The sequence below is a fragment of the Kocuria dechangensis genome, from assembly GCF_014636775.1.
GTDB lineage: Bacteria > Actinomycetota > Actinomycetes > Actinomycetales > Micrococcaceae > Kocuria > Kocuria dechangensis.
On record NZ_BMEQ01000003.1, the window covers coordinates 112799 to 167963 of the forward strand.

Here is a 55165-nt window from a genome sequence, read left to right on the forward strand (position 1 = left end):
CGTCGAGGCCGGCACCTACGGGCCCAGCCAGATCCCGGACCGGATGGGCACCCCCTCGGACACCTTCACGGAGTGCGTGGTGGCCGGGACCGGCCTCGGGGCCTCCCCCGAGGAGTCCGCCCTCAGCCGGGCCGCCCGGATGCCGCGGATCGGCAACTGCGACGGCGGGGCCGAGGACGTCCGGGCGGTCGCCGACGGCAAGGTCTTCGAGGACCAGAACTACTACAAGTACTGGGCCGGCTACACGGTCATCACCCGCCCCGCCCTCGCCCTGGTGGGGCTCGAGGGCCTGCGGATCCTCTCGGGGGCGCTCATGGTCGCCGCGCTCGTCGGGGCGCTGCTGGCCGTCCGCGCCCGCACCTCCACCGCTGTGGCGGTCGCGCTCACCGCCCCCTACCTCGTCGGGACGAACATGCTCTCGACGCCCTCGACCTCGTTCAGCCAGTCGATCTCCATCGCGTTCATCTTCCTCTCCGTGCTCCTCACCGCGGTGGGCGCCCGGCGCTCGCGCGACGCGGGACTGCTCGGCGCCGCGGTCGGCGCCGCGCTGTTCTGCTACGTCGACCTGCTGACCACGCCCTCCGTCCCGTGGGCGATGTCGGCCTTCGTCCTGGCCGCGGCCGTCTGGTACCGCACCCGTGACCTCCGCCGGAGCGCCGTGGCGGGGGTCCTCGCCGGGGCGGTGTGGCCGGTGGCCTTCGCCGTGACCTGGGCCTCGCGCTGGGCCTTCGGCGCCCTGTTCATGGGGGTGGACGAGACCGTCGCCATGGTGCAGCAGAACGTCGGCTTCCGCACCGCCGGCGCCCACGACGGGGTCTCCGACGCGTTCGGGGCCGGGGTGACCAGCAACGTCTCCTACTGGTGGGACCTGGTCCCGACGTCCGGGGCGGTCCTCCTCGCGTGCGGGATCGCCACGGCGGTGGGGCTCGTCCTGGCGGTGCTGCGCGGTGGGGCGCGGCGGCTCGTCGTCGCCCTCGTCCTGGCCCTGCCCGCCGTCGTGGTCCCCGTCTGGTACGTCGCACTGAGCAACCACTCGCAGATCCACGAGTTCTTCGTCAACCGCGGGGTGCCCACGGCCCTGGCCGTGATCACGGCCGCCGCGCTGGCGGCGGCCGTCCCGCCCCGCCCGCGCGCCGACGAGGCCGCGGCGGGGGAGGAGCACCCGGACGCGGTGCCCGACGACCAGCGCGTCCTCGTCTGACGCCGCCCCCGCCCGGTCTGCGGCGGGGGCCCGGGACCGTCCCTGTCGCCCGGGACGGCGGCTCCCTCCTCAGGCGGAGGACTTCAGCCGGGCCGTGTGCGCGGCGGGCGCCTGGCGGAGCGGGACGGGCCGGGCGACGGCGTCCTCCTCGCCGAGGACGGCCCGGACGGCGTCCAGCAGCACCTGCGTCCCCTCGAGGAGGTCCGCCCGGGAGATGTTCAGGGGCGGCATCACCTTGAGCACCTCGTCCTTCGGGCCGGAGGTCTCCACCAGCAGGTGGCGCTCGAACGCCGCGCCGGCGATCCTGCCCGCCAGCCCCGGGTCGGGGAACCAGACCCCCGTGAGCAGCCCGCGCCCCCGCCGGACAGCGCCCTCGACCAGGGCCGCGATTCTCCCCAGCTCCTCCTCGAGCTCCCGCCCCCGCTGCCTGACCTCCTCCGCGAACGTCCCGTCGGACCAGTACTTCTCCAGTGCCGCGGTCGCGGTGACGAACGCGGGGTTGTGGCCGCGGAACGTGCCGTTGTGCTGGCCGGGCTCCCAGACGTCGAGCTCCGGGCGGAACAGGGTCAGGGCCATGGGCAGGCCGTAGCCCGAGATGGACTTCGACAGGCACACGACGTCCGGCCGGATGCCGGCCTCCTCGAAGCTGAAGAAGGTGCCGGTCCGGCCGCACCCGGCCTGGACGTCGTCGACGATGAGCAGGACGCCGTGCTGACGGCACAGCCGCTCGAGACCCTGCAGCCACGCGGCGCGCGCCGCCCTGAGCCCGCCCTCGCCCTGGACGGTCTCCACGATGACGGCCGCGGGGACGTCCAGGCCGGAGCTGCTGTCCTCCCAGGCCCGGCCCAGCCACGTGAGCGCCGCGTCCGGGTCGTCGAGGTAGCCGTCGTACGGCGCCGTGATCGTGAAGGGCAGCGGCACGCCGGCGCCCGCGCGCTTCGTGGCGTTGCCGGTGGCCGCCAGGGCCCCGAGGGTCATGCCGTGGAAGGCGTCGGTGAAGTGGACGATCTCCCGCCGTCCCGTGGCCAGCCGGGCGACCTTGAGCGCGGCCTCCACGGAGTTGGTCCCGGTCGGGCCGGGGAACTGGACCTTGTAGTCGAGGCCGCGGGGCCTGAGCACGAGCCTCTCGAACGTCTCCAGGAAGCGGCGCTTGGCGGACGTGTAGGTGTCCAGCGAGTGGACGATGCCGTCCGCGGAGAGGTGGGCGATCAGCTCACGCTTCAGGTCGGGGTCGTTGTGCCCGTAGTTGAGGGCGCCGGCGCCGGAGAAGAAGTCGAGGTAGACCTGTCCGTCCTCCGCGTACTGCCGGCACCCCCTGGCCGACTCGAAGACGGCGGGCCAGTGGCGGCAGTAGCTGCGGACGTCGGACTCGAGCGTCTCGAAGATAGTGGTGGACATGGTGGATCCTCCTCCACGAAAAGTGTGGTGTAGGCGGCAGCTCCCGGCCGGATCCCCCTCCGACTAGGTGCTTAAGTCACGAGGGTAGACCCGGACGTGACCGGGGGCACCCGATTCGCAGGGATGGCGGGAACATGACGGCGGTGATCACGATCCGGGAACAGTGCTCGCCGGATACGGCCCCAGGGCGTACCGTAGAGATCAACCAATTGGTTGATCAAAGGATTGGTTGACAAGCACCGTGGACGACGACGATCTGCTCGACAAGGCCTTTCTGGCCCTCGCCGACCCCGTCCGCCGCAGCATCGTCGCCCGGCTCAGCCGGGGCCCCGCCACGGTCACGGAACTGGCGGAACCCTTCGCGATCAGCAAGCAGGCGGTCTCGAAGCACATCCAGGTCCTCGAGCAGGCGCAGCTCGTCACGCGCACCCGTGACGCCCAGCGCCGGCCCGTCCACCTGGACCCCGCACGACTGGAGGCGCTCACCGCCTGGATCGACCGCTACCGGCTGGTCCGCGAGGAGCAGTTCCGCCGCCTCGACGCCGTGCTCGGCACCCGAGCCGCAGACCGCGGCGAGCACGATCAGGAACCACCATGAGCAACGCACTGCACCTCACCGCCCCCGAGGGCTCTCTCCTCGTCGACTACGTCCGGGAGTTCGACGTCCCGGCGGCCGAGCTGTTCCGGGCCCACGCGGACCCGGAGCTGTTCCGGCGCTGGATCGGCCCGCGCGGCCTGGAGACCCGCATCGATGCGTACGACTGCCGCGACGGCGGGACCTTCCGCTTCGTGCAGCGCGGCCAGGACGGCGGCGACGAGTACGCCTTCCGCGGCGTCTTCCACACCGTCCGGGAGAACGAGCTCGTCGTCCAGACCTTCGAGTACGAGGGCTGGCCGGACGTGGTCACCCTGGAGTACTCCCGCTTCGAGGATCTGCCCGGCGGCCGCAGCCGGCTCACCGGCCGGTCCGTCCACCCGTCCCCGGAGGCCCGCGAGCGGTACCTCGCCACCGGCATGGAGTCGGGGATGGCGCAGGGCTACGACCAGCTCGAGGAGCTGCTGGCGGCCCGGGCCGCGCACCGCTGAGCCCTCGCGACCGGTCCCGCCCGCTCCGGGCGGCCGACGGCTTCATGGTCGCCCGGAGCCCGCGGTCAGTCCCGGGCCGGCTGCTCCGAGCGGCCCCCGAAGACCCTGGCCGCGAGCGCGATGAGCAGCACCAGGGCCCCCGTCAGGGCCAGCTGGACCCGCACGGCGTCGTCGAGCAGGCCCAGCAGCACGATCCCGGCGAGGATCGCGAGCGCCAGGTAGGACAGCCAGGGGAAGGCCCACATCCGCAGGGGCAGCCGGGCGCCGGCGCGGTCCGCGCGGCGGCGCAGCACGATCTGGGAGACCAGGGCCAGGCCCCAGACCGCGAGGCACGTGGCGCCCACGGTGTTGAGCATCCACAGCAGCACGGTCTCGGGCCACAGGTAGTTGAGCACCACGGCGGCGAAGCCGAAGACCACGGACACGACGACGGCGGTGCGCGGCACCCCGCGGTCCGAGACGTCGGCGAAGGCGCGCGGGGCGGAGCCGCGGCGGGCCAGCGAGTACAGCATCCGCGAGGAGCCGTAGATGTTGGCGTTGAGGGCCGAGAGCAGGGACAGGATGATGATCACGGCCATCACCGCGTCCGCGCCCGGGACCCCGGCGGCGTCCAGCACCGCGACGAACGGGCTCACGGAGAGCTGCTCGTCGTCCCAGGGGAGGACGAGCACCATGACGGTCACGGCGCCCACGTAGAACACGAGGATGCGGACCAGGATCGTGCGGATCGCGCGCGCCACGTTGCGCTGCGGGTCCTCGGTCTCGGCCGAGGCGATGGTCACGAGCTCGGTGCCGCCGAACGCGAAGATCACCACGAGCAGCGCCGCGGCCACCCCGGTCAGGCCGTTGGGCATGAACCCGCCGTGGGACGTGAGGTTGCCCAGCCCCGGGGAGGGCGCGGGCAGCAGCCCCAGCAGCAGGGCCAGGCCCACCCCCAGGAACGCGAGCACCGCGAGCACCTTCATCAGCGCGAACCAGAACTCCGTCTCGCCCAGCGTCCCCACCTTCACGAGGTTGACCGCCGTGAAGAGGGCCATGAACACGAGCGCCAGGACCCACTGCTCGGCGAGGGGCCACAGCTCGGTGAACAGCTGGGCGGCCGCCGTGGCCTCCGCCGCGACCACCACCACGATCTGCGCCCACCACAGCCAGCCCAGGGTCTGGCCCACGGTGCGGCCCATCGCCTTCCCCGCCCAGGTGGAGAACGCGCCCGGGGACGGGTCCGCGGCGGCCATCTCGCCGAGGGCGCGCATCACCAGCACAAGCAGCACGCACGCCACGAGGAAGGAGAGCAGCACGGCGGGTCCCGCCGTGCGGATCGCGGCGCCGGTGCCGATGAACAGTCCCGTGCGGGGCGCGTCCGCGGCGGGAGCACCGCGGACCGGTAGACTTGTCCGGTACGAGCCCCTGGGCCTCCACCTGCCGGAGCGGCGCCGCCGCCGGCGCACGGACAGGAACGACGCAGGGGCGTTGTCGTGTCCCGGTCGGCGCGCAGCGCCGCCGGGCGCCGCGGGACCGTCCCGCACCACCCAGGCAGGAGAGTCGTTCAATGCCAGCAATCGTGATCGTCGGAGCCCAGTGGGGCGACGAGGGCAAGGGCAAGGCCACCGACCTGCTCGGAGGCCGTGTCGACTACGTGGTCAAGCCCAACGGCGGCAACAACGCCGGGCACACCGTGGTCGTCAACGGCGACAAGTTCGAGCTCAAGCTCCTGCCGGCGGGCATCCTGAGCCCCAACGCCGTCCCGGTGATCGGCAACGGCGTCGTGGTCAACCCCCAGGCCCTCTTCGAGGAGATCGACGGTCTGGAGGCCCGCGGGGCCGACACCTCCCGGCTGCGGATCTCCGCGAACGCCCACCTCGTGGCCCCGTACCACCAGACCATGGACCAGGTCACGGAGCGCTTCCTCGGCAAGCGCGCGATCGGCACCACGGGCCGCGGCATCGGGCCCGCCTACATCGACAAGGTCGGCCGGCTCGGCATCCGCGTGCAGGACGTCCTGGACGAGTCGATCCTGCGGCAGAAGATCGAGGGCGCGCTGCGGCAGAAGAACGAGCTGCTCGTGAAGCTCTACAACCGCCGCGCCATCGACGTCGAGGAGGTCGTGGAGTACTTCCTGGACTACGCGGACCGGCTCGCCCCGATGATCGTGGACTCCACCCGTCTGCTCAACACGGCGCTGGACGAGGGCAAGGTGGTCCTCATGGAGGGCGGCCAGGCGACCTTCCTCGACGTCGACCACGGCACCTACCCGTTCGTGACCTCCTCCAACCCCACGGCGGGCGGCGCGTCCGTGGGCTCGGGCATCGGCCCGACCCGCATCACCCGCGCCATCGGCATCATCAAGGCGTACACCACCCGCGTGGGCGCCGGGCCCTTCCCCACGGAGCTCTTCGACGAGATGGGCGAGCGGCTGCGCACGACCGGCGGCGAGTTCGGCGTGAACACCGGCCGGCCCCGCCGCACCGGCTGGTACGACGCCGTCATGGCCCGCCACGCCTCCCGGATCAACGGCTTCACGGACTACTTCCTCACCAAGCTCGACGTCCTCACCGGCATCGGGCAGATCCCGGTGTGCGTGGCCTACGACGTGGACGGCGTGCGCCACGACGAGATGCCCATGACCCAGACCGAGTTCCACCACGCGAAGCCGATCTTCGAGTACTTCGAGGGCTGGAACGACGACATCACCGGCTGCCGCACGCTCGAGGACCTGCCCGGCAACGCCCGCGCGTACGTCGAGGCGCTCGAGGCGATGAGCGGCACCCGGATGTCCGCGATCGGCGTGGGCCCGGACCGTGACAACACCATCGTGGTGCACGACCTGATCGACTGAGCCCTCACCCCACCCCGGGCGGCTCCTGCCCGCCCGGGGGCGGAGCGGTCCTCACGGCCGGACGAGGACCAGCACCACGTAGAGCCCCAGCGCGCCCAGGGCCACCACAGCCGTGGCGGTGGCCAGCACCGCCCCCACCTCCGGCGCGGACTCCTCCTCGGCGATGCCGCGCGCGCTGCGGGTGTAGCGCGGGCGCTGGGTCAGGTAGATCGCGACGGCCGTGACCACGGCCAGCCCGAAGAGGACGAGGACGAACGGGCCGTGGTGGGGCAGCCAGCGCAGGAACACCGCGGAGACCACGACGAAGGACATCAGCGTCCGGCCCCACGCCATGCTCGTGCGCTCGGGCTGCAGGCCCGGGTCCCCGTGCGGCGGCGGGGCCGGGTCCCGGGGCGGGCGGCGGATCGGGGGGCGCGGAGCGGGCATCTCAGTCCTGCAGGACGACGACGACGAGCACTCCCGCGGCGATCGCCCCGCCCACCGCGAGCACCGGCGCGATCAGGGGCAGGGGCAGCGGGCTCTGCTGCCGCATGCTCCGCTCCACCCCGAGCCAGCGGAACGCGGCGCCCCCGCTGACGAGCATGCTCAGGACCAGCAGCACCACCGACAGGAACGTGCGGACCGGCTCGTCGAAGACGTCCCCCGTGAACGCCTCGACCGCGATCCCGCCGGCCAGGAACGCCAGGGACGTGCGGATCCAGGCCAGGAACGTGCGCTCGTTGGCGAGGGTGAAGCGCGGGTCGGGGTCCTCGCCCCCGCCCAGCAGCCGTTGCGCGACCCGGCCCCGGTGCGGGGTCCCCGACTTCTCACCCATGGCCTGCCCTTCGCTGCCGCGGCCCGGCCGGCGCGGTCGCCGGCCGTGTCCGGTTCCATCCTGGCACGGTCCCCGGGCCCCGGACCGCCCGCGCCGGCCCCGGCGGTGCCCGCGGCGTGTCCGTGGTGCGGGTCACGTCCCTGGCCCAGCCTGTGAGCACCTCACACATCCCCTCACGAGGAGCCCCCTGATGCGACGACCCCCCGCAGCCCCGTCCCTCACCGCCCCGTCCCTCACCGCCCCGTCCCTCACCGCCCCGTCCCTCACCGCCCCGTCCCTCACCGCCCCGTCCCTCACCGCCCCGTCCCTCACCGCCCCGTCCCTCACCGCTCTGGCCCTCACCGCTCTGGCCCTCACCGCTCTGGCCCTGGCCGCCGCGCTCACGGCCGGAGGGGCGCTGGCCGCGCCCGCCCTGGCCGTGGGCGAGGGCCCGAACCCGGGCAACGGGCAGTTCACCACCGCCCACCTGCGCACCTACGACGACGTCGTGGCGGAGCTGCAGGAGCAGGACGCCCGCCAGGACGCCCTCGAGCTCGAGGTCATCGGCCGGTCGGTCAAGGGCCGCGACCTCTACCTCGCGAAGTACGTCTCCGACCCGGACAACCCCACGATCCTCTACCTCACCCAGCAGCACGGCAACGAGCAGCTGACCACGGAGGGCGCCCTCGAGTTCATCAAGCACCTCGGCACCCAGAAGTCCGGCGGCCTGCTGGAGGACGTCAACATCCTCGTGGTCCCCATGCTCAACCCCGACGGCGCCATGGGCGACGTCGACTTCTCGCTCGAGGACTACCTCGCCAAGGACCGGAACCTCACCCGGTACAACGCCAACGAGATCGACCTCAACCGGGACCACGTCACCCGCACCCAGCCCGAGACGCAGGCCCTGCACGACAACGTCCTCGGCGCCCACGACATCGACTACATGATCGACCTGCACCACCAGGGCACGCAGTCCGAGGTGGACGGCGAGCTCGTCTCCGGGTCGATCCTCTACCCGACGACGCCGAACGCGGACCCCGAGCTGGTCGAGCGCTCCAAGCGGCTCGGCTCGGTGGTGCACTCGGCGATCGACCCGACCGGCTGGGGACACCTCGGCAGGTACGTGGGCGGCACGGCCGAGACCATCAGCCGCAACGGCATCGCCGTCGAGTACGGCGTGGCCACCCTGCTGTTCGAGATGCGCGGGATGTCCGACCACTACCGCGAGGACTACATCCTGGGCGGACGTAGCAACGGCTACCTGGTCCGCCAGACCGTGCTCACCATGACCGAGACGGCCCGCGCGATCGGGGACGGCTCGATCGAGACCGCGGACACGGGCTTCTGGGAGACCCTGCCGGAGCAGAACACCCGCACCGAGTGACGGCCCGCGCCCGCCGCGCAGGGTGACGCGCACGGTGCAGCGCATCGTCCGCCGCCGCGGACGTGGCGGCGGACGTGGCGGCGGATACAGTGGGAAGCCCCGGCCCGGTCCCGCCGGTCCCGGGGCGGGCCCGCCCCGCCGCCACGTCCCGTCGTCACATCCCGCCGAGGAGAACTCCCATGAAGATCGCCGTCGGACAGTTCGCGCCCGCAGCCGACCCGGACGCCAACCTGCGGACCATGCGCCGCCTGGCCGAGCAGGCCGCGGCCGGCGGGGCCGAGCTCGTGGTGTTCCCGGAGGAGGCCATGTTCTCGGAGCGGCTCGTCGGCGACGGGTTCGAGGACCTCGTGGCCCGGAGCTGGTCCGGCTTCGTCCAGCGGCTGTCCTTCCTCGCCGCGGAGACGGGCCTCGCCGTGATCGCCGGCGGCTACGAGAGCTCCGCCGACGGCCGGCCCTACAACACCCTGGTGGCCGTGGACGCGCAGGGCGCGATCCTCGGCACCTACCGCAAGCTGCACCTCTACGACGCCTTCAGCCACCGGGAGTCGGACCGGATCCGTCCCGGGGACAAGGGCGTGACGGTCGTGCGCATCGGGGAGCTCACGGTCGGCATGATCACCTGCTACGACCTGCGCTTCCCCGAGATCTGCCGGGCGGTCGTCGACGCCGGGGCGGAGCTGCTCACCGTGCCGGCCGCCTGGTTCGCCGGCGAGCACAAGGTCGACCACTGGCAGGCGCTGCTCAAGGCCCGCGCCATCGAGAACACCGTCTGGGTCGCGGCCGCGGACACCTGCTCGGAGCACACGGTCGGCCGCTCCGCGGTCCTGGACCCGATGGGCGTCGTCGTCGCCGAGGCCGGCGAGGACGAGGCCGTGGTCCTCGCCGACGTCACGCGGGAGCGGATCGACGAGGTGCGCGAGACCGTGCCCGTGCTCGCGAACCGCCGCTTCGGCCCCGCCGAGCTCCTCGCGGCGGAGCAGGACTGACAGCTGCGGCCCGGGCCCACACCCGCGGCCGCCACCCGCCGCCTCACCGACCACCGACCACCGACCACCGGAGGACACCGTGGACGAAGACCGCTCCGAGCCCCAGCCGCACAGGCCTGCCGCCCCGTACGACGCACGTCAGCATGCTCCCGGTCAGCCGGGTCAGCCGGGTCAGCCGGGTCCCGGTCAGCCCGGTCCTGGTCAGTACCGTGGTGACCAGCGCGGTGGCGACCTGCACGGCGGCGGCCCGTACGGCCCGCCGCCGTGGGCGCCGTTCCCGCCCTGGCAGGAGGACCCGCGCGTCCTGGGCCGCAGCCGGGCCGAGACCGCCCTGGTGCTGGGGATCCTCAGCGTCGTGACGCTGCCCCTCCTGGGCCCCTTCGCCATCTGGCAGGCCAACGAGGCCGAGAAACTGGGGGTCCCGGCCCCCGCCGGCCGGATCCTGGGCTGGGTGGGCACCGTCCTGCTGGGCCTGATGCTGCTGTTCCTCGGCATCTGGATCACCGCGATGCTCTTCTTCGTCACCTCGAACGGAGGCTGATCCCCGCGTCCCTGCCTCTCCGCGCCGGGACGCGGGGACGCGGGGACGCGGGGCGCGTCACCAGATGCTGACGCGCTCCACCTTCGGGAGCCACAGGGCGTCCGACGGGAGGACGCCGAACGCCTCGTAGAAGGCGTCGATGTTGCGCACCACCTGGTTGGCGCGGAACTCGTTGGGGGAGTGCGGGTCCGTGGCGATGCGGTGGCGCAGGGCCTCGTCGCGGGACTTCTGCTGCCACACGTACGCCCAGGACAGGAACAGCCGCTGCTCGGGGCTGTAGCCGTCCACCAGCTCCCCGGGACCGAAGGCGCTCGTCGCCTCCCGGGACATCCTCCACGCCTTGTGGGCGATGGACAGCCCGCCCAGGTCCCCGATGTTCTCACCGAGGGTCAGCTCGCCGTTGACGGTCGTGCCCTCCTCCTCCAGCTGGTGGGGGATGAGCCGGTCGTACTGGCGCACCAGCTCCGCGGTGCGCTCCTCGAAGGCCCGGCGGTCGGCGTCGGTCCACCAGTTGCGCAGCCGGCCGTCGCCGTCGCACGTCGAGCCCTTGTCGTCGAAGCCGTGGCCGATCTCGTGGCCGATGACGGAGCCGATCGCGCCGTAGTTCACGGCGTCGTCCGCGGCCTCGTTGAAGAAGGGCGGCTGGAGGATCGCGGCGGGGAAGACGATCTCGTTGCGCAGCGGGTGGTAGTAGGCGTTGACCGTCTGCGGGGTCATCAGCCACTCGTGCTCCTCCATCGGGCTGCCGGCCTTGCGGACCAGCTCGGCCAGGCGGAACCCCGTGGTCCGCACCCGGTTGCCCACGAGGTCGTCGGGGCGGATCTCCAGGGAGGAGTAGTCCTTCCACTTCTCGGGGTAGCCGATCTTCGGGGTGAACTGGGAGAGCTTCTTCAGCGCCTCCTGGCGGGTCTCCTCCGTCATCCAGTCGAGCTCGGTGATGGAGACCCGGTAGGCCTCGAGCAGGTTCGCCACGAGCTCGTCCATCCGCTCCTTGGCCGAGGCCGGGAAGTGCGCCTCGACGTAGAGTTCGCCCACGGCCTCGCCCAGGACGCCGTTGACCAGCTCGACGCCGCGCTTCCACCGGTCCTTGAGCCGCGGGGTGCCCGAGATGACGGTGCCGTAGAACGCGAAGTCCGCCTCGACGAACGCCGAGGACAGGTAGGAGGCCCGCGCCGAGACCAGGTGCCACCGGGCCCAGGACCGCCACGCCGGCAGCAGGTCCTCGGTCAGCAGCTCCTCGACACCGGTGAAGAACGTCGGCTGGGCGTTGACGACCGTCCGCAGCGCGGAGGCGGGGAGCTCCGCGCCCTCGGCCAGGAGCCGCCAGTCGAGGGCCTCGGTGGTGGCGGCGAGCTCCTCGAAGCCCATGGGGTTGTACATCTTCGTGAGGTCGCGGACTGTGACCTTGTCCCAGTGGTGGGCGGCGATCCGCGTCTCGAGGGCCACGGCCGCCCGGGCCTGCTCGGCGGCGTCGGCGAAGCCGGCCAGGGCGAGCATGGTCTCCACGTGGGCCAGGTACTGCTCGCGGATCCCGGCGTGCTGATCGGCCCGGTAGTACTCCTCGTCCGGCAGGCCCAGACCGGACTGGCCCACGAAGGCCAGGTACCGCTCCGGGTCGCCCGGATCCGAGTCCACGTCCACCTCCACGAGCCCGCCCACGCCTCGGCGGATCATCCGGCCGAGGTGGCGGACCAGCCCGGGGACGTCGGCCACGGCGTCGACCTCCTCGAGGTCGGGGGCCAGGGGGGAGGCGCCGAGCGCCTCGATCCGCTCCTCGTCCATGAAGGACGCGTAGAGGTTCGCGATCTTGGACTCCACGGCGTCCGGGTCCCCGGCGCGCGCGGTGGTGATGAGCTCGCGCACCGCGGCCTCGGCCTGGTCCCGCAGCTCGATGAACGCCCCGACCGAGGGCTTGTCGTCGGGGATCTCGGTGCGGCTCAGCCACGCGCCGTTGACGTGGCGGTACAGGTCGTCCTGGGGGCGGACGGAGCGGTCGAAGCCGTCGAGGTCGAACACTGAAGAGGTCACCGTAGATGTCATGGGGACCACATTAACCGCAGGCCCCGGCGCACCGGGGGACGGACGGGGGCTGTTCCCCGACCGCTTAACCCCGGACCACCCCGGTGGCTCAGCCCTGACCGCTCAGCCCCGGCGGCTCGACCCCGGCGGGCTCAGCCCCGGCCGGTGAACTGCGGCTTGCGCTTCTGCTGGAAGGCGGCGAAGCCCTCGGCGTAGTCGGCGCTGCGGCACAGCTCGCCCTGCACCCGGTTCTCGTTCTCGACCGACTCCCACAGGCCGATCCGCTCGTCCCGGATCTGGGCCACGAGCTCGCGGGAGGCGAGGAATGCGCCAGTCGCGCCCTCGGCCACCGCGGCGGCCTTGGCGCGGGTGAGGTCGAGCAGCTCCTCGGCGGGCACGGAGCGGCTGAACAGCCCCGAGCGCACGGCCTCCGCGCCGCTCATCAGCTCGGCCGTGTAGATGAGGTCGAGCGTGCGGTGGGCGCCGAGCCGTTCGGTGAACAGGGCGTGCCCGCCGGAGTCGAGGGTCGCGCCGAGGTTGGCGAACGGGGAGCCGATCTTGGCGTTGTCCGCCACGTAGACCACGTCCGTGGCGATCGCCAGGCCCAGGCCCACGCCCAGGCAGGCCCCCTGGACGGCGGCGAAGGTGGGGGCGGGGAAGCGGCTCATCTCGCGCAGCAGCGGGGTGACCTTCCCGGCGAGGTACCCGTAGGCGTCGTCGGTGGCGGGCTGCACGGCGGAGATGTCCCGGCCGGCGCAGAAGCCGCGGCCCTCGCCCCGCAGCACCAGGGCGCGGACCCCGGCCCGCTCCGCCTCGGCGTAGGCTTCGCCGAGCTCGGCGAGGCCGGCCTCGCCGAGGGAGTTCATCTTCTCGGGCGCGTTCAGCACCACTTCGGCCACGGATCCGTCGATGGTCAGGTCGATCACTGCTGCTCCTCTGTGCGGGGCGGGGACTGGGCTGGGGAGCTCCGCGAGGGGAGCTGGGAAGTGGGGAACCGGGGCGGAGCAGTGCGGGAGCCCGGCGCCGTGCCGGCACCGGGCTCCCGCACCGTGGCTCAGGCGTCGAAGTCGACGACGAGCTCCTTGGAGGTGGGGCGGGTCTGGCAGGTCAGGACGTAGCCCCTGTCGACCTCGTCCTTCTCCAGGGCGTAGTTCTCCTCCATCACGAACTCGCCGGAGACGACCTTCGCGCGGCACGTGCCGCACACGCCGCCGGCGCAGGCGAACGGGACGTCCGGTCGGACGCGCAGCGCGGCGTTCAGGACGGTCTCGTGCGAGCTCTTGGGGGACTCGACGGTGCCGGAGAGGCCGTCGAGGTTGAAGGTGATCGCGTAGTTCTCGCCCCTCGGGTCGGCCTCCACCACGCGGCCCTGCTGACCCTGCGGGGTCTCGGGCCGGCCGGTGGAGAACAGCTCGAAGCGGATCTTCTCCTCCGGGACGCCGCGCTCGGCGAGGGTGTCCCGGCACAGCTGGACGAGCTCGAAGGGCCCGCAGAGGAACCACTCGTCGGTCGTGTCCACCTGGATGACCTCGTCCAGGATGTCGTTGAGCTTGTCGGCATCGATCCGCCCGGACATCAGGGGACTGATCCGCTGCTCGCGGGAGAGGACGTGGTGGACGGCGAGCCGGGCCGGGTACTTGTCCTTGAGGTCGCCCAGCTCCTCCGCGAACATCACGTCCATGGCGGAGCGGTTGGCGTAGACGAGGTCGAACGTGGAGGAGTCCGAGGCGCGCAGCACGGCCTTGGCGATGGCCATGATCGGGGTGATGCCCGAGCCCGCGGCGAAGGCCACCAGGTGCACGGAGCGGTTCCGGGCGACCTCCTCGGCGGCGAGCTTCTCCGGGTCGTTCATGGACGTGACCTGCAGCTTGGACGTGAAGGCGCCCTGCGGGTTCATGACGTCGAGCCGGTCCCCGGCCTTGAGGAACTCGTTGGCCCAGGTCGAGAACACGCCGCCGATGTCCTGCTTGATCGCGACCCGGATCTCGCCCGGCCGCGGCTCGGCGCAGATCGAGTAGGAGCGTCGCACCTCGTGGCCGTCGATGTGGGCGCGCAGCGCCACGTACTGGCCGGGGAGGTAGTTGTAGTCCTCCACGAGCTCCGAGGGCACGGCGAAGGCGACCTCGACCGAGTCGGCCGTGAGCTTGCGGACCTGGGAGACCTCGAGGGTGTTGAACGTGGCCCGGCGCTTGGCCGCGGGCTGTGCGGTGGTATCGGTCATCAGTGCACCTTGAAGTAGTCGAAGGGTTCGAGGCACTCGTTGCAGACGTAGAGCGCCTTGCAGGCGGTGGACCCGAAGCGGGTCATCTCGCGGGTGTTGAGCGAGTGGCAGTGCGGGCACTTGACGGTGAGCCCCAGCCGGACGGGGCCGGCGGCGGCCCGGCCGGTCGGCGGGGCGATGCCGTACTCGGCGAGCTTGCGCTTGCCGTCCTCGCTCATCCAGTCGGTGGTCCAGGCGGGCTGCAGCACGAGGTCGACCCGCACGTCCTGCCACCCGTGCGCGTTGAGCGCGCGGGTGACGTCCGTGGTGATGGTCTCCATCGCCGGGCACCCCGAGTAGGTCGGGGTGATGACGACGACGGCGCGCTCGCCCTCCGCCCGGGCGTCCCGCAGGATGCCGAGGTCGGCGATGGAGAGCACCGGGACCTCCGGGTCGTTCACCGTGGCGGCCACGTCCCAGATCCGGGCAGACTCCGGGTCGCTGGGCCGCAGCTCCCGGCCGGTCACCTGCGTGGTGCCCGCCGGCTCGTGCTCGGTCATCGTCATCGCCCCGTCACCAGGTGGCGCCGGGGTGCTGGCGGGCCAGCACCTGCATCTCGGCGAGGATGTGGCCGCGCTGCTCGCTGAACTCCCCGGAGCGGTCCCCGCCGTAGGCGCCGGCGACGTCGGGGACGTCCAGGCCTGCCTCGTCGAGGATCTCCGCGATCCGCCGGTCGAAGTCGGCGCGCAGGGAGGACGGGAGCACGGCGACGTCCCCGAGGGACTCGATCAGCTCGTCGTCGTGGAAGAGCTCGTCCACGTAGGGCCACATGTAGTGCAGCCCGTCCTGGACGCGGCGCTTGGACTCCTCCGTGCCGAGGCCCAGACGCAGGATCCACTGGCTCGCGTGGTCCTGGTGGTACTCGACCTCCTTGAGCGCCTTCTCGGCGATGGCGGCGAGGGTCGGGTCCGAGGAGCGGACCAGCCGGCGGTAGAGCTCGTACTGGTAGAAGGAGAAGATCAGCTGCCGGGCGATGGTCTGCCCGAAGTCCCCGTTCTCCTGCTCCACCAGGCGGCAGGAGCGGAACTCCTCCTCGTCGCGGAAGTACGCGAGGTCGTCCTCGGTCTTGCCCCACGCGCTGCCCGCGTAGGTGAGGAAGAACCGGGCGTGGCCGAGCAGGTCCAGCGCGATGTTGGCCAGCGCGATGTCCTCCTCGAGCTCGGGGGCGCGGGCGATCCACCAGCCCAGCCGCTGGGCGAGCATCAGGGCGTCGTCGCCCAGGTACAGGGCGTAGCGGGCGACGTCCTCGGGCGCCTTAGAGCCGCCCTCCCGGATGTCCTCCGCGGTGATGGCGTTGCCGGCGCTCTGCTTGGTCGCCGAATCGTGGGACGCGAAGCTCACAGGTGCTTCACCCCTTCGCTCTTGGTGTAGTACGTGGCGTGCCGGTAGCTCTTGCCCTGCGCGGACTCGAAGTACCCGCCCTTGGAGTCGGGGTCCGACGCCGTGACGGCCTCGGAGGGGACCACCCACACGGAGGTTCCCTCGTTGCGGCGGGTGTAGAGGTCGCGCGCGTTGCGCACCGCCATGGTGGCGTCCGGGGCGTGCAGGGAGCCGGCGTGGACGTGGGACAGCCCGCGCGACGAGCGCACGAACACCTCCCACAGGGGCCACTCGGCCGACGACCCGCCGAGGCCGGTCACGTTGTTCTCGTTGTTCTCGCTCATTCTCAGGCTCCGATGAGTTCGGCGGAGGCGCGCTCCGCGGCGGTCTTGCGGGCATAGGCGGCGGCGGCCTCGCGGACCCAGGCGCCGTCCTCGTGGGCCTGGCGGCGGCGCTGCATGCGCTGGACGCTGCACGGGCCCTTGCCGGAGACCACGGCCTTGAACTCGTCCCAGTCGAGGGGTCCGTAGTCGTAGTGGCCGCGGTCCTCGTTCCACTTCAGGTCCGGGTCCGGCAGGGTCAGGTCCAGGGCCTCGGCCTGCTCGACGATCATGTCCACGAAGCGCTGGCGCAGCTCGTCGTTGGAGAAGCGCTTGATGTTCCAGGCCATCGACTGCTTCGAGTTGGGGGAGTCCTCGTCCGGCGGGCCGAACATCTGCAGGGACGGGCCGTAGAAGCGGTTCACGGCGTCCTGGGCCATCTGCTTCTGGGCGGGGGTCCCGTGGGAGAGCTCGTAGAGGATCTCCCAGCCCTGGCGCTGGTGGAAGGACTCCTCCTTGCAGATCCGCACCATGGCGCGGCCGTAGGGGCCGTAGGAGGCGCGGCACAGCGGCACCTGGTTGGCGATCGCCGCGCCGTCCACGAGCCAGCCGATGGCGCCCATGTCGGCCCAGGTGCGGGCGGGGTAGTTGAAGATCGAGGAGTACTTCGCCCTGCCGTCCAGGAGCTGCTGGTTGAGCACGTGGCGCGGGGTGCCGAGCGTCTCGGCGGCGGAGTAGAGGTAGAGCCCGTGGCCGGCCTCGTCCTGCACCTTGGCCATGAGGATGGCCTTGCGCTTCAGGGAGGGGGCGCGGGAGATCCAGTTGCCCTCGGGCTGCATGCCGATGATCTCGGAGTGCGCGTGCTGGGAGACCTGGCGGACGAGCGTCTTCCGGTAGGCCTCGGGCATCCAGTCGCGCGGCTCGACGCGCGAGTCCTCCGCGATGATGCGGTCGAAGTGCTCCTGGCCGGCGCGGTCCTGCTCGGCCTGAGCGGCCGGGTCGGCCGCGGGCACGGCGTGGAGCCCAGGGGTCTGCGTAGTCATGGTGTCCCTCTTCCGAACGAGATGGCGTCACGGGTCCGGTGCGGCTCCACGTGACTAACTGACCGTTCGTTCAGAATATGCGGACCGAGGCGGCGGCGTCAACACATTTCGCCCCATTGATCACAAGCAGGCTCAGGGTTGACACGACGGCCGTTCTGGGATTGTCTACTGACCATTCGGTCGTGAATTGTGAGGAGAAGCACATGCCCCAGGAGCACCCCATTCTCGCGGGGGACCACACCTCCCGGTGGATGGGCATCGAGGTGGACCGGGCCGACTACGGTCATGCGCAGATCCGCATGACCCTGCGCGAGGAGATGCTCAACGGCTTCGGGATCGCCCACGGCGGAATGATCTTCGCCTTCGCGGACACCTGCTTCGCCCTCGCCTGCAACGACCCCGCAGGGGACGGGAGCACCATCACGGTGGCCGCCGGCGTCGACATCAACTTCATCTCCTCCGCCCGGCGCGGCCAGACCCTCGTCGCGGTCGGCACCGTCCGGGCGCAGGCCGGGCGCAGCGGGGTCTACGACATCCGCGTCACCACGGACGACGACGTCCTGGTCGCCGAGTTCCGCGGCCGCAGCCGCACCATCCCGAATCCCGCCCGAAAGCCCGTTCTCCAGTCCGCCCAGCAGTCCGAGGAAGCCTGATATGACCGTCACCTCCGTGCCGAACCCCTACTCCCCCTCTCCCGCTCCCGCGGACCGGTCGCAGCCGGACCCCGAGGAGACGATGAGCCGGGACCAGATCGAGTCCCTGCAGGTCGAGCGCCTGCGCTGGACCCTCCACCACGCCTACGAGAACGTCCCCGCCTACACGGAGCTCTACGACGAGCACGGTGTGCACCCGGGAGACTTCAAGGAGCTCGAGGACCTCCGCCTGTTCCCGTACACGGACAAGGACTTCCTGCGGAAGAGCTACCCCTTCAAGGCCCTCGCGGTGCCGATGAGCGAGATCCGGCGCATCCACGCCTCCTCCGGCACCACCGGCCAGCCGACCGTGGTGGCCTACACCGAGAACGACCTCCTGACCTGGGGCACGCTCGTCGCCCGCTGCTTCCGGCTGGCCGGGGTGCGCCCCGGGGACAAGGTGCACAACGCCTACGGCTACGGCCTGTTCACCGGCGGCCTCGGCGCCCACTACGGCGCGGAGCGCCTGGGCTGCGCCGTCATCCCGATGTCCGGCGGGCAGACCGAGAAGCAGGTCCAGATGATCCGCGACTTCGAGCCGCAGGCGATCCTCTCGACGCCCACCTACCTGCTGACCATCGCCGACGGCTTCAGGAAGCTCGGTCTCGACCCGCGCGAGACCTCCCTGCGCACCGCGGTGCTCGGTGCCGAGCCCTGGACGGAGGAGATGCGCCGCGAGATCGAGACCACCTTCGGCATCGACGCGTGCGACATCTACGGCCTGTCCGAGGTCATGGGCCCGGGCGTGGCGGGGGAGTCCGCCGTGACCAAGGACGGGTCCCACATCTGGGAGGACCACTTCCGCCCCGAGATCATCGACCCCACCACGGACGAGGTCCAGGAGACCGGACGGCCCGGCGAGCTCGTGTTCACGGCGCTCACCAAGGAGGCGCTGCCGATCATCCGCTACCGCACCCACGACCTCACCCGGCTGCTGCCGGGCACCGAGCGTCCCGGGCACCGCCGGATGGGCCGCATCACGGGCCGCTCGGACGACATGATCATCCTGCGCGGGGTGAACCTGTTCCCGTCCCAAATCGAGGAGCTGGCCCTGCAGATCCCCGAGCTGAGCCCGCACTTCACGCTCGAGATCACCCGGCCGAACCGGATGGACCAGATGACCATCAACATCGAGCGCCGCGAGCAGGTCACCATGGAGGAGGCCGAGGCCGGCGGCAAGAAGCTCGTGCACGCCATCAAGACCAAGATCGGCTCCTCGGCGGCGATCCGGATCGCCGAGCCGGGCAGTCTCGCCCGCTCCTCCGGCAAGCTGCGCCGCGTCTTCGACCACCGCAAGGACGCGTGACGGGGCGTCCGCCAGAGACACCGTGACCGGCCCCCGAGATCGTTCGGGGGCCGGTCACGTTATAGAATCATGGCTTTCTGTTCACTTACCGTTGAAATCGAGGATTCATGTCGTACGCATCAGTGCTGCCCCCCGCGGCAGGCGGGTCGCCGCGCCGCGGCCGGCCTGGGTACGACCGTGAGACGCTGCTGCGCATCTGCGTGGACGTGTTCAACGTCCACGGCTACGACGCGACGTCCATGGGGACCCTCTCCAAGAACCTGGGGATCTCCAAGTCCGCGATCTACCACCACGTGGAGTCCAAGGAGGAGATCCTCGAGCAGGCGCTCTCCCGGGCGCTGGACGCCCTCGAGGAGGTCGTCCAGGGCGGCGAGGCGATGGCCGCGCCCGCCGTGGACCGGCTCGAGGACGTGATCCGGGGGACCGTGCGCGTCCTGGTGGAGCAGATGCCGTACGTGACCCTGCTGCTGCGGCTGCGGGGCAACTCGGAGGTCGAGACACGGGCGCTGGAACGCCGCCGCACCATCACCCGCCGGGTGGGACAGCTCATCGCGCAGGCCCAGACCGAGGGCGCGGTGCGCGACGACCTCAGCGCCCGCTCCGCGTCCCGCCTGCTGCTGGGCATGATCAACTCGATCGTCGACTGGTACAAGCCCGATGTGGAGACGTCCGCGGAGACGTCCACCGCCGCACTGGCGGACACCGTGGTGGCGCTCGCCTTCTCGGGCCTGCGCACGTCCTGACCAGCGGCCCCGGCCAGAGTCCTTCCCGCCTTTCCCACCGAGTCCCCATGTGACTGGCCTGGCCGCCCGCCGAGCCCCCACGACGCACGCAATCCCCCACGCTGCTGCGTGGGGGATTGCGCCGCTCGTGGGGACTCGGCGGGCTGGTGCCGGTCCGGGTGGGGGCTCGGCGGGCCAGGGGCGAGCCGGCCCGCTCAGGTGCTCAGGCGGTGGGCCAGGTCTTCGCGACCAGGGTCAGCACGTCGTAGGTCGCCACGACCTCGTCCTTCTGGTTGTGCAGGACCGCGTCCCAGCGCACCTCGCCGTACTCGTCGGTCACCCGCGGGGTGATCTGCTTGGCGGTCAGGGTCACCCGGATGGCGTCGTCGTAGGTCACCGGAGTGATGAAGCGCAGGTTCTCCAGGCCGTAGTTGGCCAGCACGGGGCCGGGCGCGGGCTCCACGAACAGGCCGGCCGCCCAGGCCACGAGCAGGTAGCCGTGGGCCACGCGCCGCGGGAAGAACGGGTTGGCGGTGGCGGCCTCCTCGTCGGTGTGGGCGTAGAACGTGTCGCCGGTCTTCTCGGCGAAGGCCGTGATGTCCTCGAGGGTCACGGTGCGCAGGTCCGAGGCGAGCTGGTCGCCGATGCGCAGGGTCTCGAGCGACTTGCGGAACGGGTGCTCGCCCGTGCCGTTCTCCACGTCCTGACGGGTCACGGTGTTCGCGGCCGCTCCGCGGTGCCACACCCCCGTCACGGCGGTGAGGGTGTCCGGCGAGCCCTGGATGGCCGTGCGCTGCATGTAGTGCTTGACGCCGCGCACGCCGCCGAGCTCCTCGCCGCCGCCGGCGCGGCCGGGCCCGCCGTGGACCAGGTGCGGCATGGGCGAGCCGTGGCCGGTCGAGGACTTGGCGTCCTGCCGGTTCAGGAAGTGCATGCGGCCGTGGTGGGCGCCCAGGCCCGCGGCGATCCGGGCGGCAGTGGGCCCGTCGTTCGTGCACACGGTCGCGACCAGCGAGCCGCCACCGCGCACGGCGAGCCGCACGGCGTCGTCGACGTCCGTGTAGCCGAGCACCGAGGTCACGGGGCCGAAGGCCTCGACGGAGTGGACCTCCGGGGTCTCCGGGTCGTCGAAGGACAGCAGTGTCACGGGGAAGAAGGCGCCCGTCTCGGCGCCGGGCAGCTCGAGCAGTGCCTCGGGCCCGCCCAGCCGCACCGTGCCACCGGCGTCGACCAGGCTCTGCACGGCCTTGCGGACCTCGTTCTGCTGCTCCTTGGACGCCAGCGCCCCCATGGTGACGCCCTCGGTGCGGGGGTCGCCGATGACCACGCGCTCCTGCACCCGCTGCGCGACCGCCGCCACGACGTCCTCCACGCGCTCATGCGGCACGATCACGCGGCGGATCGCGGTGCACTTCTGGCCGGCCTTGGCGGTGATCTCCGTGAACACGGCCTTGACGAACGCCTCGAACTCGGGGGTGTCGGGAGTGGCGTCGGGGCCCAGGATCGCGGCGTTGAGGGAGTCGGTCTCGGCGGTGAAGTGGACCCCGCCGTTGACGACGTTGTCGTGCTCGCGCAGGGTCCGGGCGGTGGCCGCGGAACCGGTGAACGCCACGTGGTCGCGGTAGTCGAGGGGGTCCAGCAGGTCGCGGGCGGAGCCGGAGATCAGCTGCAGCGAGCCCTCGGGGAGGATGCCGGACTCGATCATCAGGCGCACGCAGGCCTCGGTGACGTAGCCGGTGGGGGTCGCGGGCTTGACGATGCTCGGCACGCCGGCGAGGAAGGCCGGAGCGAACTTCTCGAGCATGCCCCACACCGGGAAGTTGAAGGCGTTGATCTGCACGGCCACGCCGGGCAGCCGGGTGTAGAGGTGCTCACCCAGGAAGGAGCCGTCCTTGGAGAGCTGCTCCACGGCCCCGTCCACGATGGTGTGGGCGTTGGGCAGCTCCGCACGGCCCTTGGTGGAGAAGATGAACAGGGTGCCGATCCCGCCGTCCACGTCGAGGAAGTGGTCCTTGAGGGTGGACCCGGTCGCATAGGAGAGCTCGTAGAGCTCCTGCTTGTGCGCCGTCAGGTGCTGCGCGAGCTCCTTGAGCTTGAGCGCCCGCTCGTGGATGGTGAACTCCCCGAGGGAGCGCTGGCCCACCGTGCGGCCGTACTCGACGGCGGAGGCGACGTCGAGGCCGTCGGTGGACACCTGGGCGACGACCTCTCCCGTCGAGGCGTCGGTGACGTCCACGACCTTCTGAGGGGTCTCGGGGATCCACCACCGGCCTCCCACGTAGCTGGGGAGAATCGTCTTGGTCAGTACTGCCATGGTCCGGGTCCTTTCGGGACTTCGGCTCGTGCCGGAATCTATTCCTGAACGATCGGTCGGTATGTAAGTCGAGTTAACACTACTTCACAATCGATCCAGTGAGAAGTCCGGGCCGGTGCTGGACCACCTGCGACGAGGGCCTACGGGGGTCGGCGCGGACGATGCCCCGGAAGTCCTCGGGGAACGCAGAGGAGCAGAAAAGGCAGCCGCCGCCACAGGTGAAGACCTGTGGCGGCGGCTGCCTGCTCCGGTTCCGCGGAAAGGTTCGGCCGAGAGGTTCGGCCGAGAGGTTCCGCGGAAAGGGCCGGCGGAAGGGTAGGACCCTAGTGGGCCGCGATCCGCTGGCTCGGCGGGACGCTGGCCGGATCGCCCGGGTCGATGCCCGTCGTGGCCTGGAAGCGGATCCGGTCGAACAGCAGGTCGGCCTCGACCTTGTCCTCGTTCCGCGGCTGGGTCGCCAGCGACACCAGCCACATGACGAGGAACCCGACGGGGATCGAGATGAGGCCCGGCGACTTGAGCGGGATGAGGGCGCTCTCCTGGAGGAAGATCGGGCTCACCAGGATCATCCCCACCGCGGTCACCAGGCCCGCGATCATGCCCCACATGACTCCCTTGGCCGTCGCCCTGCGGGCGTACATGGTGAAGAGCAGCGCCGGCAGGTTGGCCGAGGCCGCCACGGCGATGGCGAGCGTGGCGAGGAACGCGACGTTCTGGTTCTGCACCAGCAGGGCGACGAGCATGGCGACGACCGCGCTCGAGACGGTCGCGATGCGGGCCACCTTGAGCTGCTGGGTGTGGTCCACGGCGCCCTTGCGCAGCAGCTTGCCGTAGATGTCGTGCGAGATCGCGCCGGTCGTGGCGATGACCAGACCGGAGAGCGCCGCGAGGATGGTCGCGAAGGCGACGGCCGAGACGAACGCGAGGAGCAGGTCGCCGCCGAGGGTCGACGCGAGCAGCGGCATGGTCATGTTGCCGCCGGACTTGGCCGCCGCGGCGAAGCGCTGCTCGTCGATGAGGAGCAGGCCGGCGTACGCCAGGACGGGCAGGGTGATGAGGAAGCACGCGAAGATCCAGATCGACGTCACGGCCGAGGTCCGGGCCGCCCTGGAGTCCTTGACTGTGAGGAAGCGGATCATGACGTGCGGCAGGCCGAGGACGCCCAGGGTCACGCCGAAGATCAGCGAGAACTGCTCCCACTGGGCGGCGGCGCCTGCCCGCGTGGGCTGGAGCATCTTGCCGCCGGTCGCCTCGTCGACGCGGCGGAAGACCTCCAACGGGTTCCAGCCGAACTGCGCCAGGACGAACATGAGGAGGAGGATGCCCGCGAGGAGCAGCAGCACCGTCTTGATGATCTGGATGTAGGTCGTCGCGAGCATGCCCCCGACGAGGGTGTAGAGCGTGGTGAGGACGCCGATGATGACGGCCGCGACGACGTAGTCCAGCCCGAAGAGGAGCTGGATGAGCAGTGCCGCGCCGACGAACTGGGCGACCATGTAGAGCAGCGAGACGACGATCGAGCTGGTCGCGATGGCGCCGCGCACCCCGTCGCCGCGGAAGCGGGTGGCGAGCACGTCACCGAGGGTGAAGTGGCCGAGGTTGCGCAGGGGCTCGGCGATCAGGAGCATGGCGAGCAGGAAGGCGATGGGGATGTAGACGGCGAGGTAGAAGCCGTTGAAGCCGCCCAGCGCGATGGCGCCGGTGGTGCCGAGGAAGGTCGCCGCCGAGATGAAGTCGCCGGCGATGGCGACGCCGTTCTGGCGGCCCGAGATCGACCCCGTGGCGACGAGGTGGGACTCCACGGACTTGTTCCGCTTGCCGGCCCAGTAGGTGATGTAGAGGGTGATCGCGACGAATACCGCGAAGAGGACGGATGCTTCGGTGCTCACGGGCGGGTCTCCTTGTCGTGCTGGGTCGGGGTCTCGTCGACCGTGCCGTGCGCACGGGATTCCGCGTGCGACTTCTCCTCGTCGGCGAGCTCGGCCTCGAGCTGGGCCTCGTGCTTCTCCCACTCGGTCCAGTCCTCGTAGTGGGCGGCGGTCTCGTCGAGGTGGGCGGGCCGCAGCTCGTCCTCGACCTTGTCCATCGCGCGCTTGTAGACCGTCGTGAGGACGACGACGAGGAAGAACAGCGCGAAGGCGTAGAGGTAGGCCCACGAGAGGCCGTCGGCGGCGAACCCGTCGAGAACGCTGGTGAAGTTGGTGAGCACCTGCTGGAGGAAGAAGGCCACCAGGGTGATGATCACGAGGGGTCGGACGATCCGACGGCGTACGGCTGTCATCCCCTCGTAGTACTCCCGAGAGGCATCGGCGTTGGCGGTGGTGCTGTTCTGGATTTCCATTCCACGATCCTTTCTGGGGGGAGCCGTCCGGTGTCCGGCGTGCTCCGTCCCCGTTCCGGCCCCGGGGCGGGGAAGCCCGCACGCCCGGAAGCGGGCATGCGTGACCTCCACCCGGTGGAGTCGCCTCCTCCCGGGTGCCGGGGGCTTGTCGTGCTCGATGTGTGGTGGAGTGCCGGAGCGGCACCGCAGCTGGTGCGGGGTGCCGCTCCGGCGGGGCTCACATGTCCATGCCGCCGTTGACGCTCAGGACCTGGCCGGTGATGAACGACGACTCGTCGGCGGCGAGGAAGTGGACGGCCCGGGCGATCTCCTCCGGGTCCGCGAAGCGGTGGGCGGGGATCTGGTCGTAGAGGTTGTTGCGGATGGCCTCCGGGATGGCCTGGACCATCTCGGTGTCGACGACGCCGGGGCTCACGGTGTTGATCGTGAGCCCGACGCCGGCGTCGAGCTTGCCGCTGCGCTTGAGGAGGAAGGACACCTCGCGCGCCAGGCTCTTGCTCATCCCGAACAGGCCGGCCTTGGACGCGGCGTAGTTGGTCTGGCCGATGTTGCCGATCTCGCCGACGATCGACGAGACGTTGACGACCCGGCCGGTGCCGCGCTCGAGCATGTGCCGCAGCGCCGCCTGGGACATGAAGAAGGCGCCGGAGAGGTTGACGTCGATGACCTTGTGCCACTCGTCGTCGGTCATCTTGAGGAAGGTCTTGTCGAGGGTGATGCCCGCGTTGTTGACGAGGATGTCCAGCCGCCCGTGCTGCTCCAGCACCTCGGCGACGACCCGCCGGCAGTCCTCCGGCTGACCGACGTTGCCCTTGTGCACCGAGAAGGTGCCGTCGGGGTACGTCTCGCGGAGCTCGCCGAGGAACTCCTGCGCCGCCTCGTCGTTGCCGCTGTAGCCCGCCGCCACGACGGCGCCCTGGGACGCGAAGCTCCGGCAGATCGCCGCGCCGATGCCCCGGGTGCCGCCGGTGACCAGGGCGACGCGGCCGTCGAGCCTGCTCGTGCCGAGGCGGTCGCCCTTGCTGATCGCGTTCATGAATCTCTCCGTTCGATTGTGCGGGAGGTACCACGGAACTGTGCGATCAGTATGCCCCTGTCGTTGTGGACCTCGACGTCGTAGAGCCCGTTGCGGCCCCACCGGCTCGTCTCCCGCGCGGTGGCCGTGAGGAGGTCGCCGGCGTGCGCGGGCGCGATGTAGTGGATCTGCACCGATGCGGCGACGGTCACCGGGCCGTGGGAGTTGCAGGCGCACGCGAACGCGGTGTCGGCCACCGTGAAGATGTACCCGCCGTGGCACGTCGCGTGCCCCTGCAGCATCTGGTCGGTCACCCGCATCGTCACGGTGGCGGCGCCGAGACGGAGCTCGGTCACCTCCATGCCGAGGGCCGCCGAGGCGACGTCGTCACGGATCATCCGCTCCGCCGCGGTGAAGTCGATCTGCGGGTCGGTGCGGGGCATCGTCATGACCGGGGCCCGGTCCTGCGCCGCGCCGGGCGTCATGCTGTCGCTCATCAGCCGTTCCGCAGGTCGACGAGCCGCTTGGCCTTGCCCTCGGAGCGCGGCAGGCTCAGGGGCAGCAGCACCTCGGTGTGGACGCTGACGCCGATGACGTCCTTGATCCGTCCCTTGACCTGCTTGGCCAGGGTGTGGCGGTCCTGCTCGCCCTGGGCGACCTCGCGGCACTCGACGAGGACGTCGAGGCTGTCCATGCGGCCGTTCTTCTTGAGCTTCAGCTGGTACTGCGCGGTGAGACCCGGGATCCCGAGGATGATCTCCTCGATCTGGCTCGGGAACAGGTTGACCCCGCGCAGGATGATCATGTCGTCGTTGCGACCGGTGATCTTCTCGATGCGGCGGAAGGAGCGGGCCGTGCCGGGCAGCAGCCGGGTGAGGTCCCGGGTCCGGTACCGGATGATCGGGAAGGCCTCCTTGGTGAGGGAGGTGAAGACGAGCTCGCCCTCCTCGCCGTCGGGGAGCACCTCGCCGGTGACCGGGTCGATGATCTCCGGGTAGAAGTGGTCCTCCCACACGTGGAGGCCGTCCTTGGTCTCGACGGTCTCGCACGCGACGCCCGGGCCGACGACCTCGGAGAGGCCGTAGATGTCGATCGCGTGGATGTCGAGCTTCTGCTCCATCTCGCGGCGCATCTCTTCGGTCCACGGCTCCGCGCCGAAGATGCCGACCTTGAGCGAGGTGGAGCGGGGGTCGATGTTGAGCCGCTCCATCTCGTCGAGGAGGGTCATCATGTAGGAGGGCGTGACGACGATGACGTCGGGCTTGAAGTCCTGGATGAGCTGGATCTGGCGCTCGGTCTGGCCCCCGGACATCGGCACCACGGTGCACCCGAGGCGCTCGGCGCCCGCGTGGAGGCCGAGGCCGCCGGTGAACAGGCCGTAGCCGTAGGCGTTGTGGACCATCATCCCCTTGCGGACGCCGGCCGCACGGAGGGAGCGGGCGACCATGTCGGCCCACATGTTGAGGTCGTTCTGGGTGTAGCCCACGACGATCGGCTTGCCCGTCGTGCCGCTCGAGCCGTGGATCCGCTTGACCTCGGGGAGGGGGACCGCGAACATCCCGAACGGGTAGGTCTTGCGCAGGTCGTCCTTCACGGTGAACGGGAACCGGGCGAGGTCCTTGAGCTCCGTGATGTCACCAGGGTGGACACCGGCCTCGTCGAAGCGCTGCCGGTAGAGCGGAACGTGCTTGTAGGCGTGGTTCAGCGACCACTTCATCCGCTCGAGCTGGACTTCTTCGATCTCGTCGCGGGACGCGCGCTCGATGGGCTCGAGATCGATGGTCCGGGGAGAGAGGTCCTGCATGGGTGGTATCCTTTCGGGACGACATTGTCAGTGAGCGGATAATCAGTGAGCGGATGATCGGATTCGGAGCGGGCTGCGGGGCCCGCGTCCTGTTCCTGCGGGGAAGATGCTCCGCCGCTCAGCACGGCGGGACGTACGAGGCCCGAGAATGCCGGGCACGACGGCATGGACGAGGAAATGGTCGGACTGCGCAGAGCACTCCCGGCCTCATCTGTGACGGACGCTAACTGACCGACCGTTCGGAAGTCCAAAACCTCCACGTCACGCAATCTCACACGGCGTAATGCTGTCGACGCCCCGCGACGAGTCGCCCCGTCCGCGTCCGCGTCCGGTATCGCGTCCCTCTGAACGGACGCAGAGCCCCCAGGGACCCCTCCGTTGCGGTGCCGGACTGCGGCAATGCACCGGGGGCGCCGTCTGTCAATCCCCCTCCCCAACTCACTCGAATGTGACCCCTGCCCCCTCTGCTCCTCGGGGGCCGGCTGTATAGTTCTGATCGAACGGTCGGTCAGCAATTCCCTCCCACCGTGGCCCTCGTCACGGGCGGCCGGAGGGAGTCCGCTGTCCGGCGCACCGCCACGGCGTCGTCGATGACGACGGAGGGAGGCAGCACCTGGTGACCCGATTCGTCGTGACCTACCGCATGCCGGCGAGCGCCGACGCCGCCGCCCGCTTCGAGGCGGACTACCGCAGCAACCATCTCCCCCTGGTGGCCCGCACCCCCGGCCTGACCCGCGTGGAGATCTCCCGTGTGACCAGGACGGTGGCAGGATCCCCGGCGCCGATGCTGGTGGCGGTCCTCACCTTCGCCGATGCAACCGCGATGCGCGACGGCATGCGGAGCGAGCAGTGGGCCGCGTCGGGCCGGAACCTGGCCGAGATCGGAGGCCTCGAGCTGGCGACCATGTTCACCCTCGACGAGCCCGAGGTCCTCGACCTGGGGCGCTGACGAACTACCCGAACCACCGCCCCGGCGCCCGCCGGGCCGACCCAAAGGAGTGTCTCCCCGTGAAGGCAGCTTTACTCGAATCCGCACCCGGTGAACTGGTCATCGTCGACGACGTCGAGCACGACGCCGTCGGCCCCCGCGAGGTGCTCATCAAGACCGCAGCCGCCGGCGTGTGCCACAGCGACCTGCACTACATGCAGGGGAAGTACCGCACCCGCACCCCAACCGTCGTCGGGCACGAGGCCTCCGGCGTCGTCCTCGAGGTCGGCTCCGACGTCACCTACGTCAAGCCCGGCGACCACGTCGTCACCTGCCTCAGCGTCTTCTGCGGGGTCTGCGAGTACTGCCTCTCCGGCCAGCTGGTCCTGTGCTCCAAGCGGGCCACCCGCCGGGGCCGTGGGAAGCCGCAGCGGCTCAAGCGCGGGGGCGAGGACATCAACCAGTTCCTCGACGTCTCGGCCTTCGCCGAGCGCATGCTGGTGCACGAGAACGCCGTCGCCAAGGTCGGCACCGACCTCCCGCTCGACCGTGCGGCCCTGCTCGGCTGCGCCGTCACGACCGGTCTGGGAGCGGTGATCCGTACCGCCAAGGTCGAGGCCGGTTCGACCGTCGCCGTCATCGGCTGCGGCGGCGTGGGCCTCAACGTCATCCAGGGCGCCGCCCTCTCGGGCGCCGCCAAGATCATCGCGGTCGACCGGCTCACGGACAAGCTCGAGATGGCCAAGGGCTTCGGCGCGACCCACGTCATCGACGCCTCCGACGCCGACGCGGTGCAGGCCGTGAAGGACATCACCGGCGACGGCGTCGACTACGCCTTCGAGGCGATCGGCCTGAAGCCGACGACCGAGCAGGCCTTCGCGATGCTCCGCCCCGGCGGCACGGCCGTCGTCGTCGGCATGATCCCCCTCGGCACCTCGATCGAGCTGCCCGGCGTCGACTTCATGTACGAGAAGAAGCTGGTCGGCTCGCTCATGGGCTCGAACCAGTTCCGCACCGACATGCCCCGCTACGCGGAGCTCTACACCCAGGGCCGGCTCAAGCTCGACGAGCTCGTCTCCGCCCGGCTCCCCCTGGAGCAGGTCAACGAGGCGTTCGCCGAGATGGAGCGCGGCTCCGTCGCCCGCAGCGTCATCGTCTTCGACTGACGGCCGGCGGTTCCCGGCCGACAGGGCCACCAGGCACACCATCCCACTAGAGCGCAGGAGTCACCCATGGCGATCATCAAACGGATCCGCTATTCCACGATGGAGGACACCTTCGTGCGGATCATGAACCTCAAGGTCCGCATCCGGCGCCAGGAGAACCCTGGCATGCCGCTGCTGCTCATCAACGGGCTGGGCGCCTGCCTCGAGGCCTGGGAACCGCTGACCCGACGCTTCCAGGGGCGGGACATCATCGCCGTCGACCACCCGGGCACCGGGCTGTCGAGCCCGCCGAACCATCTCCTCACGATGGCCGAGCTCGCCGAGTTCTACACCGCGGTGCTCGACGCCCTCGGGGTCAAGCGGGCGGACGTCCTCGGGTTCTCCTTCGGCGGCACGATCGCGCAGCAGCTGGCCAAGGACCACCCCCGCTACGTCAACTCGCTCATCCTGGCCGGCACCGCCCCCGGGGTCGGCGGCATCCCCGCAGACCCCCTCACCATCATGACGGCGGCCAACCCGATGCGCTACTTCATCCCGCTGGTGCGCGAGATGGCGGCGCCGATCATCTACCGCGGCCGCTGCGGCCGGTACCCGCGCCTGTTCGAGGACGAGCTGTCGGGCTGGGACGCGCACCGCACGACCCTGGTCGGCGTCAGCGCCCAGATCGCGGCCTTCGCCGGGTGGTCGTCGCTCCCGTGGCTGCCGCTGATCAACAAGCCGACCCTGGTCCTCTGCGGGGAGGAGGACCCGATGGCGCCGGTGGCCAACAGCCGCCTCATCGCCTCGATCATTCCCCGCGCCGAGCTGCACGTGGTCGAGGAGGGCGGGCACCTCTTCCTGTTCGACCTGCCCGACCACGCGGCCCCCCGCATCCTCGACTTCCTCGCCCGGGTGAACGACACCGACGTCGCCGTTGCCTGAGCAGGCGCACTATCTAGGAGAACCGTCCACATGAGCACCGAGACCGAACTGCCCGACGAGGAGCAGGCCCTCGAGGCCGCGGCCGACGCCGCGCTCGGCGGAGAGCTGCTGTCCACTCTCGACCCCCTCCTCCTGATGGAGTCGCTCGCGCGCACGCTGACCCCCGCCGGCCTGTTCCGGGTCAGCGCGTCCCTGGCGCAGCAGATCCCGCTCATCGCGCTGGGGCTCCAGCCCGCCGAGCTGCCGGCCAAGGACCTCCGGTTCGCCGACGCGACGTTCGGCGAGAACCAGTTCTACCGGCGCATCGCGGCGGTGTACTCGGTCTGGGAGAAGGAGATGATGGCCCTCGTCGAGGAGGGCGACGTCGACTGGCGCACGCGGGAGCGGGCACGGATGGCCATGTCGGCGATCACGACCGCCCTCGCCCCCACCAACACGCTGCCCGGCAATCCGGAGGCGCTCAGGCTCGCCGTCTCGACGGGCGGGATGTCCCTGGTCAGCGGCCTGATGAACTTCGTCCGGGACCTGACCACGAACCGCGGCTACCCCGCCCAGGTCGACAAGAGCGCGTTCGAGGTGGGCCGCAACCTCGCCGTCACCCCCGGCTGGGTCGTGCACCGCACCGAGATGTTCGAGCTCATCCACTACACCCCGACCGAGGCCCAGGTGGGATCGGTGCCGATGCTGCTGCTTCCGCCGCCGGTCAACAAGTACTACTTCTGGGACCTCGCGCCGGGCCGGAGCATGATCGAGTACGCCGTGGGCCGCGGCGTGGACATGTGGACCATCGTCTGGCGCGACCCCCGGGAGGACAACGGGGACTGGGGCGTCGAGTCCTACCTCACGGCGTGCCGGGAGGCCGTCGACGTCGTCCTCGAGGTGACCGGCAGCGACGACCTCCACATGTTCGGCGACTGCTCCGGTGGCATGCTCCTCACGATGCTCCTCGCCCACCAGGCGGCGATCGGCGAGCGGCGGATCCGCACCGGGACGATGGGCGTCACGGTAGCCGACTTCGGGGAGCCCGGCGGCATCGGCGCGACCGCGTCGGACCGTGGCCTGGAGAAGGTCCGCGAGCGCGCCGAGAAGAAGGAGGTCATCAGCGCCGACGACATCGCCAAGACCTTCGCGTGGATGCGGCCCAACGACCTCGTCTGGCGCTACCTCGTCGACGAGTGGCTCCTCGGCAAGAAGCCGCCGGTCTTCGACATCATGTACTGGAACTCGGACGGGCAGGGCATGCCGGCGCAGTTCGCCTACGACATGACCCGGATGTCCCTGGACAACAGCCTGATCCGGCCCGGTGGGATGACCGTGCTGGGGACGCCGCTCGACCTGGGGGCGGTCGACGTCGACACGTACCACGTCGCCGGGCTCACCGACCACATCTCGCCGTGGAAGGGCTGCTACGCCGGCGCCCGGGCGATCGGCGGGGACGCGACCTTCGTCCTGACCCCCACCGGGCACGTCCAGTCCATCATCTATCCGATGGGCAAGCGCCGGGCGGCCTTCTGGAGCGGCCCGAAGGTCGACGTCGAGGCCGAGGCGTGGCACGCCGCCGCCCAGCGCACCGACGACTCCTGGTGGGAGCACTGGGTGGACTGGGTCCTCGAGCGCAGCGACGGCACCCGGGAGGCCCCCGCGGAGCCGGGGAACAGCAAGTACCAGCCGATCGTGCCCGCACCGGGCCGCTACGTCCATGGAGAGTGAGCACACTGTGGATCGTTTGACCGTCATGGACGCCTCGTTCGTCTACAGCGAGGACGGACTGAGCCACAACGACGTCAGCATGGTCCTCATCTTCGACGGGCCCGCGCCGACCCGCGTGGAGATCATGCAGGCCATCGCCGACCGCATCGCCCTCGTGCCGCGCTTCCGCCAGAAGATCCGCCACCTGCCCTTCGCCGTGGGTCTGCCGGTGTGGGTCGACGACGTCTCCTTCGACATCGACCGGCACGTCAAGGTCCGTCCCGCCCAGGCGGCCGAGGACCCGGTCGGCCAGGCGGTCTCGCGCATCATGTCGGTCCCCATGGACATGACCATCCCGCTGTGGCAGGTGCACCTCGTCCCCGGCCTGCCCGACGACCGCTGGCTGCTCGTCGTGCGGATGCACCACGCGATGGTGGACGGCGTGAACTCCACCGAGATCGTCCGGCTGCTCCTCAGCCCCGATCCCGAGGGCGAACCGCCCGTGCTCGACAACTGGGTGCCCAAGCCGGACGTGCCCGACCACGTCCTGCTCCAGCGCCACGCGCAGGACGCCTGGAGCGACTCCGTCAAGGCGTGGAACGACCTGGTGCAAGGCAACGTCCAGTGGCCCACCGTGCCCGAGACGTTCGACCCGAGCCCCTTCATGCAGTCGGGGATCCCGGTCAACCCGGTGGTGATGAACGGGCCGATCGGGACCGGGCGGCACTACGGGATGGGCTCCGTGCCCCTGTCGACGCTCAAGGAGATCCGGGCAGGGCTGGGCGGCACCATCAACGACGTGGTCCTCGCCGCGTGCGGCTACGGCTACGGCAAGGCGCTGCACGAGAACGTCGACGCCGAGGTGCAGGGCCGCACGATGCGCACCATGGTGCCCGTGTCGCTCAACAGCAACCGGGACGTCGTGGGCGGCAACGAGATCGGCGCGATGGTCGTGGAGATCCCCCTCGGGGACATGCCCGCGGTCGACCGCCTCGCGCGCATCCACGAGCAGACGGGCGCCTTCAAGTCCCTGAAGGACGCCATGCCGGCCGACGCCATCAACCCCGGGTCGAGCCTGATGAGTCCCATGATCCTCATGCTCGGCACCCGGATGGCGGCGAGCGCGCCGACCTTCGTCAACACGGTCATCACCAACGTCCCGGGGCCGCAGACCCCGCTCTACCTCCTGGGCCGCAAGATGCACCGGCTCGGGGCGTGCATCGCGCTGTGGGCGCCGCTGCGCATCGCGATCTCCGTGATGTCCTACGACGGCATGGCGACGATCAACGTGGTGACCGACGAGGGCACCTTCCCGACGGTCACCCCCCTCCTGGACGCGATCCAGGAAGGCTTCGACGACCTGCTCGCCGCGGCCCGCGCGGCCGCCTGACGCACCACCTGACAGAAGCACCGGTCCGCGCGGCACGAACGGGCGCGGACCGGCCTGACTGCCCACGGGCGGATTGGACGGACATGACACACAGGGTCAGCAGCTATGTGGCAGGACAGTGGCACACCCCCACGGGAGAGAACGGACTGAGGGTGACGGACCCGACGAACGGGGAGGTCATCGCGCTGGTGAACGCCGAGGACGTCGACGTCGACGCCGCGGTCACCACGGCGCGCACCGAGGGCGGGCCCGCGCTGCGGGCGATGACCTTCCACGAGCGGGCGCTCCTGCTCAAGAAGCTCGCGAAGCACCTCGCCGCGCAGGCCGACGAGCTCGTGGGCGGATACACCCGCTCGGGCGTGACGGTCGCCGACGCGCGCATCGACGTCGACGGCGGCACCCAGGTGCTCGCGGCGTACGCCAGGATCGGCCTCAAGGAGTTCCCGGCCGACAACGTCCTGGTGGAGGACGAGGCCCAGCCGCTCATCGGCAATCCGAACTTCGTGGGCCAGATCATCTACACCTCGCGGCCCGGTGTCGCCCTGCACATCAACGCCTTCAACTTCCCCATGTGGGGCATGCTCGAGAAGCTCGCGACGAGCTTCCTGGCCGGGATGCCGTCCATCATCAAGCCGGCGTCGCAGACGTCCCACCTCGCGGAGGCGGTGTTCCGGCGCATCGTCGAGTCGGGGATCCTGCCCGAGGGCACGGTCCAGTTCATTGCCGGCCACCCCCGGGGCCTGCTCGACGGCCTGGGGGTCGGTGACCACATCGCGGTGACCGGTTCGGCGCGGACGGCTGCGACGCTGCGCACCCACCCTGCGGTGGCCGAGCGCGGCGCCGTGCTCAACGCCGAGGCCGACTCGGTCAACGCGACGATCCTGGGCACGGACGCCGGCCGGGGCACCGACGAGTTCGCGCTCTTCGCCAAGAGCATCGTGCGCGAGATGACCTCAAGGAGCGGGCAGAAGTGCACGGCGATCCGGCGGGTCCTGGTGCCCTCCCAGCACGTCGACGCCGTCGTGGAGGAGCTCACCGCCCGGCTCGGCAAGGTCGTCGTGGGCGACCCCCGCACCGAGGGCGTGCACATGGGGCCGCTGGTCAGCGCCACGCAGCGTGCCGACGTCGCGGCGGCCGTGCGGGAGCTGAGCGGGGGAGCGCGGATCGTGGTCGGGGGGCCGGATGCGCCGGCCGCGCCCGAGGGCGCGGCCGAGGAGAACGGCTTCTTCGCCCCCACGCTCCTGGTGGCCACCGATCGGCGGCACCCGGCGGTGCACGGTGTCGAGGCCTTCGGGCCCGTCGCCACGGTCATCCCGTTCGACAGCCCGCAGGAGGCCGCCGAGCTCGCGGCCCTGGGCGAGGGCAGCCTCGTGGCGTCGGTGGTCAGCAACGACGGCGGCTTCATCCGCGACGTCGTCCGTTCGATCGCGCCGTGGCACGGCCGGGTGCTGGTGCTGAACCGGGAGATCGCCCGGGGCGCGACGCCGCACGGCGCCGTGCTGCCGCAGCTCATCCACGGCGGCCCGGGCCGGGCCGGCGGCGGTGAGGAGCTCGGCGGCAAGCGGGGCGTGCTCCACCTCATGCAGGCGACGAGCGTTGCCTCGTCGGCGAACATGAACGTCGCGCTCACCGATCGGTGGAACCCCGGGGCGGACCAGCTCGACCCCGGAGTCCACCCCTTCCGGCTCTACCTCGAGGACCTGCGCCTGGGCGACACCCTGCACACCGGCCGCCGGACGATGACCGAGGAGGACGTCCAGCACTTCGCGGAGTTCACCGGTGACACCTTCTACGCCCACGTCAACGAGGAGGCCGCGGCGGCGAGCCCGATCTTCGAGGGACGGGTCGCGCACGGGTACTTCATCCTCGCGGCCGCGGCGGGACTGTTCGTGGACCCCGAGCCGGGGCCGGTCCTGGCGAACTTCGGCCTGGAGAACCTCCGGTTCGTCCAGCCCGTCTACTTCGGCGACGAGATCAAGCTGCGGCTGACGGCCAAGCACAAGAGCATGCGCGCCGGCACCGGGTGGGGCGAGGTCACGTGGAACGTCGAGGTCACCAACCAGCGCGACGAGATCGTGGCGACCTACGACCTGCTGACCATCAACGCCTCGAAGAACGCCTGAGTCCCTCCCGGGGCGGGTCGGCGGACCCGTCCCGGGAACCGCGCACCCTGCGCAGATCGGCCGATCTGATGGTTGACATACTGAACAGCAGTTCAATATACTGAACATGTAACGCGGCACCACCCCACTCGAAGGAGATCCACCATGAGCATTCCCAACGTTCCCGGCACCCCCCAGGAAGCCGTCCAGGCCATGCAGGCTCAGGCTCTCGAGGCGATCCGCAACGGTCAGGCCGCCACTCTCGAGGCCATCAAGCGCTGGAACGAGGGCATGACCCAGTTCTCCGCCGGCATGCCTGCCACTCCCGAGGTCCCCGAGGAGGTCCGCAGCGCCTTCGGCGAGCCGGAGCAGATCGTGGACTCCGTCTACGACTTCGCCTCCCAGCTGCTCGAGCTCAACAAGCAGTTCGTGCACCAGCTGCTCGAGGCCTCGACCCCCAAGAAGTAGTTCTCGGCCTTCCCAGCCCTTTTCCGCCCGGAGCCGCATCCCGAGATCGGGGTGCGGCTCCCGGCATCGTGCACGGCGCGGTGCCGTGAAGAAGAGAATGAGCCCATGAGCGACCCCGAAGCACCCGCATCACCCCATCCCTGGGAGCAGCAACGACAGGCGATGGGGGCGTTCATCCGTCACCAGCGCGAGCTCGCCAACATGTCGCTGCGGCAGCTGTCCCAGGTGACGCGGATCTCCAACGCGTACCTCTCGCAGATCGAGCGGGGGATGCACGACCCGACCGTGCGGGTCCTGTTGCAGATCGGTGACGCCCTGCACCTCTCGCTCGAGGAGATGCTCCAGAAGGCGGAGGAGACCCAGGGCGCCGAGGACTCCGTGCTCTCCGTCGAGGCCGCCATCGCGGCGGACACCGTGCTCACGACCGAGGAGAAGAAGGCGCTCCTCGCGGTCTACCGCACCTACGTCAGCGCGCACGCCTGACCTGCGACGCATTGTCCGGATCTGGTTGTCCCAGTGGACAGTGACGCGTATCGTCAATGACTGAACGGTCGGTCACTTTATCGGCTCGGCGACGACGCCGGCAGGCCCCCCTCGGCGATCGGTCGGCCCTTCTTCCCGACAGAAACAGGAGTCACAGCCATGGTGCTCACCTTCGAGGACTTGGTCCGCAGTTCCACCGATCAGATGCTCACCGTCCTGACCAGCTGGCAGCAGGGCACGATGGAGGCGTACGCCGCCTGGATGAAGTCGATCGCCCCGCTCATCCCGGACCTGAATCTCTACCACGAGATGCCGACCGCCGTGCAGGACCTCCTCGGCGACCCCGAGAAGATCATCGACGACCTCTATCAGTTCGCGATCGCGGTCCTGAGTCTGCAGCACGAGTTCGTGAAGGAAGTCTTCCGCTCCTCCTTCATCGCCCCCCTCACCCCCTACGTGCCGAACCAGGTCTGACCGACCCGGTTCTTCCCGCACGGTTCATGACGTGCAGGTGATGGAAATAGTGATCACCCGCAAGATATATTGAGCAACGTGCCGTGGGCGTGCTCCACGCAACGGTGGACGCACGGCACATCGGATGGCCCAGGTGCGGCACCGCTGCCGCACAGCCAGGACGCCCCCACTGCAGAGTGGGAGAGAACGAGGTTTTCCATGAACACACCCCAGGACACCGTCGCCACCCTGCAGGAGCAGACGCTCCAGCAGGTGCGGACCATGCAGATCACCGTGGTGGAGGCGGTCCGCCAGTGGACCCAGCAGGTCTCCTCCCTGAGCCCGGACGGCCCCCACTACGCCGGGCTGTTCGGCGTGACGGAGGACGCCCAGGAGGAGCGCCGCGCCGCTGTCGAGTCGTCGTTCGCCTTCGCCGAGCAGCTGCTCGAGGCGAACCGCGACTTCGCCCACAAGGCCGTCGAGCTCGCCGCTTCTGCCCCCCGGCCCGCGATGCCGTTCGCAGGCTTCCCCGGCCTGCCCGGCCTGTCACCCTTCGGGATGCCCAGGATCGACATGTCGGTCTTCGACCCGGCGAAGACGCCGGACCTGCCGGCCTTCCCCGACTCGACGGCCGTCGTCGAGTCGATGGTGAACGCCGCGAAGATCGCCGCCGAGACCACGGCCGCCATGGTGAAGACGATGGCGCGTGCCGGCACCGCGGCGACGACCGGGGCCGCTGCCCACGCCCCGGCCCCGGCCCAGGCCGCGGAGCAGGCCAGCGCGGAGGAGACCGCCCAGGTCAAGGCTGCCGCTGACAAGGCCGTTGCTGAGAAGGCCGCCGCTGAGAAGGCTGCCCAGGTCAAGGCTGCCCAGGTCAAGGCTGCCGCCGACAAGGCTGCCGCTGAGAAGGCTGCCCAGGTCAAGGCTGCCGCCGACAAGGCCGCCGCTGAGAAGGCTGCCGCTGAGAAGGCTGCCCAGGTCAAGGCCGCAGCCGACAAGGCCGCTGCTGAGAAGGCTGCCCAGGACAAGGCTGCCGCCGAGCAGGCGACCAAGGCCAAGGCCACCGCCGCCAGGGCTGCTGCTGCCAGGGCGGCCTCGGCCAAGACGGCCACCGCGCCGACGCAGGTCGAGGAGGTCGCCGCCAAGGCGGTCGAGCAGGCCGAGCAGGCGTCCGCCAAGGAGTCCAGCACCTCGGGCTCCGCCGGTTCGGCGTCCGCCCCGCGGACGAGCGCCGCCCGGGGCAAGCAGGCCTCCGTCAAGAAGGGTCCGGGCACCACGAGCCCGACGACCTCGAACTGATCGCCTGCTCTCCACCGGCACGAACCCCGAAGCCCCCGGTCAGCTCCTGCTGGCCGGGGGCTTCGGGGTTCGTGCGGCAGGGGTCAGGGGGCCGGGAGGTCCACGCCGCCCAGCCGGCCCTCGGCGTACTGCCGCCGCAGCTCCACCTTGTCGATCTTGCCGACGCCGGTCCGCACGATCGAGGGCACCGCGAGCACCCGGTCGGGCACCTGCCACCGCGCCATCGAGGCGCCGAGGTGGGAGTGCACGTCGGCCAGGGTGAGCCTGGCGCCGGGGCGCACCGTGACCAGGGCGAGGGGGCGCTCGCTCCACTTCTCGTCGGGCACCCCGATGCACGCCGCCTCGACGACCTCGGGCAGCTCGCTCAGCCGGTCCTCGATCTGGGTGGAGGAGATCCACTCGCCGCCGGACTTGATGAGGTCCTTGGACCTGTCGGTGATCTTCATGGCCCCCGCGGCGTCGACCGTGCCCACGTCGCCGGTGCGCAGCCATCCGTCGTCGAAGTGCTCCGCGCCCCGCCCGCCGTGGTAGCTGCCGGTGACCCAGGGCCCGCGCACCTCGAGCTCCCCGACCGAGCGCCCGTCGCGGGGCAGCACGGCGCCGTCCTCGCCGACCGCTCGCACCTCGACCCCCGGCACCGGCCGGCCGGTGCGGGTGCGCCAGTACCACTCGTCGCGGCCCCGTGCGTCCGCAGGGGGACGGGCGATGGCGGCCAGCGGCGAGGTCTCCGTCATCCCCCACGCCTGGTACATCTGCACCCCGAGGCCCACCCAGTCGCGCAGCAGCGACTCCGGCACCGCAGAGCCCGCGCACGAGATGACGCGCAGGGAGGTGAGGTCGGCTCCGGCCTCCCGGGCGTGGTCGTAGACCCCGCGCCACACGGTGGGCACGCCGCCGGAGACCGTCGGCCGCTCGGACTCGATGAGCCGCACCAGCGACGGCGGCGTGAGGTCGCGCCCGGGCAGCACCAGCCCGGCGCCGGCGAGCATCGCGGCGTAGGGGAACCCCCAGCCGTTCGCGTGGAACATCGGCACGATCTGGAGGACCGTGTCGGAGTCGCTGATCCCGAAGCCCCCGGCGAAGAGGTTGGCCGCGGCGTGGAGGTAGACCGAGCGGTGGCTGTAGACGACGCCCTTGGGCTGCGACGTCGTCCCGGAGGTGTAGCACATGGCGGCCGGCGCCCGCTCGTCGGCGACCTCCCCGACCACCGGCTCTCCCGAGGCGAGGAAGTCCTCGTACGACGTCGCCGCCACCGGCAGCGCCCCGAGGTCGACCGGCCCGACGTCGCCGCACACGACGATCAGCTCGACGGACGGGCACTCCGGCAGGACATCGACGATGACGTCCAGCATCGAGGCGTCGACGAGGAGCAGCCGGTCGGCCGCCTCACGGACGATGAAGGTGATCTGCTCGGGGAAGAGCCGCAGGTTGATCGTGTGCAGCACCGCCCCGGCGGCGGGAACGGCGAAGTAGGCCTCCAGGTGCGCCAGGGTGTTCCAGGCGAACGTGCCGACGCATTCCCCCGGGCGCACCCCCCAGGCCCGGAGCGCGCCGGTCAGCCGGTGGACCCGATCGGCCACCTCGGCGACCGTGACGTGCCGTGTCCGGCCGTCCTCCACCAGCGCGACACGCGCCTCCCCGTGCAGCGCCTCCGCGTGGCGCAGGATCATCGGCACCGTCAGCGGGAAGTCGTCCTGCATCGTCGAGGCGATCAAAGGGCCACCTTCGCGTCGACGGTGCCGGAGTCGACCCGGGCGGTGTGGGCGAGCATCGTCTCGACGAGCTCGTCGGTGGCGTCGGTCATGAGGATGTGGCCCGCGCCGTGGACGACGCGCACCTCGACGTGCGACAGGCGCTGGGTGAGGACCTGCACGTTCTCGACGGGCACGATGAGGTCGAGCGAGCCGTGCACGACGAGGACCGGCCGGCGCCACATCCACAGCCGGTTCGCGGCACCGTGGTACTTCCCGATCGCCGCCATCTGCCCGGCGTAACCACGCCGGCTCGTCGGCACCTGCATGCGCACCGCGATGTCCGCCTGGATCTCCTCGTGCGGCGTGGTCTCGGCGTAGCAGACCTTCGCCGCCTGCCACGCGGCCTTCTCCGCGGACAGGTTGCCCCAGTCCACGAACTGCTGGGCGACCTTCTGGCGCATCGGGACCGCGTCCTTGCCGCCCGGGGAGGTGCAGCCGAGGGTGAGCGAGCGGACGAGGTCGGGCCGGGTCAGCGCGAGCTCCTGGGCGATGAGACCGCCCATCGAGAAGCCCGCCACGTGCGCCGGGCCCATCCCGGCGGCCTCGATGGCGACCGCGGCGTCGCGTGCCATGTCGGCGATGATCCACGGCCGCTCGGGGACGTCGCTACGCCCTGTTCCCCGGTTGTCGAGGAGGATGACGGTGTGCTGGGCGGCCAGCGCCGGAAGGATCCGCCACGAGGCGTCGGAGGGGTAGCCGAGGCCCTGGATGAGCAGGAGGGGGCTGCCTTCCCCCTCGGTGTCGCACCAGATCTTGGCACCGGAACGCTGGAGATACGGCAAGGGTCACTCTCCTAGAGGATGGGCTCGGACGACTCGGCGGTCTCGCTCCGGGCACCGTCGACGGCAGCTGGTCACCATGGGAAGAAACCCTGACCGGACTTCTTGCCGAGCTTGCCCTCGGCCACCATCTGCTTCAGCAGCGCCGGCGGTTCGAAGCGCTCGCCGAGCGCTTCGTGCAGGTACTCGGCGATGCCGAGACGGACGTCGTGACCGACGAGATCGCCGAGCCGGCACGGGCCGATCGGGTAACGGTAGCCGAGAACCATGGCCTTGTCGATGTCCTCGGGGCTCGCGACGCCCTCCTCGACCATGCGGACCGCCTCGAGCCCGACGAGGACCCCGAGGCGGCTGGTCGCGAAGCCGGGGGAGTCGTTGACCTCGATCGGCTCCTTCTTCAGGGCGCCGCCGAGGGCGTGGGCCCTCCGCAGCGCCTCCTCGTCCGCGTGGGGTGTCCGGACGATCTCGAGGAGGGGCTGGGCGGGGACGGGGTTGAAGAAGTGCATGCCGACGAACCGATCGGGGTGCGCCAGGGATCCGGCGAGGGAGCCGAGGGAGAGCGAACTCGTGTTCGTCGCGAGGAGGGCCGTGTCCGGGATCTGCCGCTCGATCGAGCCCAGCACCTGCTTCTTGAGCTCGGGGTTCTCGGGGACCGCCTCGATGACGACCTCGCACGCCGCGAGATCCTCGTAGCGGGTCGAGGCCGTGAGCCGGGCGAGCGCGTCGTCGACGCCCACCTCGAGCTTGCCGCGCCGGGCGGAGTCGTCGAGGCTCTCGCGCACGAGCTCCAGGCCGCGGGCGAGCGAGGCGTCGTCGACCTCGACGAGCACGGTGTCGATGCCTGCTGCGAGGAGGACGTGGACGATGCCCGAACCCATCGTGCCGCCACCGACCACCCCCGCGGCGGCGGGGAGCGGCGCGGCGTCGGCCGCGTGCGCGTCAGCGTTCATGACTGATGGTGCTCCCGTCATCGCTCCTGGCCGTGGCTGCAGTCGCCGTTGCAACCGCAGCTGTAGCCGTAGCTGTAGCCGTAGTAAAGCACGACGATGTCGGTCCGCACGAGAGGGCTCGCCCACCCGGTCGATGTGCGCAGCGCACGTCCCGCCTCCGCGCGAGGACGGGGCTCATACGGCGCTGGTCTGCCCGGCGAGGGAGCGGTGCACCGCGGACGCCATGGCCTCCCCGCCGGCCCGGCTCAGCACGATCGTGTAGTGGTTGACCCGGGGCACCGGGTGCACCTCGATCTGCGGATACCGATCGCTCCAGTGCTGCACCAGCTCCGGCGGGTACAGCCCCGGCGACTCCCCGAGCAGGCCGCGGGCGGCCGTGAGCCACTGCGTGGGGTGCGCGAGCTCGTCGAAGGCGGCGCGCAGGTCCGCGCCGAAGAGGGTGTCGTCGGAGTCGGCGCGCATGGCCTCCGTCCGCGCCCTGGAGCGCAGCCGGGGCGCCTCGCCTCCGAGGTCGTAGACCGCGTAGTCGTGGACGACGGACGACCACTCGTTGCGGAACGCGGGGTGGGCGCGCCACAGCGCCACCGCCTCGTCCGCGGACCGGAAGGTCATCGCCAGGCGGCGCTCCAGCTGCCGGGTCGCGCCGGCCGAGACCGCCGCGGGGTCCTGGGGGACCTCCTGCGTCATCGGCAGGCCGCCGTCGACGAGGACGAGCGAGTGCACGCGGCTCGGATGCCGGTGCGCCGTGACAGCGGCCACGAAGCCGCCCATCGAGTGCCCCACGAGCACCGCCTGCTCGATGCCCAGGGCGTCGAGCAGGCGCACCATGTCGTCGGCGTGGGCGGCGAGACCGAACGGCGGGCCCACCGCGGCCGAGCCACCGCGTCCCCGGAGGTCGGGGCCGACCACGCGGGTGTCCTGCAACGAGTCCGCGAGGTACGACCAGCACCGGTGGTTGCCCGTGATGCCGTGGATCGCGAGGACGGTCGGCGCGGCGGGCCCGTCGAGGGCCGAGCGTGGCTGCCACACGCCCACGGCGAGCTCGCCTCCGGGTGCGGGAACGGTGGCGAGCCGATAGCGGCGGTGCGCCGGGAGGACGGGCTCGAACATGGGCGACTCATCTGGAGAGGGGGCGAGGGATGCTCACACTGTTGCACAGCCGGGCGGTGCGGCGGTACGCCGTGGCGCCAATGTGTCGCCCGCCGGAGGAGCCGGTCGGGACCCCCACGGCCGGCTGCGGCCGGACGGCGCGGAGCGCCCGCCCGGTCCGCCCGGAGGGGCGCGGGCCGGGGCGCGCCCGGAACACGGTATAACTGGCCTGGGACGCCGACGTCGAAACCAGGGCAGGGATGCAATGAACGCACGATTCAGTGGTCAGAACGTGGTCGTCACGGGTGCCGGGCAGGGGATCGGGGCGGCCACGGCGCGCAGGTTCGCCACGGAAGGGGCGTCGGTGGCCGTGGTGGACCTCGACCTGGACCGCGCGGAGCGGACCGCCGAGGAGCTCAACGCGGACCCCGGGGTGGTCTCTGCCGGAGGGTCCGTCCGCGCCTGGAGGTGCGACGTCACGGACCAGGCGGCTGTCGAGGACGTCTTCGCGGGGATCATCGAGGTCCACGGCGGGCTGGACGTGCTGGTCAACAACGCGGGCATCGCCCGCGACAACCTGCTCTTCAAGATGGAGCTGAGCGACTGGCAGGCCGTCCTGACCACCAACCTGACCAGCGCCTACCTCTGCGCCCGGGCCGCGCAGGCCCACATGGTGGCGAAGCGCCACGGGAAGATCGTCAACCTCAGCAGCCGCTCGGCCCTGGGCAACGTGGGCCAGGCCAACTACGCCGCCGCCAAGGCCGGGATCCAGGGGCTCACCGCCACGCTGGCGATGGAGCTGGGGCGGTTCAACATCAACGTCAACGCCGTCGCCCCCGGCTACATCGCCACGTCCATGACCGCGCAGACCGCGCAGCGGGTGGGCAGCACGCCCGAGGAGCACCAGCAGGCGGTGGCGGCCCGGACCCCCCTGGGGCGCGTGGGGCAGCCCGAGGAGGTGGCCTCGGTCATCGCCTTCCTCGCCAGCGACGACGCCTCGTACGTCTCGGGGCAGACCGTCTACATCAACGGCGGCGCCCGATGACGGGGCGCACGGACGCCCGGCGCGGACGGGCGCGGTCGGCTGCTCCTTCCGGCTGAGCGTGCCGCCTAACGGCGCCGGTGAAGGGTCCCGCCCGACATCCCGACCGATCGATCAGTACCATGGCTCCGGTACGCACGTTCCACCCGGGCGGCCGGGCACGGCGTTCCCGCCCCGGCGGGACGCCCCTGCCCCGCGCCGCCGAGCACACCGAGGAGTTCCATGACCGAGAGCGCACCCCACCAGCCATGGCGCATCGTGCTGGGGGAGCTGGACGAGAAGATGGGCGTCGAGGTCCTGGAGCAGTCCGCGGAGCGGGTGGTCGCCACCATGCCCGTGGAGGGCAACCGGCAGTCCCTGGGCCTGCTGCACGGGGGAGCGATGGTGGCCATCGGCGAGGCCGTGGGCTCCTGGGCGGCCGTCATCCACGCCTCCACGATGGGCAAGGTCGCCGTGGGCGTGGACGTCAACGCCACCCACCACCGGTCCTCGACCGCCGGCACCGTCACCGCCACGGCCACCGCGATCCAGCTCGGCCGCTCGCTGACCTGCCACGAGGTCGTCGTCGAGCACGAGGACGGCTACCGGCTGTGCACCGTGCGGATCACGAACTTCATCAAGGACCGGCCGGTCCGCTGAGCCGCCGGCGCAGCGCGGACAGCTCCCTGTCCGTGAGGCCTGCGGCGCGCAGGTAGGCCACGGCGTCGAACCCGGCGGCCAGCTCGAGCAGGGCCGCCCTGCGCCCGGCCAGCAGCCGGGCGAGCTCGTCCTCCCCGTGGTGGCGCTCGACCGGGTGCGGCACGGGGGAGACCCGGTGCCACTCGTTGATCCCCCGGGCCGCGGCCTCGTCCTGCGCGACGACCCGGGCCGCGTCCGCGCCGGCGAGCCGGAGCAGCAGCAGGGCCAGGACTCCGGTGCGGTCCCGTCCCGCGGAGCAGTGGACGACCACCCCGCCCTCGGCGGTCGCGACCGCCCGCACCGCCTCCGCCACGAGGTCCGGGAAGAGCCGCAGGTAGTCCCGGTAGCCCCGCGGGTGGTTGAGGTACGGGGTGCCCACCAGCGGGAACTCGGGGTGGGACGGGTCCTCCGTGGGCCGGTGCAGCACGGTGATCCCCGTGCGGGCCGAGGGCTCGTCGACGGGATCCGTGGGCCGGCGGCGCCGCTCGTCCGCGTTGCGCAGGTCCACGACCGTGCGCACGCCGGCCGCCGCGGCGGCCCGCCACCCCGCGGCCGTCAGCCGTTCGGAGCGGCCCATCCGGTAGACGTCCCCGGCCAGCCGCCGGGCATTGATCGCCCCGTCCCACGCCACAGGGTCCCCGGGTGTCGGTTCCATGGCTCTACGGTACGACGCCGGGGTGACGACGACGGGGCGGGCGGTGCCGGCGCGGGCTGCGCCGGTCAGCCGTCGTAGCTGAAGAAGCCCTTGCCGGTCTTGCGGCCCAGCTCCCCGCGGGCGACCATGTCCCGCATCAGCTGCGGGGGCGCGAAGCGCTCGCCCAGGGTGGACTCGAGGTACTCCGCGATGCCCAGGCGCACGTCCAGGCCCACGATGTCGGTCAGGGCCAGCGGGCCGACCGGGAACTTGTAGCCCAGCACCATGGCGTTGTCGATGTCCTCCGGGGACGCCACGCCCTCCTCGACCATGCGGATGGCCTCCAGCGCGATCGCCACGCCCAGGCGGGAGGAGGCGAAGCCGGGGGCGTCGTTGACGACCACCGGGGTCTTGCCCAGGCCCTCGACCCACTGCACGGAGAGCTTCTTCAGCTCCTCGCCGGTGTGCTTCGAGATGACGACCTCCACGAGCTTGGACGCCGGCACCGGGTTGAAGAAGTGCAGGCCGCAGAACCGCTCCGGGCGCTGCAGCTGCTCGGCGAGCCCGTCCACCGACAACGAGGAGGTGTTGGTGGCCAGCCACGCGGTCTCCCCCAGGTTGCGCTCGACCTCCTGCAGGGCGGAGACCTTCAGGTCCCAGACCTCCGGGACGGCCTCCACGACCAGGTCGCACCCGGCGAAGTCGGCGTATTCCAGGGACAGCGTCAGGTTCTGCGACCACTCGTCCAGGTTGCCGTCCACGGTCCCGCGCTCCAGGGACTTGGCCAGGTCCCGCTCGATCCGCTCCTGCGCGGCCTCGGCGGCCTGCCCGTCGCGCTCCACCACGGTCACCTTCGACCCGGCGAGCAGGAAGGCGTGGGCGATGCCCGCGCCCATGCGGCCTCCGCCCAGGACGCCGACGACGGCGGGGACGGTGCGTTCGTGCTTCTCGCTCATGCGTGCTGCTCCTGTGCTCGGTTGCTGCTGACCAGTTCTGCTGCCTGGTTCAGCTGCTCAGTTCTGCTTCTTGGTCTTCTTGCGGTCCAGGAACGCCTGCATGCGGTCGAACTTGGCCTGGGACTCGAAGAGCACGGCCTGGGCCAGCTCGTCGATGTGCGGGTGCGCGGCCGGCGGGGCCGCGAACACGCGCTTGGAGATCCGCACCGCCAGGGGGTCCTGCGCGGCGATCCGGTCCGCCAGCGCGTGCGCGGCGGCCACGAGCCCGGCGGGCTCGTGCAGCTCGGTCACCAGGTGCAGCGCCAGGGCCTCCTGGGCGTCCAGGATCCGGCCCGCCAGGAGGATGTCCAGGGCCACGGGCTCGCCCACGAGCTCCTTGAGCCGCCACAGCCCGCCGGCCGCGGCGATGATCCCCAGGTTGGTCTCGGGCTGGCCGATCTTCAGGTGCGCGGTGGCGATGCGGAAGTCGGCCGCGTAGGCCAGCTCCGCGCCGCCGCCCAGGGCGTAGCCGTCGATCGCGGCGATCACGGGCATGGGCAGCTTGTGGATGCGGTCGAAGATCTGGGAGTTGATCCCGGCCAGGGCGTCGTCGCGGCGGCGCTCGCGCAGCTGGGCGATGTCCGCCCCGGAGGCGAAGATCCCCTTCCCGTTCACCTCGGTGCCGGAGAGGATCAGCACCTTGGGGTGGCGCTCCAGGTGGGCGCACACCGCGTGCAGCTCCTCGACCATGGTCGCGTCGATCGCGTTGCGCACCGCGGGGCGGTCCAGGACCACGTGCAGCCGGTCCTCGCGCTCCTCCAGCCGCAGCGCCGTGAAGTCCTCGCCCAGGATCCCGCTCGGGCCCGTCATCAGATCTTCTCCACGAGCAGCGCGGTGCCCTGGCCCACGCCCACGCACATGGTGGCCAGGCCGCGGTCGGCGCCCTCGCGCTCCATGCGCCCCAGCAGGGTGACCACCAGGCGGGAGCCGGAGGAGCCGAGCGGGTGGCCGAGCGCGATCGCTCCGCCGTCGTTGTTCACGATGCCCTGGTCCAGGCCGAGGCGCCGGATGCAGGCGAGGGACTGGGTGGCGAACGCCTCGTTGAGCTCCACGGCGCCGAGGTCCTCGATGTTCCAGCCGGTGCGCTCGAGCACCTTCCGCGTGGCCGGGACCGGGCCGATGCCCATGATGTGGGGCGGGACGCCGGCGGAGGCGCCGTCGACGATCCGGGCGCGGGGGGTGAGCCCGTACTTCTCGACGGCCCGCTCGGAGGCGACCAGGATCGCCGAGGCGCCGTCGTTGAGGGAGGAGGAGTTGCCGGCGGTGACGACCGTGCCGTGGGCGACCACGGGTCGGAGCTTGGCGAGGGCCTCCATGGTGGTGCCCGGGCGGGGGCCCTCGTCGGTGTCCACGACCGTCTCGGCGCCCTTGCGGCCCTTGACGGTCACGGGGACGATCTCGGGGGAGAAGCGGCCGGCGTCGATCGCGGCGATCGCCTTCTCGTGGGAGGCCACGGCGAACGCGTCGGCGTCCTCGCGGGAGATGCCGTCGACGATCGCGACCTCCTCGGCGGTCTCGGGCATCGAGTAGGTCATCTTGTCGATGTGGTGGAACTTCGGGTTGACGAAGCGCCAGCCGATCGAGGTGTCGAAGACGTCCCCGGGCTTCGCGAAGGCCTTGGCGGGCTTCTCCATCACCCAGGGGGCGCGGGACATCGACTCCACGCCGCCGGCGACGACGAGGTCCGCCGCCCCGGCCTTGACCATGTGGGAGGCCATGGTGATGGCGCTCAGGCCGGAGGCGCAGAGCCGGTTGACGGTGATGCCGGGGACCGTGTCGCCGAAGCCGGCCAGCAGCCACGCCATGCGGGCCACGTTGCGGTTCTCCTCGCCGGCGCCGTTGGCGTTGCCGAGGATCACCTCGTCGACGTCGTGCGGGTCGATCCCCGCGTCGGTCACCGCGTGCCGGACCACCAGGGCGGCGAGGTCGTCGGGGCGCACGGTGGAGAGCGCGCCGCCGTAGCGGCCCACCGGGGTGCGCGCCCCGCCGACGAGGAAGGCCTGAGGGGTTGAGGACATGTGGGAACTCCTGTCGCGACGGGGAGTGGCCGGCATCCGGGCATCGTCGCCCAAAATTTACTGACCGATCGTTCATCAAACAATCCCACGTGCGCGCCCGTGCGGTCAACAGCGGCGGCGTCCGCAGTGCGGTGTGCGCTGCTTCACAAAACGGCTCCGGGGGTCTACCTTTGAAGTAGTACAACGTTTGACCATCCCGGGGGCGTGCCTCCCGGGCCGGCGATCACGGGGCCCGTCCGGGCCCAGGAGGAGAGACCATGAGCACTCAGAAGTCGTTCGCGTCCTCGGCGGACCTCGGCGAGAAGCAGAAGACCCTCGAGGTCCTGGCCGAGGGCGTCTACGCCCTCACGGCGGAGGGCGACCCGAACATCGGCGCGATCGAGGGGGAGGACTTCCTGGTCTGCTTCGAGGCCCTCGCCACGCCCGTGGTGGCGGCCGAGTGGCTGCAGGAGCTGCGCAAGCACACGGACAAGCCGATCCGCTACCTGGTCCTCTCGCACTACCACGCCGTCCGAGTGCTGGGTGCCTCCGCGTTCGGCGCCGAGTCGATCGTGGCCCACGAGAACACCTACGACCTGATCCTGGAGCGGGGCAAGGAGGACTGGGCGTCCGAGTTCGGCCGCATGCCGCGCCTGGCCAAGGGCGCCGACACCGTGCCCGGCCTGACCTGGCCCACGGTGACCTTCGAGGACAAGCTGACCATCGACCTCGGCGGGGACCGCGGGGACCTGGTGCTCCAGCACTTCGGCCGCGGCCACACCGAGGGCGACGTCGTCGCGTGGCTGCCGAAGCAGAAGATCCTCTTCGCCGGCGACCTCGTCGAGGCCGAGGCCGCGCTCTACACCGGCGACGCCTTCCACCGCGACTGGGCCAGCCACACCCTCGACGCCGTCAAGGCCCTCGGGGCCGAGCAGCTCGTGGGCGGGCGCGGGGCGGTCTCTCGCGGCCGGGAGGCCGTGGACGCGGCGATCGAGCAGACCCGCCGCTTTCTGACCGTCATGATCGAGGAGGTCGGGGCCGTCCAGCGCGACGGCGGCACCCTGAAGGACGCCTTCGAGGCCGTGCACACCGCCCTCTACGACGACTTCGGCCACTGGCCGATCTTCGAGCACTGCCTGCCCTTCGACGTCTCCCGGCTGTGGGACGAGCTGTCCGGCATCGAGCGGCCCGTCATCTGGACCGCCGAGCGCGACCGCGAGGTCTGGAACCAGCTGCAGAACGGCTGAGCGAGCAGCCCGAGAACGGAAGAGGTACGACAGATGCGACGATTCGACTCCGGCAAGGTGATGGTCCTGGGCAACGGCCCCGTGGGCCAGACCGCGGCCCTGCTCCTGGCGCGGTGGGGCATCCCCGTCACGATCCTGGACGCGCGCGCCGAGCGCGACCCCATCGGCTCGAAGGCGATCTGCCAGCAGCGCGACGTCCTGGAGATCTGGGAGTCCGTGGGCGTGGGCAAGCAGGTGGCGGAGGAGGGCGTGACCTGGGACATGGCGCGCACCTTCTACCAGGACAAGGAGCTGTTCGCCCAGCCCTTCCGGGACAAGGGCCAGTCCCCCTTCCCGCCCTTCGTGAACATCTCGCAGACCCGCACCGAGGAGCTGCTCGCCGCGAAGATCGCCGCCGAGCCGCTGATCGAGGAGGTCTGGGGGCACGAGATCGTCTCGATCGCCCAGGACGAGCGCTCGGTCACCGTGACCTGCCGGCTGCTCAGCGGCGAGACGGCCGAGATCGTGGCCGACTACGCGATCGCCGCCCTCGGGTCCAAGGCCCGGGAGCTGCGCCGCCAGCTCGGCGTGACCTTCGGCGGGCGCTCCTTCGAGGACAAGTTCCTCATCTGCGACATCCGCACGGACATGCCCGGGTGGGCCACCGAGCGCCGCTTCTACTTCGACCCCGAGTGGAACCCGGGCCGGCAGGTGCTCGTGCACCCGTGCCCGGACTCCACGTTCCGCATCGACTGGCAGGTGCCCGGCGACTACGACCTCGAGGCGGAGGAGGCCTCCGGGGCGCTGGACGCCCGGATCCGCCAGGTGATCGGGGACAAGGACTACGAGATCGTCTGGAAGTCGGTCTACCGCTTCCACGCCCGCCTGGCCTCCCGCATGCGGGTGGGCCGGGTCCTGCTCGCCGGGGACTGCGCGCACATCGTCTCCCCCTTCGGGGCCCGCGGGCTGAACTCCGGGGTGGGCGACGCCGAGAACGCCGCCTGGAAGCTGACCTCGGTGCTGCGCGGCAACGCCGACGAGGCGCTGCTGGAGTCCTACGACGTCGAGCGCCGGGCCGCGGCGATCGAGAACCTCGAGGTCACCGAGGCCACCATGGACTTCCTCGTGCCGCAGAACGAGGAGCAGCTGGCCGAGCGGCTGGCGAAGCTGGAGCGGGCGATCGGCGACCCGGCCGCGTCCACCTACGTGGACTCGGGCCGTCTGGCCGAGCCGTTCTGGTACGTCGACTCGCCGCTGACCACGCCCGACCCGGACCGCCCGTTCACCGGGCGCCCGCCCAAGGGCGAGGTCCCCGACCCCGTGCCCGGCGTGCTCATGCCGGACGTGCCCGTCACGGTGCCCGGGATCAGGGCCGACCGGATCCGCGAGCTCGCCCGCTACGGGATCCTGCTGCTCACCGGCCCGGAGGTCGACACGGAGTCCGTGCGCCGGACCGCCCTCGACGCCATCACGTCCCCGCTGCGGATCCACCGGCTCGAGGACATCGACGCCACGGGCCTGCTGGGCCAGGCCCTGAGGCCCGGCCCGTGCGACGTGTGGATCGTCCGCCCGGACTCGCACATCTCGGCCGTGGTCGACGGCGCCGACCCCCGCGCCCTGCGCGAGGCCCTGCGCAACACCATCGCGGCCCCCGGCTCCGAGGCGGCCCGTGTGCTGGCCGCCCGGGAGGTCCCGCCGGGACCGCCGCTGCCGCCGCGTGAGCCGGCCGGGCCCGCGGGGCGGAAGGAGCCCGTCACCGCCTGACACGGCCGGTCTCCCGTGACATCCTGGCGTCCAGATCGCAGTCGATCCGGCGCGTCCGCCGGGGCAGCCGGAGGTGCGCATGTCGTTCCAGGAGACCATGGAACTCGTCGGGGAGGCCGTCGACGCGGCAGGGGTCGTCGCCATCGTCGTCGGGGCGGTGGTGGCGACCCTCCTCGCAGCGCGAGCCCTCCTGCGCCCCCGCCACGGGCGGCCCGACGTCTACGGGGAGTACCGCCGCCGGCTGGGGCGGTCGATCCTGCTGGGCCTCGAGCTGCTCGTGGCCGCCGACATCATCCGCACCGTGGCCCTCACCCCCACCTTCGAGTCGGTGGGGGTGCTCGCGCTCATCGTCCTCATCCGCACGTTCCTCAGCTGGTCCCTCGAGCTGGAGATCACCGGCCGGTGGCCGTGGCAGAAGGAGCCGGGGGAGAGCGCCCCCCCTGCCCGAGCGCGCCGTGTGAGGAGCCCGCGAGCCCGGGTCCGCCCCGGCCGGCACGACGACGCAGGGGCGGTCGCGGAGCCGTGCGGGTGAGGACCGCGGAACCGGGTGTGCCGCTACCTGCTGCGCCGGGCCGTCCTGACGCCGAACGCCACCGTGCCGGCGACGATCAGGACGCCGAGGAACTGGAGGCCCGGCGAGTCGTCGGCCTCCCCGTACACGACGGCGGCGACGCCGACCGCGATGCCGAGGGCCACGGCCAGGGCGAGGAAGTACTTCACGAGGTGTCCTTTCGGTGCTCGCCCCGATGGCCGATCCGGCCGGCGAGCGGGCCGGGGTGGTCGAGGTCCGCTGTGCGGGGCACGCGGTGAGGCGTGGGGGAGGGTCAGTCCTCGACCCACTCGAGCAGGTCCCCGGGCTGGCACTGCAGCACCCGGCACATCGCCTCCAGGGTGGAGAACCGCACGGCCTTGGCGCGGCCGTTCTTCAGCACGGCCACGTTCGCAGGAGTGAGCCCGACGCGTTCGGCGAACTCGCCCACGCTCATCTTGCGCTTGGCCAGCTCGACGTCCAGGCGCACGACGATGGGCATCAGATCACCGCTTCCATGTCGGTCCGCAGCGTGGTGGCCTGCCGCAGCAGAGCGCGCATCACCACCATGAGCAGGCCGAGCACCGTGACACCCGTCAGCATCAGGAACAGCAGCAGCGGCAGCCCGGGGTCGTCCGCGCGGAAGCCGACCCAGAGGAAGACGCCCAGCAGCACCGCCCACGCGGCGCCGATCGCCCACACGATCGCGTCCACCCAGGTCAGGGACGCCTCGCTGAAGATCCGGTCGTTCTTGACCAGGGTGAGCAGCTTCCAGGTGCACACGACCACCACCTGGACGCACAGCACCCAGAACACGGCCACGGCTGTCAGCGGCCACCGCAGGTGCGCCTGCTCCGGGGACTCCTGGGCCATGTGGGCGAACTGTCCGGGCAGCGACATGACCTGGAGCACCACCAGGATCCCGAACAGCAGCACGAGGAAGACTCTGAGGGCGGCAACCGCCCGCCGTTCTGTGACCATGCATCGAGCATCGGCTATTATCTATCGAATGTCAATCGACAAGGATGGACTGTCGTTGGTAAGGACGTAGTCGGAGGCCGTCGGGGTCGAGGCTCAGCCGGCGACGCCGGTGCCCGGCACCGCCGCGGCGCGGCCGCAGCCGTGCGGGACGGAGGCCGGGGAGGAGCGCTCAGATGTTGGAGCCGTCCGGGGGCAGGTCGGCCGGCGGGCGCGAGGACCCGCCCTGCTCGGACCCGTGGGGGCAGTCCATGCCCAGGGTGTAGGCGGTCATCGACAAGGACCCGTAGGAGTAGCCGTCGACGAGCACGCCGGTGTCCGTGGAGCCGGCGGCCCCGGCGAGCCCGGCCAGGTACAGGGAGGGGATGAAGTGGTCGGGGGTGGGCACGGCCAGGCCCCAGTCGCGGTGGGCGTCGAGGGCTGCCAGCTCCGTGGGGTCGGTGAGCATCCGCTCCTTGGCGTCCTCGTTGAAGCGTCGCGCCCAGTCGTAGCCCTCGTCGGTGAGCTTCCAGTCCATCCCGCCCAGGTTGTGCACGATGTTGCCGCTGGTGATGATCAGCACGCCCTGGTCCCGCAGCGGCGCGAGGCGGGCGCCGAGGTCCAGGTGGTAGTCCAGGGGCTTGTCGGCGTTGATGCTCATCTGCAGCACCGGGATCGAGGCGTCCGGGAAGGCGTGGGTGAGCACGGACCAGGTGCCGTGGTCGATGCCCCAGCTGTCGACGTCGGCCCCGACCCAGGTCGGGTGCACGGTGTCGCTGATCTCCTCGACGAGCCCTGGCAGCCCGGGGGCGGGGTACTGCACGTCGAACAGCTCCTGGGGGAAGCCGTAGAAGTCGTGGATGGTGCGCGGGGCCGGCATGGCGGTGACCGCGGTGGCGTTGATGTACCAGTGGGCGCTGACCACCAGGATCGCCCGCGGCCGGGGCACCGAGGTCCCGAACGCCCGCCAGGCGCTGGTGTACCGGTTGACCTCCAGGGCGTTCATCGGGTTGCCGTGCCCGAAGAACGCCGCGGGCATCGTGGTGGTCGGGACGGGGGTCTCCGAGCTCATTGCAGCTCCTCGGCACCGGCCCTCGGGGAGCCCGGTCGTAGTGGGTCGTTGGGCTCATCCTGCCCCGGCGGTGAGCGCTTGCCAAGGAGCTGGCCCGGCCCCCTCGGGGGCCGGGCCAGCTCGGGACCTACTTGGCGGCGACCAGGGCGCCCGCGATGGCGGCGAGGAAGGCGTCCTTGGACAGCGCGGTGCCGGCCTCGGAGGGGCGGATGCCGTCGGCCTGGGTCATCGCCTCGTTGCGGAAGTACATCGAGAGCAGCCCGGCGGAGAACGCGCCCAGGGCCAGCCCGGCCACGCGGTTGGGCACGAACGGGGTGAGGAGCGCGGTGCCGATGCCCAGCTCGGAGGCGGCGATGAACTTCCCGAAGGTGTCGGGGCTCATCTTCTGGAGCTGCGGGATGCCGGTGGCGGCGAACTGCTGCAGGCCCGCGGCGGCCTCGGTGGGGAGGTTGCGCTTGCCGTAGCCGGCCTGGAGGAGGTAGGCGCCGGTGACGCCGCGCAGGATGGCGGTGGAGACAGACATGGGGTGGTCCTTCCGGGTCGAGCATATTGGTGACGTATCAACAAAGATAGCACGGGTTCCCCCGTACGGCCAGGCGGTATGAGGCGGCCCACACGGGATCAGGGCCATGGGGTGACAGGACGTCCCCGCTTCCGGCGGACCCGCTGGCGGAGGAGCCGGACGGGTTCCCTGGCCCGCGGACCCGGAGGGTGCCTGGCCTGGGACCGGGCGCGCCGTCGGGGCCGCAATGACGATCGGCGGTCCCCGTCGCGCCCGGCATCACCGACCGGCATCCCATCCCAGGAGGTACGTCATGACCTGCACCGTCGGAGTGTCCATCGGTTCGCTGTCCAAGGACTCCATCAACCGCAAGCTCGCCCACGCCGTCGAACGGCTCGCCCCCGACACCCTTCAGCTGCGGGAGATCGGAATCGGGGACCTGCCGCTGTACAACCACGACTTCGACGCGGACTTCCCCGAGGCCGGCCGGGCCTTCAAGAAGGCGGTGGAGGAGGTGGACGCGCTGATGTTCGTCACCCCGGAGTACAACCGCTCCATCCCCGGGGCGCTGAAGAACGCCATCGACTGGGGGTCGCGGCCCTGGGGGTCGAACTCGTTCGCGCACAAGCCCTCGGCGGTGATCGGGACCTCACCGGGCAAGATCGGCACCGCCGTGGGCCAGCAGCACCTGCGCTCGATCCTGAGCTTCGTCAACTCCCCGGAGCTGGCCCAGCCCGAGGCCTACATCCAGTTCACCGAAGGACTCATCGCCGCCGACGGCGAGGTCCGCGACGAGTCCACCCGCGACTTCCTGCTGCGGTGGCTGGAGACCTTCGAGGTCTTCATCGGCAAGGTCGTCAGGGCCAACCGTCCCGCCGTTCCGTAGTCCGTCACCGACCACGAGCGCGGACCGG

General features: G+C 71.1%; 55 protein-coding genes and 1 pseudogene (1 of these 56 only partly in view). 26 read left to right on the top strand and 30 right to left on the bottom strand.

Features of this window, described 5'->3' with window-relative positions; translation table 11 throughout:
* On the top strand, positions 1 to 1201 hold the 3' portion of the coding sequence (locus tag IEW07_RS04180) for a hypothetical protein (RefSeq protein ID WP_188534591.1). Its footprint begins 155 nt before the window's first position; 1201 of the gene's 1356 nt are visible here — the last part of the coding sequence; the start codon falls outside the window, past its left edge; it ends in the stop codon at positions 1199 to 1201.
* Between the two features lie 69 nt (positions 1202 to 1270).
* Here IEW07_RS04180 and ectB read toward each other — a convergent pair whose 3' ends face one another.
* Positions 1271 to 2599: a diaminobutyrate--2-oxoglutarate transaminase gene (gene ectB / locus IEW07_RS04185; protein WP_188534592.1), complete on the bottom strand. Its 1329-nt coding sequence runs from the start codon at positions 2597 to 2599 to the stop codon at positions 1271 to 1273.
* A gap of 229 nt (positions 2600 to 2828) precedes the next feature.
* On the opposite strand from ectB, the gene IEW07_RS04190 reads away from it, so the two are divergent.
* Both IEW07_RS04190 and IEW07_RS04195 read left to right on the top strand, forming a co-directional pair.
* A complete protein-coding gene (locus IEW07_RS04190) occupies positions 2829 to 3197 on the top strand; it encodes an ArsR/SmtB family transcription factor (protein ID WP_371870203.1) in 369 nt (122 codons plus the stop codon).
* The gene (locus IEW07_RS04195) at positions 3194 to 3685 is read left to right on the top strand and encodes an SRPBCC family protein (protein ID WP_188534593.1); all 492 of its coding nucleotides are present in this window, start codon (positions 3194 to 3196) and stop codon (positions 3683 to 3685) included. Before IEW07_RS04190 ends, IEW07_RS04195 begins: the two co-directional genes overlap by 4 nt.
* A 65-nt stretch (positions 3686 to 3750) precedes the next feature.
* On the opposite strand, the gene IEW07_RS04200 is transcribed toward IEW07_RS04195, so the two are convergent.
* The gene (locus tag IEW07_RS04200; protein WP_371870207.1) at positions 3751 to 5133 is read right to left on the bottom strand and encodes an amino acid permease; all 1383 of its coding nucleotides are present in this window, start codon (positions 5131 to 5133) and stop codon (positions 3751 to 3753) included.
* Between the two features lie 101 nt (positions 5134 to 5234).
* Between IEW07_RS04200 and IEW07_RS04205 the strand changes: the two genes are divergently transcribed.
* A complete protein-coding gene (locus tag IEW07_RS04205) occupies positions 5235 to 6521 on the top strand; it encodes an adenylosuccinate synthase (RefSeq protein ID WP_188534594.1) in 1287 nt (428 codons plus the stop codon).
* A 51-nt stretch (positions 6522 to 6572) separates the two neighbouring features.
* Here IEW07_RS04205 and IEW07_RS04210 read toward each other — a convergent pair whose 3' ends face one another.
* Entirely contained in the window at positions 6573 to 6947 is a 375-nt protein-coding gene (locus IEW07_RS04210; RefSeq protein ID WP_188534595.1) for a DUF202 domain-containing protein, read from the bottom strand.
* A gap of 1 nt (position 6948) precedes the next feature.
* Positions 6949 to 7335 (bottom strand): YidH family protein, encoded by a 387-nt coding sequence (locus tag IEW07_RS04215; protein WP_188534596.1) that lies wholly within the window; start codon positions 7333 to 7335, stop codon positions 6949 to 6951.
* A 190-nt stretch (positions 7336 to 7525) separates the two neighbouring features.
* Between IEW07_RS04215 and IEW07_RS04220 the strand changes: the two genes are divergently transcribed.
* The 3 genes from IEW07_RS04220 to IEW07_RS04230 all read left to right on the top strand — a co-directional run bounded on the left by IEW07_RS04220 (position 7526) and on the right by IEW07_RS04230 (position 10228).
* A complete protein-coding gene (locus IEW07_RS04220) occupies positions 7526 to 8701 on the top strand; it encodes a M14 family zinc carboxypeptidase (RefSeq protein WP_188534597.1) in 1176 nt (391 codons plus the stop codon).
* 179 nt (positions 8702 to 8880) lie between these two features.
* The gene (locus IEW07_RS04225) at positions 8881 to 9687 is read left to right on the top strand and encodes a carbon-nitrogen hydrolase family protein (protein WP_188534598.1); all 807 of its coding nucleotides are present in this window, start codon (positions 8881 to 8883) and stop codon (positions 9685 to 9687) included.
* Between the two features lie 79 nt (positions 9688 to 9766).
* A complete protein-coding gene (locus tag IEW07_RS04230) occupies positions 9767 to 10228 on the top strand; it encodes a hypothetical protein (RefSeq protein ID WP_188534599.1) in 462 nt (153 codons plus the stop codon).
* 57 nt (positions 10229 to 10285) lie between these two features.
* Here IEW07_RS04230 and IEW07_RS04235 read toward each other — a convergent pair whose 3' ends face one another.
* The 7 genes from IEW07_RS04235 to paaA all read right to left on the bottom strand — a co-directional run bounded on the left by IEW07_RS04235 (position 10286) and on the right by paaA (position 17190).
* The gene (locus IEW07_RS04235) at positions 10286 to 12256 is read right to left on the bottom strand and encodes a M13 family metallopeptidase (RefSeq protein WP_188534600.1); all 1971 of its coding nucleotides are present in this window, start codon (positions 12254 to 12256) and stop codon (positions 10286 to 10288) included.
* 143 nt (positions 12257 to 12399) lie between these two features.
* Entirely contained in the window at positions 12400 to 13173 is a 774-nt protein-coding gene (locus IEW07_RS04240; RefSeq protein ID WP_188534601.1) for an enoyl-CoA hydratase/isomerase family protein, read from the bottom strand.
* 128 nt (positions 13174 to 13301) lie between these two features.
* Entirely contained in the window at positions 13302 to 14468 is a 1167-nt protein-coding gene (paaE, locus tag IEW07_RS04245; RefSeq protein WP_188534602.1) for a 1,2-phenylacetyl-CoA epoxidase subunit PaaE, read from the bottom strand.
* Positions 14468 to 15013, bottom strand: coding sequence for a 1,2-phenylacetyl-CoA epoxidase subunit PaaD (gene paaD / locus IEW07_RS04250; protein WP_188534604.1), 546 nt, complete (start codon positions 15011 to 15013; stop codon positions 14468 to 14470). The genes paaE and paaD overlap by 1 nt, the downstream gene beginning before the upstream one ends.
* Before the next feature lie 7 nt (positions 15014 to 15020).
* On the bottom strand, positions 15021 to 15848 hold the full coding sequence (paaC, locus tag IEW07_RS04255) for a 1,2-phenylacetyl-CoA epoxidase subunit PaaC (protein WP_188534606.1): 828 nt from the start codon (positions 15846 to 15848) through the stop codon (positions 15021 to 15023).
* Complete coding sequence (paaB, locus tag IEW07_RS04260) at positions 15845 to 16171, bottom strand: 1,2-phenylacetyl-CoA epoxidase subunit PaaB (RefSeq protein ID WP_188534609.1); 327 nt, start codon at positions 16169 to 16171, stop codon at positions 15845 to 15847. The genes paaC and paaB overlap by 4 nt, the downstream gene beginning before the upstream one ends.
* A 2-nt stretch (positions 16172 to 16173) precedes the next feature.
* Complete coding sequence (paaA, locus tag IEW07_RS04265) at positions 16174 to 17190, bottom strand: 1,2-phenylacetyl-CoA epoxidase subunit PaaA (protein WP_229741559.1); 1017 nt, start codon at positions 17188 to 17190, stop codon at positions 16174 to 16176.
* Positions 17191 to 17393: 203 nt separating this feature from the next.
* Between paaA and paaI (IEW07_RS04270) the strand changes: the two genes are divergently transcribed.
* The 3 genes from paaI (IEW07_RS04270) to IEW07_RS04280 all read left to right on the top strand — a co-directional run bounded on the left by paaI (IEW07_RS04270) (position 17394) and on the right by IEW07_RS04280 (position 19931).
* On the top strand, positions 17394 to 17843 hold the full coding sequence (gene paaI, locus IEW07_RS04270) for a hydroxyphenylacetyl-CoA thioesterase PaaI (RefSeq protein ID WP_188534611.1): 450 nt from the start codon (positions 17394 to 17396) through the stop codon (positions 17841 to 17843).
* Between the two features lies 1 nt (position 17844).
* Complete coding sequence (locus IEW07_RS04275) at positions 17845 to 19188, top strand: phenylacetate--CoA ligase family protein (RefSeq protein ID WP_188534613.1); 1344 nt, start codon at positions 17845 to 17847, stop codon at positions 19186 to 19188.
* Between the two features lie 107 nt (positions 19189 to 19295).
* Entirely contained in the window at positions 19296 to 19931 is a 636-nt protein-coding gene (locus IEW07_RS04280) for a TetR/AcrR family transcriptional regulator (RefSeq protein ID WP_188534615.1), read from the top strand.
* A 202-nt stretch (positions 19932 to 20133) separates the two neighbouring features.
* On the opposite strand, the gene paaZ (IEW07_RS04285) is transcribed toward IEW07_RS04280, so the two are convergent.
* The 6 genes from paaZ (IEW07_RS04285) to paaK form a co-directional block, all read right to left on the bottom strand.
* Positions 20134 to 22224, bottom strand: a complete 2091-nt coding sequence (gene paaZ / locus IEW07_RS04285) for a phenylacetic acid degradation bifunctional protein PaaZ (RefSeq protein ID WP_188534617.1) — start codon at positions 22222 to 22224, stop codon at positions 20134 to 20136.
* A 323-nt stretch (positions 22225 to 22547) separates the two neighbouring features.
* Complete coding sequence (locus IEW07_RS04290) at positions 22548 to 24113, bottom strand: solute symporter family protein (protein WP_188534619.1); 1566 nt, start codon at positions 24111 to 24113, stop codon at positions 22548 to 22550.
* Positions 24110 to 24565 (bottom strand): DUF485 domain-containing protein, encoded by a 456-nt coding sequence (locus IEW07_RS04295; protein ID WP_188534621.1) that lies wholly within the window; start codon positions 24563 to 24565, stop codon positions 24110 to 24112. The genes IEW07_RS04290 and IEW07_RS04295 overlap by 4 nt, the downstream gene beginning before the upstream one ends.
* 217 nt (positions 24566 to 24782) lie before the next feature.
* A complete protein-coding gene (locus IEW07_RS04300) occupies positions 24783 to 25601 on the bottom strand; it encodes a 3-oxoacyl-ACP reductase family protein (RefSeq protein WP_188534623.1) in 819 nt (272 codons plus the stop codon).
* Complete coding sequence (gene paaI / locus IEW07_RS04305; protein ID WP_229741560.1) at positions 25598 to 26077, bottom strand: hydroxyphenylacetyl-CoA thioesterase PaaI; 480 nt, start codon at positions 26075 to 26077, stop codon at positions 25598 to 25600. The genes IEW07_RS04300 and paaI (IEW07_RS04305) overlap by 4 nt, the downstream gene beginning before the upstream one ends.
* Entirely contained in the window at positions 26077 to 27384 is a 1308-nt protein-coding gene (paaK, locus tag IEW07_RS04310) for a phenylacetate--CoA ligase PaaK (protein WP_188534625.1), read from the bottom strand. Before paaK ends, paaI (IEW07_RS04305) begins: the two co-directional genes overlap by 1 nt.
* Positions 27385 to 28000: 616 nt before the next feature.
* Between paaK and IEW07_RS04315 the strand changes: the two genes are divergently transcribed.
* The 10 genes from IEW07_RS04315 to IEW07_RS04360 all read left to right on the top strand — a co-directional run bounded on the left by IEW07_RS04315 (position 28001) and on the right by IEW07_RS04360 (position 38283).
* A complete protein-coding gene (locus tag IEW07_RS04315; RefSeq protein ID WP_188534627.1) occupies positions 28001 to 28333 on the top strand; it encodes an EthD family reductase in 333 nt (110 codons plus the stop codon).
* A 59-nt stretch (positions 28334 to 28392) separates the two neighbouring features.
* Positions 28393 to 29478: a Zn-dependent alcohol dehydrogenase gene (locus tag IEW07_RS04320; RefSeq protein WP_188534629.1), complete on the top strand. Its 1086-nt coding sequence runs from the start codon at positions 28393 to 28395 to the stop codon at positions 29476 to 29478.
* 66 nt (positions 29479 to 29544) lie between these two features.
* On the top strand, positions 29545 to 30399 hold the full coding sequence (locus IEW07_RS04325; protein ID WP_188534631.1) for an alpha/beta fold hydrolase: 855 nt from the start codon (positions 29545 to 29547) through the stop codon (positions 30397 to 30399).
* 30 nt (positions 30400 to 30429) lie between these two features.
* On the top strand, positions 30430 to 32109 hold the full coding sequence (locus IEW07_RS04330) for a PHA/PHB synthase family protein (protein WP_188534633.1): 1680 nt from the start codon (positions 30430 to 30432) through the stop codon (positions 32107 to 32109).
* A gap of 7 nt (positions 32110 to 32116) precedes the next feature.
* Positions 32117 to 33478 (top strand): wax ester/triacylglycerol synthase family O-acyltransferase, encoded by a 1362-nt coding sequence (locus IEW07_RS04335; protein ID WP_188534635.1) that lies wholly within the window; start codon positions 32117 to 32119, stop codon positions 33476 to 33478.
* 83 nt (positions 33479 to 33561) lie between these two features.
* Positions 33562 to 35601 (top strand): phenylacetic acid degradation bifunctional protein PaaZ, encoded by a 2040-nt coding sequence (gene paaZ, locus IEW07_RS04340; RefSeq protein WP_188534637.1) that lies wholly within the window; start codon positions 33562 to 33564, stop codon positions 35599 to 35601.
* Between the two features lie 144 nt (positions 35602 to 35745).
* A complete protein-coding gene (locus IEW07_RS04345; protein WP_188534639.1) occupies positions 35746 to 36048 on the top strand; it encodes a hypothetical protein in 303 nt (100 codons plus the stop codon).
* A gap of 105 nt (positions 36049 to 36153) precedes the next feature.
* Entirely contained in the window at positions 36154 to 36531 is a 378-nt protein-coding gene (locus tag IEW07_RS04350) for a helix-turn-helix domain-containing protein (protein WP_188534641.1), read from the top strand.
* A gap of 159 nt (positions 36532 to 36690) precedes the next feature.
* On the top strand, positions 36691 to 37005 hold the full coding sequence (locus IEW07_RS04355) for a hypothetical protein (protein WP_188534643.1): 315 nt from the start codon (positions 36691 to 36693) through the stop codon (positions 37003 to 37005).
* A 198-nt stretch (positions 37006 to 37203) separates the two neighbouring features.
* A complete protein-coding gene (locus IEW07_RS04360) occupies positions 37204 to 38283 on the top strand; it encodes a hypothetical protein (protein WP_188534645.1) in 1080 nt (359 codons plus the stop codon).
* A gap of 83 nt (positions 38284 to 38366) precedes the next feature.
* On the opposite strand, the gene IEW07_RS04365 is transcribed toward IEW07_RS04360, so the two are convergent.
* The 4 genes from IEW07_RS04365 to IEW07_RS04380 form a co-directional block, all read right to left on the bottom strand.
* Positions 38367 to 39998, bottom strand: coding sequence for a long-chain fatty acid--CoA ligase (locus tag IEW07_RS04365; protein WP_229741561.1), 1632 nt, complete (start codon positions 39996 to 39998; stop codon positions 38367 to 38369).
* Positions 39995 to 40819 carry an alpha/beta fold hydrolase gene (locus IEW07_RS04370; RefSeq protein ID WP_188534648.1) on the bottom strand — a complete coding sequence of 275 codons (825 nt, stop codon included), beginning with the start codon at positions 40817 to 40819 and terminating at the stop codon, positions 39995 to 39997. The genes IEW07_RS04365 and IEW07_RS04370 overlap by 4 nt, the downstream gene beginning before the upstream one ends.
* A 71-nt stretch (positions 40820 to 40890) precedes the next feature.
* Positions 40891 to 41766 (bottom strand): 3-hydroxyacyl-CoA dehydrogenase family protein, encoded by an 876-nt coding sequence (locus IEW07_RS04375; RefSeq protein WP_188534650.1) that lies wholly within the window; start codon positions 41764 to 41766, stop codon positions 40891 to 40893.
* Positions 41767 to 41940: 174 nt separating this feature from the next.
* Positions 41941 to 42876, bottom strand: coding sequence for an alpha/beta fold hydrolase (locus IEW07_RS04380; RefSeq protein ID WP_188534652.1), 936 nt, complete (start codon positions 42874 to 42876; stop codon positions 41941 to 41943).
* 244 nt (positions 42877 to 43120) lie between these two features.
* Here IEW07_RS04380 and fabG point away from each other — a divergent pair, with 244 nt between their 5' ends.
* Together fabG and IEW07_RS04390 are read left to right on the top strand one after the other, a co-directional pair.
* Positions 43121 to 43900, top strand: a complete 780-nt coding sequence (gene fabG, locus IEW07_RS04385) for a 3-oxoacyl-ACP reductase FabG (protein WP_188534654.1) — start codon at positions 43121 to 43123, stop codon at positions 43898 to 43900.
* A 219-nt stretch (positions 43901 to 44119) separates the two neighbouring features.
* A complete protein-coding gene (locus IEW07_RS04390; RefSeq protein WP_188534656.1) occupies positions 44120 to 44536 on the top strand; it encodes a hotdog fold thioesterase in 417 nt (138 codons plus the stop codon).
* Here the strand turns inward: IEW07_RS04390 and IEW07_RS04395 are convergent.
* From IEW07_RS04395 to IEW07_RS04410, 4 genes are all read right to left on the bottom strand, one after another.
* The gene (locus tag IEW07_RS04395) at positions 44514 to 45230 is read right to left on the bottom strand and encodes a tyrosine-protein phosphatase (protein WP_229741562.1); all 717 of its coding nucleotides are present in this window, start codon (positions 45228 to 45230) and stop codon (positions 44514 to 44516) included. The two genes, IEW07_RS04390 and IEW07_RS04395, sit on opposite strands and share 23 nt — an antisense overlap.
* Positions 45231 to 45295: 65 nt before the next feature.
* Complete coding sequence (locus tag IEW07_RS04400; protein ID WP_188534657.1) at positions 45296 to 46165, bottom strand: 3-hydroxyacyl-CoA dehydrogenase family protein; 870 nt, start codon at positions 46163 to 46165, stop codon at positions 45296 to 45298.
* 57 nt (positions 46166 to 46222) lie between these two features.
* The gene (locus IEW07_RS04405; RefSeq protein WP_188534659.1) at positions 46223 to 47014 is read right to left on the bottom strand and encodes an enoyl-CoA hydratase/isomerase family protein; all 792 of its coding nucleotides are present in this window, start codon (positions 47012 to 47014) and stop codon (positions 46223 to 46225) included.
* Positions 47014 to 48222: a thiolase family protein gene (locus IEW07_RS04410; RefSeq protein WP_188534662.1), complete on the bottom strand. Its 1209-nt coding sequence runs from the start codon at positions 48220 to 48222 to the stop codon at positions 47014 to 47016. The genes IEW07_RS04405 and IEW07_RS04410 overlap by 1 nt, the downstream gene beginning before the upstream one ends.
* A 257-nt stretch (positions 48223 to 48479) precedes the next feature.
* On the opposite strand from IEW07_RS04410, the gene IEW07_RS04415 reads away from it, so the two are divergent.
* The 3 genes and pseudogenes from IEW07_RS04415 to IEW07_RS04425 form a co-directional block, all read left to right on the top strand.
* Complete coding sequence (locus tag IEW07_RS04415; protein ID WP_188534664.1) at positions 48480 to 49448, top strand: MBL fold metallo-hydrolase; 969 nt, start codon at positions 48480 to 48482, stop codon at positions 49446 to 49448.
* A gap of 33 nt (positions 49449 to 49481) precedes the next feature.
* The gene (locus IEW07_RS04420; RefSeq protein ID WP_188534666.1) at positions 49482 to 51191 is read left to right on the top strand and encodes an FAD-dependent monooxygenase; all 1710 of its coding nucleotides are present in this window, start codon (positions 49482 to 49484) and stop codon (positions 51189 to 51191) included.
* A gap of 79 nt (positions 51192 to 51270) precedes the next feature.
* Positions 51271 to 51642: pseudogene (locus IEW07_RS04425) on the top strand (DUF1622 domain-containing protein); the annotation flags it as partial.
* A gap of 104 nt (positions 51643 to 51746) precedes the next feature.
* Here IEW07_RS04425 and IEW07_RS04430 read toward each other — a convergent pair.
* The 5 genes from IEW07_RS04430 to IEW07_RS04450 form a co-directional block, all read right to left on the bottom strand.
* Complete coding sequence (locus tag IEW07_RS04430) at positions 51747 to 51911, bottom strand: hypothetical protein (protein ID WP_188534670.1); 165 nt, start codon at positions 51909 to 51911, stop codon at positions 51747 to 51749.
* 104 nt (positions 51912 to 52015) lie between these two features.
* A complete protein-coding gene (locus tag IEW07_RS04435; RefSeq protein WP_188534672.1) occupies positions 52016 to 52222 on the bottom strand; it encodes a helix-turn-helix domain-containing protein in 207 nt (68 codons plus the stop codon).
* Positions 52222 to 52701, bottom strand: a complete 480-nt coding sequence (locus tag IEW07_RS04440; RefSeq protein WP_188534674.1) for a DUF2975 domain-containing protein — start codon at positions 52699 to 52701, stop codon at positions 52222 to 52224. Before IEW07_RS04440 ends, IEW07_RS04435 begins: the two co-directional genes overlap by 1 nt.
* Positions 52702 to 52870: 169 nt before the next feature.
* The gene (gene ygiD / locus IEW07_RS04445) at positions 52871 to 53749 is read right to left on the bottom strand and encodes a 4,5-DOPA-extradiol-dioxygenase (RefSeq protein ID WP_229741563.1); all 879 of its coding nucleotides are present in this window, start codon (positions 53747 to 53749) and stop codon (positions 52871 to 52873) included.
* A 127-nt stretch (positions 53750 to 53876) separates the two neighbouring features.
* A complete protein-coding gene (locus IEW07_RS04450; protein ID WP_188534676.1) occupies positions 53877 to 54272 on the bottom strand; it encodes a hypothetical protein in 396 nt (131 codons plus the stop codon).
* Between the two features lie 292 nt (positions 54273 to 54564).
* Here IEW07_RS04450 and IEW07_RS04455 point away from each other — a divergent pair, with 292 nt between their 5' ends.
* Positions 54565 to 55137 (top strand): NADPH-dependent FMN reductase, encoded by a 573-nt coding sequence (locus IEW07_RS04455; protein ID WP_229741564.1) that lies wholly within the window; start codon positions 54565 to 54567, stop codon positions 55135 to 55137.
* The last annotated feature ends 28 nt before the right edge of the window (positions 55138 to 55165 follow it).

Excerpts from the sequence above, each read along its gene's own strand:
- IEW07_RS04450 (WP_188534676.1), bottom strand. The coding sequence starts at position 54,272 with ATGTCTGTCTCCACCGCCATCCTGCGCGGCGTCACCGGCGCCTACCTC.
- IEW07_RS04390 (WP_188534656.1), top strand. The coding sequence starts at position 44,120 with ATGACCGAGAGCGCACCCCACCAGCCATGGCGCATCGTGCTGGGGGAG.
- paaA (WP_229741559.1), bottom strand. The coding sequence starts at position 17,190 with ATGACTACGCAGACCCCTGGGCTCCACGCCGTGCCCGCGGCCGACCCG.
- paaI (WP_229741560.1), bottom strand. The coding sequence starts at position 26,077 with ATGAGCGACAGCATGACGCCCGGCGCGGCGCAGGACCGGGCCCCGGTC.
- IEW07_RS04420 (WP_188534666.1), top strand. The coding sequence starts at position 49,482 with ATGCGACGATTCGACTCCGGCAAGGTGATGGTCCTGGGCAACGGCCCC.
- paaZ (WP_188534617.1), bottom strand. The coding sequence starts at position 22,224 with ATGGCAGTACTGACCAAGACGATTCTCCCCAGCTACGTGGGAGGCCGG.
- IEW07_RS04400 (WP_188534657.1), bottom strand. The coding sequence starts at position 46,165 with ATGAGCGAGAAGCACGAACGCACCGTCCCCGCCGTCGTCGGCGTCCTG.
- IEW07_RS04325 (WP_188534631.1), top strand. The coding sequence starts at position 29,545 with ATGGCGATCATCAAACGGATCCGCTATTCCACGATGGAGGACACCTTC.
- IEW07_RS04210 (WP_188534595.1), bottom strand. The coding sequence starts at position 6,947 with ATGCCCGCTCCGCGCCCCCCGATCCGCCGCCCGCCCCGGGACCCGGCC.
- paaI (WP_188534611.1), top strand. The coding sequence starts at position 17,394 with ATGCCCCAGGAGCACCCCATTCTCGCGGGGGACCACACCTCCCGGTGG.
- IEW07_RS04225 (WP_188534598.1), top strand. The coding sequence starts at position 8,881 with ATGAAGATCGCCGTCGGACAGTTCGCGCCCGCAGCCGACCCGGACGCC.
- paaZ (WP_188534637.1), top strand. The coding sequence starts at position 33,562 with ATGACACACAGGGTCAGCAGCTATGTGGCAGGACAGTGGCACACCCCC.
- IEW07_RS04415 (WP_188534664.1), top strand. The coding sequence starts at position 48,480 with ATGAGCACTCAGAAGTCGTTCGCGTCCTCGGCGGACCTCGGCGAGAAG.
- IEW07_RS04195 (WP_188534593.1), top strand. The coding sequence starts at position 3,194 with ATGAGCAACGCACTGCACCTCACCGCCCCCGAGGGCTCTCTCCTCGTC.
- paaD (WP_188534604.1), bottom strand. The coding sequence starts at position 15,013 with ATGACGATGACCGAGCACGAGCCGGCGGGCACCACGCAGGTGACCGGC.
- IEW07_RS04205 (WP_188534594.1), top strand. The coding sequence starts at position 5,235 with ATGCCAGCAATCGTGATCGTCGGAGCCCAGTGGGGCGACGAGGGCAAG.
- IEW07_RS04355 (WP_188534643.1), top strand. The coding sequence starts at position 36,691 with ATGGTGCTCACCTTCGAGGACTTGGTCCGCAGTTCCACCGATCAGATG.
- IEW07_RS04350 (WP_188534641.1), top strand. The coding sequence starts at position 36,154 with ATGAGCGACCCCGAAGCACCCGCATCACCCCATCCCTGGGAGCAGCAA.
- IEW07_RS04440 (WP_188534674.1), bottom strand. The coding sequence starts at position 52,701 with ATGGTCACAGAACGGCGGGCGGTTGCCGCCCTCAGAGTCTTCCTCGTG.
- IEW07_RS04395 (WP_229741562.1), bottom strand. The coding sequence starts at position 45,230 with ATGGAACCGACACCCGGGGACCCTGTGGCGTGGGACGGGGCGATCAAT.
- paaK (WP_188534625.1), bottom strand. The coding sequence starts at position 27,384 with ATGCAGGACCTCTCTCCCCGGACCATCGATCTCGAGCCCATCGAGCGC.
- IEW07_RS04380 (WP_188534652.1), bottom strand. The coding sequence starts at position 42,876 with ATGTTCGAGCCCGTCCTCCCGGCGCACCGCCGCTATCGGCTCGCCACC.
- IEW07_RS04345 (WP_188534639.1), top strand. The coding sequence starts at position 35,746 with ATGAGCATTCCCAACGTTCCCGGCACCCCCCAGGAAGCCGTCCAGGCC.
- paaB (WP_188534609.1), bottom strand. The coding sequence starts at position 16,171 with ATGAGCGAGAACAACGAGAACAACGTGACCGGCCTCGGCGGGTCGTCG.
- IEW07_RS04360 (WP_188534645.1), top strand. The coding sequence starts at position 37,204 with ATGAACACACCCCAGGACACCGTCGCCACCCTGCAGGAGCAGACGCTC.
- IEW07_RS04295 (WP_188534621.1), bottom strand. The coding sequence starts at position 24,565 with ATGGAAATCCAGAACAGCACCACCGCCAACGCCGATGCCTCTCGGGAG.
- IEW07_RS04435 (WP_188534672.1), bottom strand. The coding sequence starts at position 52,222 with ATGCCCATCGTCGTGCGCCTGGACGTCGAGCTGGCCAAGCGCAAGATG.
- IEW07_RS04300 (WP_188534623.1), bottom strand. The coding sequence starts at position 25,601 with ATGAACGCGATCAGCAAGGGCGACCGCCTCGGCACGAGCAGGCTCGAC.
- ygiD (WP_229741563.1), bottom strand. The coding sequence starts at position 53,749 with ATGAGCTCGGAGACCCCCGTCCCGACCACCACGATGCCCGCGGCGTTC.
- IEW07_RS04375 (WP_188534650.1), bottom strand. The coding sequence starts at position 41,766 with ATGAACGCTGACGCGCACGCGGCCGACGCCGCGCCGCTCCCCGCCGCC.
- IEW07_RS04275 (WP_188534613.1), top strand. The coding sequence starts at position 17,845 with ATGACCGTCACCTCCGTGCCGAACCCCTACTCCCCCTCTCCCGCTCCC.
- IEW07_RS04330 (WP_188534633.1), top strand. The coding sequence starts at position 30,430 with ATGAGCACCGAGACCGAACTGCCCGACGAGGAGCAGGCCCTCGAGGCC.
- IEW07_RS04455 (WP_229741564.1), top strand. The coding sequence starts at position 54,565 with ATGACCTGCACCGTCGGAGTGTCCATCGGTTCGCTGTCCAAGGACTCC.
- fabG (WP_188534654.1), top strand. The coding sequence starts at position 43,121 with ATGAACGCACGATTCAGTGGTCAGAACGTGGTCGTCACGGGTGCCGGG.
- IEW07_RS04215 (WP_188534596.1), bottom strand. The coding sequence starts at position 7,335 with ATGGGTGAGAAGTCGGGGACCCCGCACCGGGGCCGGGTCGCGCAACGG.
- IEW07_RS04220 (WP_188534597.1), top strand. The coding sequence starts at position 7,526 with ATGCGACGACCCCCCGCAGCCCCGTCCCTCACCGCCCCGTCCCTCACC.
- IEW07_RS04280 (WP_188534615.1), top strand. The coding sequence starts at position 19,296 with ATGTCGTACGCATCAGTGCTGCCCCCCGCGGCAGGCGGGTCGCCGCGC.
- ectB (WP_188534592.1), bottom strand. The coding sequence starts at position 2,599 with ATGTCCACCACTATCTTCGAGACGCTCGAGTCCGACGTCCGCAGCTAC.
- IEW07_RS04405 (WP_188534659.1), bottom strand. The coding sequence starts at position 47,014 with ATGACGGGCCCGAGCGGGATCCTGGGCGAGGACTTCACGGCGCTGCGG.
- paaE (WP_188534602.1), bottom strand. The coding sequence starts at position 14,468 with ATGACCGATACCACCGCACAGCCCGCGGCCAAGCGCCGGGCCACGTTC.
- IEW07_RS04410 (WP_188534662.1), bottom strand. The coding sequence starts at position 48,222 with ATGTCCTCAACCCCTCAGGCCTTCCTCGTCGGCGGGGCGCGCACCCCG.